Below are 57,671 nucleotides of genomic sequence, written 5' to 3' on the forward strand. Positions count from 1 at the left end.
CCGGAGCAGGGTCGGGCAAGACCGCCGTCATGGCCGGCCGTATCGTGATGCTGCTGGCTGGCGGTGTGCTGCCCAGGCAGATAGCGGCCGTCACATTCACGGAACTGGCCGCCAGCGAGCTGCTGGTCCGCGTGCGCGAGTTCGTGACCATGCTGGTGGCGCATCCCGACCAGCCGCCGGCCGAGCTGCATGCGGCATTGCCGAATGGGCTTGACCCGGTGCAGCAGCGCAACTTGGTGAGCGCGAATCTGGCCATCGACGAGATGACGTGCTCGACGATCCACGGCTTCTGCCAGCGCCTGATCAAGCCCTATCCCGTGGAATCGGATATCGATCCCGGCGCCACGCTGGTCGACCGCGATGAGGGTGAGCTGGCGTTCCAGGAGATTGCCGATGGCTGGCTGCGTGAAGCGCTGGCGGTCAATCAGAGCCTGCTCGCCGAGCTGGCGTTGCGCGATCCGGAGCAGACCATCGCGCTCGTGCAGCGGGTGCTGGGACTGCTGCGACACAACCGCCACGCCTCGGCCCGGCAAGGCAAGCCGCTGGCGCCACGTGGAGCCCAGTTCATCGAGGCCAGCGAGGCCTTCGCGGCATTCATGCGCGACTGCACCAGCACAGCGGAGCCGGAAACGGCTGCCTGCTCGGTGGCGATGTCCGGCATGGCCGCCACGCTGCGTCCGCTGCTGGCGGCCATTGGCCCGGCGCAGTTGGCGGAACTGGTGTTCGTGCGCGCCGATCCCGTCCTGCTGACGACGGCTGGCACGTTCCTGGCCTACAGAAAGAAGGGCAAGTGGCTGGCGTCGGCCAGGCTCGCCGGTCTAGCCAAGGCCGATGGCGAGCGCTTGCACGACCAGGCGTCCGAGCACTACCGCCTTTGTTGCGCGGCCTGGGAGGCATTCATGCAGCAAGTGGCCAGCCATGTGCTGGAGCAGGTCGTAACGCTGCTGCAGCCGGTGACCGCGCGCTTTCGCGCCTACAAGCGCGAGGCGGGACTGCTGGATTTCGACGATCTCATTCATGCGGCGCGGGACCTGCTTCGCCACCATGAGCCGGTCCGGCAAGCACTGGCCAGGCGCTACACGCATGTACTGGTCGACGAGTTCCAGGACACCGATCCGCTCCAGTCGGAGATCTTCTGGCGTCTGTGCGGCGATCCCGTGGGCGGGGCCGATGTGGACGACTGGGCCCGGTACCGCATTCGACCCGGCGCGTTGTTCCTGGTCGGCGATCCCAAGCAGGCCATCTACCGGTTCCGGGGCGCCGACGTGGCCGCCTATGTGCGGGCGCGCGGCGCCTTTGCGGCGCAAGACCCGGAAAGCGTGCTGACGATTTCCACGAATTTCCGTTCGCAGGCGCCCATCCTGCACTACGTCAACGAGCGTTTCGCGACGCTGCTGTCCGCCGAATACGGGCAGCCCGGGTTTACGGCGCTCGAACCGTACCATGCGGCCGCGGACGATGCGCCGTGCGTCGTGGCGCTCGACGTGCCGGTGCCCGCGGACGCTGCTGCCGAGCACCTGCGCGACGCGGAGGCCGAGGCTGTGGCGGATCTGTGCGCGCGGCTGATCGGCAGCGAGCTGCTGACCGACCGCAAGACGGGCCGGCAACGTCCGTGCCGCCCGGGCGACATCGCCCTGTTGGCGCCCACCGGCAGCGAGCTTTGGCGTTACGAGGAAGCACTCGAGCGCCGGGGTGTGCCGGTGGCCACGCAGGCCGGTAAGGGTCTGTATCGCCGTCAGGAAATCCAGGACCTGATTGCGCTGACCCGGGTACTGGCCGATCCCGCCGATACTCTCGCGCTGGGCGCCTTGCTGCGTGGACCGTTGGTCGGTCTTACCGAAGAGGCACTGCTCGACATCGTCGATGGGCTGCCGCGTGGCGACGCTGCGCCTGACACGATTGCGCGACTCACCGTCAGTACCGACCCACAGCACATCGCGGATCCCCATGCGCGGGACATCCTGCAGAAGCTGCAAACGCTGCGCCGCATGGCGAATACCACCACGCCGCACCATCTGCTTGCGCAGGGGGTGGACGTCTTGCGTGTGCGACCGTTGCTGACGCTGCGCCATCGCGGGCGGGCCGAACGTGCACTCGCCAACGTCGACCTGTATCTGAGCATGGCGCGCGCCTATGCCGTGCGTGGCCTGCGCGCGTTCGCGCTGGCCATGACGGCGGCATGGACGGATGAATCGAGAGCGCCGGAAGGACGCCCCGATGCGCAGGAAGAAGCTGTGGCGTTGTACACGATGCATGCCGCAAAGGGGCTCGAATGGCCCATCGTGGTACCGATCAATACGATGACGCTCACCCGCGCGGCCGACAGCACCCTGATCGATCGGGCCACCGGATATATCTGCTGTCCGGTGTTCGGCCTGGAACCGGTCGGCCTGGACGCAGCGCGCGATGCCGAGCAGGAGGAAGTGGCGCGCGAACGGATCCGCCTGTGGTACGTGGCCGCAACCCGTGCGCGCGACCGTCTGGTGCTGCCCCGGCTCGATGCCGATCTGCGCGACGATGCCTGGATGGTCCTGCCGCGCTTCCCCCTGCATGCGCTGCCGGCGTTGGACGTCTCGCATCTGCCGGAGCAACCTGGAATCGAGCCGACACCCATGGCCGGCACGCAGTCGCGCGAGCAGTTTGCGCAGCAGGCGGAGCGGATCGCCCGGGCACAGCGAAGCTTGTCCTGGCTTGCCCCCAGCCGTGATGAAGGCGATGCAGTGTCTGGCGCCTCGCCGTTGCTTGTTGCCGTGTCGTCCACCGAAGTCGGAACGCGCCTCGACGATGCCGCACCGGGTGTTGGCGCGGCTGCCGTGCAGGGCGGCCGCGAACGGGGCTTGCTGATCCACAAGCTACTGGAAGAGGTACTGAACGGCGAAGTGGGCGAGGGCGACGCGGCGCTTGTCGAGCGGGCCGAGACGCTGATCGGCATGCTTGGCATGGTGTCGCACGAGGATCCCGCACGGGGCGTGTCGGCGGCCGAGATCGCCGCGTGCGTGTCCCGCACGCTGGCCCTCCCGGAGATCGCTGCGCTTCGCGGCGAGCTGGTGCCGGAATACGCGCTGTGGTCCGCGCGGATTTCGGAGGCGGGCGAGTTTGCCACCGGGGGCATCGTCGACGCCGTCGCCTTTTCCGGCGATGGCACGCCGCAAGTGGTGGTGGACTGGAAGAGCGATGTTAGGCCGACGGCGGAAACGCTCGAACACTACCGCGCCCAGGTAGGCCAGTACCTGACCATGTCCGGTGCGTCGCGCGGCTTGATCGTGCTGGTCACGTCGGGGCGGGTGGTCGAGGTGTTGCCTTGCGGCGTGTGACGGCCGCTGGCATCGGGCGCCGGCACGGCCCGTGCCGCGCCGGTAATAAGAAGGAAAAGAAGAGAACGGAAGCATGAGATTCACTGAATACGTTGTGCTCGAGCGTGCCGCGCAGGCTACCGATCCGCTCGGGTTCCGGCGGCCGGGTGGCGCGCTGCAAGACCTGCTTTTTCCGCAATTCACTGTGCTGACGTTGCACCCCGCGTACCTGAGCGCCTTGTGCTGCTTCCTCTTGCAACTGCAGGACCGCCCGAACCAGGCAAAGTTCGCGCGCGATTTCCGGGAGCTGGAGTTGCTGTGGGGGATTGGCAATGCCAGTGTCGAAACGTCGATCATCAATGTCACGAAGTACCGTGAACTGTGCGGCGACGACATTCGGCTCGGCAAGATTCCAGCACGCCATCCGATCTTCGCGCGGCTGTCGTATGGCACGCTGGGCCACTATTCGAGCGTGGCCATGCGCTGGAACCTGACCGACAAGTCGGGCCGCAACGTATCGCGGCACGGCCGCGCATTGGGCGAGGGGTTCGCCGGCCGCCGCCGCTCCGGACCAACCTTGGACGAGCAACTCCAGGCATGGACGCGCGACGAGGTCATCACGATGGAGCAGGTGGGCGAGATCGGGCGGTCATTCGGCATTCAGGCCGAGGCGTCGGCGCGGGAGCGCCAGACGTGGCAGGACGTGATCGACGACTGGTGCCGGCGCGTGCCGGACACCGCGGTACTGTGGCGGCGGCCACTGGATCCGTCGCTGATGCCCGCGCAGGCCCAGGACGCGGCATCGTACCGTCAGGTGTTCCCGAAGCTTGAGGCGTTCTATCCGGAACTGATTCCCGAGCTGGGCGCGATGTACCGTTTCGAGCGGCTGGCGGCCGCCACGCAGTTCGTGTTCGAGCTTCACCTTGCCGCGCTGGAACTCGGTGACAAGTTTGCCGACGCGGGTCCGTCGGAGCCTGACGCGTTCGCGGCGCTGGTCGTGGACACCGCGCAGGATTACGTGCGTGCCGGCAGCCGTTTTCACGACGCACGCAACCTCTTCATGTCGATTGCCCGTGGCAAGCCCACCTACGCGGCCCTGAAGCGCTGCATCATCGACCATCACAAGGAGCACCAGAGCGCGAAGGGAACCTCTGCCATAGTCGATCACGACAAGTTCCTCGTGAGCGGCAGGGTCGAGCCCAAGACCATGCAGGATGCGCTGGACGACATTGCCGGTGTCGGGGACATGACGGAGTGCCTGGACCGGCTGCAGTCGCGCTACCGCCGCGACTGGCATTTCGACAAGTGCCGTCGCTGGCACGACTGGGCGGACGGCAAACAGGAGGTGCAGGCATGAAGCGCAACACAGAAACGCTGCGCGACTACTTCGGGGGCATCTTCGACGCCGTGGGCAAGGATCCCGTCGAACACATTGTCGTCCTCACCTATGAATTCGACGATCAGCAGATGCTGAACCTGAGCGCCCTGGAACACATGGGCAGGACGTTTGAACCACGCATCTCGCATCTCGCCAGCATCGCGAAGCTGGTGCCGATCGTCCTCTATGACGCAAGGAAGACGCGCGAGGCCATGCGACTGCCGCATTTTATGGAGTTGCTGCCGGTGCGCACGGCTGCCTACAGTTGCCACCACGCCAAGGCGTACCTGATTGTCACGCGCGACCATGTACATCTGGCGCTGGGCTCGATGAACTTCACGGCCTCGGGCCTGTTCGCCAATCGCGAGGTCTTCGACACGTTCCGCTGGTCCGGCAAGGAACTGCAGGATCGCCCCGTGCTGGCCGACTTCCTGGCGGTGCTGCGCAGCGAGACCTGCTCGGCGTTCGCTTCTGCGCCGCTGGAAGCGGTCATCGCGAAGCTGGATGAGCGTTTGTCCGCATGGCAGGGCCGGCCAGACGCCGGCGACGCGCGCCTGCTCCATCAGGGCTACGACGACAAGACCGGGCTGGAGTCGTTGCGCGCACGCTGGCGCGCCGCCTATGGCGACGATGCGGAGCCCGATCGTGTCATCGTGGTGTCGCCGTTCTTCGACCGGGACATTGCAGCGCACACGGTTTCCGAGGATCTGGCACGGGCGTTTCCGCGCCTGGCCGCTATCGATGTCATCACCGACAGCATCGTCGCGAACTATCTTTGCCAGCGGCATTTCAACGGCGTCGGGCGCAGGCGGCTGTTCCTGATTCCGGACCAGATCTCCGACGAGGAGCGGCAGCATATCGCGCAGGCAAACCAGACGTTCGACATCTCCGACCATGTCATCACCCGCAAGCTGCACGCCAAGATCCTGATCCTGATGCGCGGCAGCGACGCGCTGGTCTACCTCGGCAGCGGAAACTTCACGCGCAAGGCCTGGACCGGGGGCAATCACGAACTGGGCTTCACGCGGACGATGTGCGCTGACCCCGATGCGTTGCTCGCGCAGTTGCAGCGCAACCTGGGCGCGGCAGCCACCGACCGTTACGCCGATCTGCCGGCGCAGCATCCGGCCGAGACGCCGCCCGACGATGACGACGACGCCTATGTGGATGGCGCCGGTTATCCGGATTGCGTACTCGGTATCGAACTCTGTGCCAGCGACGATCCGGAGAAAATGCACTTTGTGATCCGGACGGCGGAGGGGCGGCAAGAGGAACTGTCCCACTACCGGATCCTATGGGGAAAGTTCCCGCTCAGCGTCAAGGCGGGACGCTCGCAGCCGCTGCAACGCGCCGAACTGGCGTCCTGCCTGTTGGGCGGCCGCAATCTGTGCTTCCGGCCCCTCTCGGACCCGGCCACGGTCTTCTACCTGCCTTTCCGCCACAGTGCGGCGTTATTCGAGCAACGCGAACTGTTCATCTATCCGCGCGCGGAAGACTGGATGCTGCAGCAACTGGGCGTGGAGCGCATGCCGGATCGCGATCTGGGCGAATACCTGCCGGGCGATGCGCCGCCAGCCGATGAAGATCCGGCCCTCGCCGCGCACGCGCAGCGTGAGGAGAATCCGGTGATCCGCATGCAGCGCTACCTGAGCCTGTTCGCGAGCATCGAGGCGACGTTCCGCAAACGTGCGAACACCTGCCGGAAGGGCCCGGCGGCCGAGATCGACCAGCGCTGGCGCGACGAGATCACGCAGCCGCTGGCGGCGTTCGCGGACGTCATCGCGCAGGAAGCCGATGGCGACGGCCTGACGCGCGATGCCATCTTCAAGCTTGGCGAACTGGCCTTGTTCACGCGCCGCCTGATGGATATCGACGGTCGCGCGGGTACCTCGACGGCGAACATGCGGAAGCGTCTGCCGCGGCGTCACCGGGACCCTGTCGTCAACGAGTACCTGACCTTCTGCCACGCACAGATCCGATAATGAACCGATCCGATTTCGATAACGTGATCCGCGAAAAGGTGGGCCACGAAAAGGTGGAAAGCAAGTTCCAGAACGACTGGACCCGCCAGCGCAATACGGCGTATGCGTTCATCGAGCGCTTTGGCAACGGGTTCGATACCCAGTTGCTGGCCGACGAGGTAGGCATGGGCAAGACCTATGTAGCCATGGCGATGATCGGCGCCATGCTCCGTGGCCGGCCCGGACGTGCAGGGCGCGCATTGCTGGTCACACCGTCCAGCGCGGTGCTGCGCTCGAAGTGGGAGCAGGAGTTGCGCAGCTTTGGCGACCGCTACATGGGAAGCAAGTCCGGCGCGAAGGCGCCGCTACGGCCGCTGGTCATCACGGATTACTGGCAGCTCGTGGCCAACCTGCACGACTACGATGCCGATCCGGTGGGTCGGGTCACGGAGCGGCTGCGCGGCGGTATCGTGGCGTCGTTCTGGGAATGGTGCCGGCGCGTGAAGCTGGTGGGAAGCCGTACACGGTTCAATCTGGACATATCGTTTGACCCGCATGCGCCGGAGGCGAGGGCGTTTGCTTCGGACTTCTCCAGCGCGGCCTGGTGGAGCTACCTCGATACGCTCAAGGCGGGGCAGGAGCCATTGCTGCGTCAACGGGTAGCCCAGCTATCCGACCAGGATCCCCAGGTCGCCGCGTGGGCGTTTCGCTGGCTCGCGGAAGCCTTCCGGAAGTTCACGGACAAACAGAACGAACATGTGCCCGATGTGCTGATCGTCGGCATGTCGTCGCTGCGGCGCCCAAACTACAACCAGCAGCAGTCGCTGGAGTTCTACACCTTCGTGGTGGGCGTATTGCTATCCGGACTGCACGAGCCAACGCGCAAGGCCTTTGTCAGGGCATTGAGGAAGGCGGGGAACGTCATTCTCGACGACGCCACGCATGACTCGGTCCGGGCGCTGGCCGCGGCTGACCTTTACCGTACCAAGGGTTGCATTGCAGCCGTGATGCAGGACGACGACGCGCTGCAGGCGGAATGGCGTTCGCTCAAGGACGCGCCCGAGGCCGGCCGCATGAAGGCGTTCCTGAGGACGCTGACCGATGCGGTCATCAGCAGGAAGCTCAAGGAGTCGGGCATCAAACTGGCGGTCATTGACGAAGCGCACAACTGGAAGGATGGCAAGAACGGCGGTGGTGAATTCAAGAAGATCTTCGCACCGGCCATTCCGCGCAAGCTGCTGATGTCCGCCACGCCGTTCCAGCTTGCCGAAAACGAGATGCTGCGCGTCTTCGCGCATGCCGCCGATCCGTCCGGGCGTACGCAGCAGGTACTGGCGTCACAGGGCGAAGCCGTGAGCCAGTGTCTTGCCGCAAATGCGAGCTTCGCCAGGTGTTGGACTGAACTGGCGGCGTCGGGCCATGCCGTGCAGGCGCTGCACACCGCCCTGGCGGGCGCCGACGTCGCGGCGGTTGAGGCACGGTTGTCGGCACTGGCCGAGCACCCCACCACCGATCCCGCGCTCGCCGCGTTCTGCCAGGCCGCCCTGGTGTACCGGAAAGCCGTGGACAAGCTGGTAGCGATCCAGCGCCAGATCGTGATCCGCCACGTCAAGCCGCGCGGCCATCGCGCGTTCCATGCCGGGGTGGATTTCCGCGTCGATGTGTTGCCGCAGCAGAAGACGGCGTTGTATGGCGTGATTGGCATGGCCGATGGCGACGATGCGTTCATCCACTACTTGGCCATGCGCATGGACCAGCAGATCCGTGGCATCGACAGCCAGGCGAGCGCGCACCTGATGGGCGGGCTGACGTCGAGCGTGGCGGCATACCAAAAGAGCGTACACGGCCGCCGGGCGCTTCCGCGCGGCGCCGATGTGGTCACGCGTGGCTATGTCGGGATGTTCGGCAAGGCCATGCAGCATCACGCGCATCCGAAAGTGGGCGCCACCGTGCGGCGCGCGCTGGAGAACTACCATAACGGCCGCAAGACACTGATCTTCTGCGAGCGGGTGGACACGCTGGAGGAAATTCAGACCGGTATGCGTCAGGCTATGGAATCGGTGCCTGCCGGTGCGCGGCGCGGGAGCGATCCCGTGCAGGCCCGCAAGGACTTCCTCGAACATGCGGAAGTGGCGGACCTGCGGTTGACCCGGCTGGCGTGGCTGGCCAGCGGACGGCATGTCGGGCTGCGCGCCCGGATCGAGACATTGCGGCCCGAAGCCGCCACGTTCGCCATCGAAACCCTCGCGCGCATTGGCCTCAACCCGACCGCCCGCCGTGTGCACCGGCTCATGGACATCCTCGCCCTGGCCAGACTGGATGGCTCGCCCGCTGAGGCGGGGCATCTTGCGCGGCACTTTGAGGCGCTGTGCGCGGCCTGCCGTAAAGCATCGGTGAAGGACCGCGCGCTCTGGCAATCGATCTTCGGCGGCACCAGGGCGGAAGCGCAGGCCGGTGCGCAAGCGATCCACGACGAGGCGATGAAGCATGCCGCGACGTGGTTCGGTGACGTCACCAATGTCTGGGAGGCGGATGATGCGGCGGAATTCGCCGCGATGGTTTTGGGGCTGCTGGACAGCGAGTCGGCGATGCTGCAGGCCGCGGCCGACCCGAAAGACCCAGCCGCCCCGGCCGACACGGCAACCGCGTTCTATGACACGGTGGTCGCGCTGCAGCGCGGCGTGCGCAAGGTCGTGCTGCGTCCCGACCTGTTCCGCGGCTATCTGGCGGACGCGGGCTGGTCCGGTGGCACGGCATCGGAGATCACGGAGATCGCGGCGATCGTACATGACGGCATCCGGCGCAATCGGGGCCAGGGGGAGTCGCCGTGGCGCCGGGTGTGCCGCTTCATGCAGGCGCTGTGCGACGCCAACGGCAGCATCAATCCACACGCCACCACCAACACGCAACGCCGCAGCTTGTGGCGGGGCGTCAATATCCGGGCGTCGCGTCAGGGCGTGAACGATGAAGAGGGCGACGCACTGGTGACCGATGATGATCTGGCGGTGCAGACGCTGTCGGGCGACACCGATGCCGAGCGGCGTATCGCGCTATGCGCGGCCTTCAACTCGCCGCTGGCGCCGGACGTGCTGATCTGTACGTCGATCGGCAGCGAGGGCATCGACCTGCATCGTGAGTGCGCCGAAGTGATCCACCACGATCTGCCGTGGAATCCGGCCAAGCTCGAACAGCGTATCGGCCGCGTCGATCGTGTGGGCAGCCTGGGGGAGGAGAGAGGCATCAAAGTCCGGATCGGCATCCCGTTCCAGGAGCAGACCTACGAGCGCTTTCAGTACAACGTGCTGCTGGCCCGCGCGCAACGGTTCCAGGTGCTGCTGGGCAAGCCGGATTTCGATGTGGCGACGGACGAGGAAGATCCAGAGGCCGAGGACGGCCGCGTACGGGAAATCGACGGCGACGACGAGGTTGCCGACGCCACGCTGGCGCCCGAGTTGCCGGCGCCGCTGCTGCAGTGGCTGTCGGTGGACCTGGCACTCCCCACCGCCACGGCGCCGGCATTACCACCCACCCCAGTCACGCCAAACAGTAGGAAGGAAGTGGAGCATGCCGTATCCGATTGAAAACAAGCTGGTGGTCGGTGTGGCCTCCAGCGCGCTGTTCGATCTGTCCGAGTCGGACGAGATCTACCGCGGGCAGGGCGTGGAAGCGTACCGGGCGTATCAGGAGAGCCACCTCGATGTGCCGTGCGCGAAAGGGGTGGCGTTCCCGTTCATCCGGCGGCTGCTCGATATCAACCGTGCTTTCCCGGACGATCTGCCCGTCGAGGTGGTGCTGCTGTCGCGCAATTCGCCCGAAACGGGACTGCGGATCTTCCGGTCGATCGCGCACTACGGGCTCGACATCTCGCGCGCGGCGTTCACGGCGGGCGGGCCACCGCACCGGTATATCCCGGCGTTCAACGCTTCGCTGTTCCTGACCGCCAACGAGCGCGACGTGCGCGATGCCATCGATGCCAACTATCCGGCCGGGCTGGTGTTGCCGTCGAAGGTCTTCGACGATGCGCTCGACATGGAACTGCGCGTGGCGTTCGACTTCGATGGCGTGATTGCCGACGATGAATCGGAGACTGTGTTCAAGCTCAACAACGACGTGGAGGAATTCCAGGCGCACGAACTAAACCGTCGCGAGATCCCGCATCGCCCGGGCCTGCTCGCGAACCTGTTCCGCCAGCTCGATGCGCTGCGCCGGCTGGAGGAAGACCGGCTGAGCAAGGACCCCGCCTACCGCAAGGTCCTGCGCATGTCGATCGTGACCGCCCGTAGCGCGCCCGCGCACGAACGGATGATCACCACGCTGAAGAGCTGGGGCGTGACCCCCGACCAAGCGTTCCTGCTGGGTGGCATGGAGAAGGCGCGGATCCTGGACACCATGCGGCCGCATATCTATTTCGACGACCAGGTCAGCCACCTGCGCTCGGCTGCTGGCGACATCCCGATGGTGCATATCCCGTTCGGGATCGCCAACCGGGGCGCGGCGTAGCGTCGCGTCCCCGTTGAGGCAGCCTCTCCCGCTAGGCGGGACAGGGCGGGCGATCAGGCCGCCTTGGCGGTGGGCGCGTCACCGAGCCGATCGTCGCCGAGCTGTTCGATCGTGTCGATCAGCTTCGCCACGAGCTGCTGCTCCATTTCCTTTTCGGCCAGGGCCGCTTCCAGCCGGTCCAGCCGCAGCTTGAGCGCCTTCGTCATGGTTGCGGAAAGGTTCCGTTGCGTGTCGGCCAGGGCGTCGCACAGGGCGTCCACTTTCTGGTTGACCTCTTCCAGCATGCGCCCGGCGATATCGGCCAGCGACTCCCTGACGGCTTCCTGCAGCGCCGCCATCTGGTCGTCACGCGCTTCGCTGCTGAACCGAGAACTGATGCTGCGTCGCACGTCGCCAAGCCGGAACGACAAGGACGGCAGCTTGATCTTGTCCAGCGCCTTGGGCAGCACCTCCTGCAGCAGCCGGGGATCGAAGTCCTTGCTCGACGTATCGAGCGACTTCAGCAACGCCTTGTGCAGTTCCGCGCGCAACTTGTCCGTTGATACCACCGCGGCGAACTGTGCGTTGAGGTTCTCGGTGTTGTTGTCGGCGAATTCGCCCAGGCGCTCGATCGCGTCGGCCGTGGCAAGGTACTCGTAGCTGTGGGTGACGATGTCATACACCGTCTTCTCGTCGCCCCAGGTCCAGGGCTTGTACCAGACCGACGTACTGATCGTGCGCGAGCGGGTCTCGGTCTCGGTGCCCGAGCGCTTGTCGAGCTTGCTGTAGCGTCGGATCTCGCTCCGCAGTGCCTTGCCCATGCTTTCGCAGGCGGCACGCGCCTCATCGCTGGTCCGCTCGAAAATGCCGACAAGCTTGCTGGCGACGTTGGCGATGGCCTTCTCGCAGGCCTGTTGCTGACCGCGCGCGGCTTCGAGGTCGCCGGACTCCAGGTCCATCGTGTGCTCGTTCGCCGCTTGCCGCAGGGCAGCGAAGCAGTCATCGAGGCGCTTCTGCAGGTCCCGTACGAGGTTGCGGCGGGCCTTGTCGATCAGTGCATCCTTGTCGCGGCGTGCCGCATCGTATTCGTCGCGGATCGCCGCGAAGTTGGCGATGCGCGTCCAGTCGTCCTGCGACGGTGGCGGCGTGCCCCACTGATCGGTGGCGATCTCCTCGATGGCGTTGTACGCCGCGGCCATGCCGCCACGCGCGCGCCATGCCGCCTCCGGCCAGGTGGCGAAGAGGTGCGCATAGGTGCTGGAGAAGACCGGCGCCTGCAGGCCGCGATAGATCGCCGCCAGTTCCTCGTTCTGCCTCGCGGCGATCCCGCCCATTTCCTTCTCTGCGCGCGCCGTGAGCCGGTTGCGGATATTGCGCTCGGTCTCGGCCAGCGAGCGGCGGTTAAAGCCGTCGTCGATGATGGCGCCGTCCATCTGGCCGGCAATCAGCGTCATGCGCCGCACACCCTTGGTGGGCAACTGGCGGCCGAGCAGTTCCATGTCGGACTGGTCAAGGAACTGGCTGCAGCGCGACAGGAACATGACCACGTCGCAGGTAGCCATGAACTGGCGCGTCTTGTCGGTGCGGCTCGGCACCGGATCGTTCATGCCGGGCGTATCCACGATCTCGTACCCTTTCAGGTCGTCATCGGGCAGCGTCAGCTCGGTCATCTGCACCAGCGGCGTGTACTGGCCGTCCTCGCCAACGTAGGCGTTCATGCGGTCGATCAGGTCTTCGATGCTGTCGGCCTCCACCACGTGCCGTCCCTTCTTGAGCGTCGCGGCGATGGCGATGCCGTTGGCCTGCGCCATGGCCACCAGTTCGCGCGCGACACGTGCCTCCGCGCCGTCGCCCTGGCTGGCCGCTGCGTGCTCGATCTGCGCCCATTCCTCGGACGTGTAGAACGTGACGGTCAGCACGGGACGCGGACCCCAGGTGATCTTGGTCAGGTTCGCGGTCTTGGGGGTGGCCGCCTCGGGCAGCACCGGCTTGCCCTGGAAAAGCAGGGCGTTCAGGAAGCTGCTCTTGCCGGCCTTCACCTGGCCCATGATGCCGATGCTCAGGCGCGCGTCGGCGGAGAGCTTGTGGCGCCGGCTTTCCAGGTCCTTGAGCAGTTCGGCGAACGCGTCGATCTCGTCGGGGAATTGGGTGTGCCAGGGATGCAGCGCGTGCACGGCGCCGTCGATGCGAGTGCGTAGGCTGTCCAGTTGCTGGTTCAATGCGGAGGTCGGCATAGATAGGGTTGGGCGTCTTAGTATTCGAACCACCAGTCTTCGGCGTTCATCGCGCTGTTGACGGAGCGGCTGTCATCCAGTGTGCACTGGTGCAGGACTGTCACGTGCTGGCCCTTCTCGTGGTAGAGCACATCTGACGACTTGAAGCGGCAGCTAATGGCGATGCTGGTAAAGCTCCCCGCGTGGCCGCAGTCGCCCATGCGAATGCCGGCGTCACGGAACGTGGATTCGCTGAACGATGCCGATCCGGCATAGTCGGCGAACACGCCAACATGCTGCAATTCCTCGTCCAGGCGCGTACTGGAGCAGTTCTCGAGCTTGCAGTTGTGGATGGCATCGTAGAGCCCGTCGGCACGAATCGCGCCGCCCAGCGAGGCCGTGCAATCAACGAATCGGGAGTGTGAGACTTTGAATTCGGCGCCATTCCGAAGCGTGAGGTACCGTTCGCGGGTATCCTTCAATCGTTTCACCGCGATGGCGCCACCCGGCATTGAGGCATTGCCGCATTCATGGAAGTGGCACTTCTGAATCTGTACGGAAGAATGGGTCAGCCACAGGGCGCGTGCATCGATAGTTGTGAGCGAACAGTTGATGATCCGTACCTCGGTCGAATGCTCGAAGGTCATCGCGGTCCGTTGGTCGGCTTCCAGATAATGGCCCGTGACGTCGCAATCCCTTAGCTCGAAGGCATTGACCTGGTCGAAGACAAAGACGGGCGCATCGAGCGTGGTGTTGCGGATCGACGCATCCGGGCGGTGCTTGGCATCCGCCGTGGTCAGGATGCGCCCGTCACGCAGGAACAGCAGCGTGCTGTCTTGTATCGACCAGTTGCAAGTCATCTCGATGGTGCCGGAGATGCGCCAGACGCCGCCGGTCAGGCCGACGGCGAGCCTCTCCGCGGTGAGTTCCGTGCCAAGGAATTCCTTCCAGACGACAAATTCCTGGACCTCGATCGATTCGAACGTCTTCTCGTCCGCCGGCCGCCCCAACACAGTGGCGGCAATATCGGCCACGGTGCGCAGTTCGGCCGCCTTCAGCCGGAAGATGTGCGCCAGTTCGGACAGCAGCGTCTGTTGCCCGTACGAGAGCGTGCCCGCCACGCGCAGCAGGATGGCGGCGTCGGTCATGAAGCTGCGCGCCAGGCCGGCTTCAACGAACATGTCGGCGCAATCGCGCAGGAAGGGGCGGTCGATGTCCTGTGCCGCGGCCAGGATTTCGCCCTCCTGTTCGGCCACGTCGAGCGATTCGAGCAGCATCCGGAACAGCCGCTGTCGCGATTCGGCAATGACCGGCTCGCAGAGCAGAACCACGGCCAGCAGGCGCGCGTAGGCATCGCGCACCGCTTCGTCCTGGGTCCGGGCGTAATGCGCGGGCAGCGGATGCGTGAGCAGCTTGACGTCGTCGAGGTATCGCAGGATGCGGGCCGGTGAGAGTGGGGCGTTCATGAGTCAGCGTGATTCAGGGAGTCGAGCCAGGCCAGGCTGAGATGGCGGCGCAGCAGGGGCGCGGCGTTGCACACGTCGGGCAGGTCGTTGAGCGTTTGCCAGATGGCCGCATGACGGTTGTTGCCGACGACGGTGCCGGATGCCGGATCGGCCGTCACCGCGGCGAGTGCGGCCGTATCGGTGGTGCCATCCGCCTCATCGGCGCCGGCGCCGGCGGCGCGGCGCTGGAAGATGGCGGACAGATTGGCAATCAGCGCCAGGCGCTTCGGCCCCAGCAGGTCCAGCTCGGACGGCTCGGGCATCGGCGTGCTCATGGCATCGCCGAGGTTCTCCAGCACATGGAAGAGTCGCCGGGTCAGCGCCGCCAGTGAGGTGAGCATGGCCTTCAGCCGGTCCATGTCGGCACGGGCCTGCGCGTTGATGGCCTCCAGGGTGGCGATGGCGCCGTCATCGGCCGGCAGCATGGCCAGCGCGCGATTGGTGGCACCCATGTGCTCGTGCGCGCGCACCAGTTCGCCATCGATGTACCGGGCGTAGGGCCGCAAGGCGAGCTTGACGGTGCGCGGGCAAGGCGGTGCCGGCCGCTGGCGGGACCAGGCATCGAACAGGTCTGTGAGCGGGGTCAGCGGGTAGCCGGCCGAACGCCGGCGGCTCACGGGCACGACGTCGAGCACGCCGATATTGCGCTCGGCCAGCGTGCGGCGGATGAGCGCCACGATCTGCTTGATATCCTCTGGGGACTTGCGGTCCGCGCGCGATACCGCCACCACCTTCGGGATGGCCGCGCTCAGCGTGGACAGGAACTTCAGGTCGCTGTCGCTGATGACGCCGTTGTCCGCCGAGACCACCCAGACGATGCTGTGCACCGCATTCAGCGCGTCGCGCGCGCGGTCGGCATCGGTGGGGTCGCCGTCGGGGTGCTCGGGCTTGGAGTAGCCGGGCGTGTCCGCAAGCGCCAGGTGGTGCCACGGAAAGCCGTTGCGCACGACGACGGCCGTCCGAAGTAGGTGGCCCACTTCGCTGCCGTGCACGCGCAGTTCGTCGTGGCTGATGCTGCGCAGATCGTCGTCGGAGAGCCTGACCCGCTGCCCAAGCACGTTCAGGGCCAGTACGTCGTCGGTCTCGCCATGCGTGATGTAGGTGGCGATCGACGTGGTGGGGTCCAGTTCAGCGGGCAGCAGCGGCGCGCCGAGCAGGGCGTTGATGAGGGTGGACTTGCCGGCGCTGAACGCACCGCCAAAGCCCACGATCCACTTGCCGCCGGTCACGGGCAGGTTGCAGGACTGGCGCAAGGCTTCGATGGCCCCCACCACTTCGCCATGCAGATCGACGATGTCAGCGGGGCTTCCCTGCCGGTACAGGGCCGGCAATTCCTCGTGCACGATGGCGTGCAGCTCGGCCAACAGCGTGCCGACCTGTTCGGGCACGGCGTCGCCGCGCAGGCAGGTGCTGAGCAGCCGCAGGCGGCTGGCGGCCAGGTCCGCGTCGGATGGCTCGGGCAGCAGTGGCTCAGTCAACGTTGACTCCCAGATCCTTGAGCATGGCCCGGGTGGTGGTGGCGTCCGCACGGAGCTGTTCGCGCACAGCCTCGAACTCGGCTTGCTGGCGGCTCTGGTCCGCGCGCGCCTGTTCCAGCGCCTTCACCTGGATATCGCGCTGCTGGGCAACCGTTTTCTCGATCGCGGTCTTGGCCTCCTCCACCATCTTGCGCAGCGGCGGGATGATGCCCTCGCGCGTGCGCGCGGCGGCGTCCCGGAAGACTTCGTTCACAAGCTTCAGCATGACGGCTTCGCGGCGCTGCGCTTCCAGCGCGTTGCGCATGGCGCCACCGGTCACCACCGAGATCAGGGGCAGGATGAACTTCATGGCCGGTGCGATGATCGGGCCGATGACCGGGATCATCGTCAGCAGCGGCAGCACCACGGGTGCGAGCGTGGCCAGCGAGCCCAGATCGTCGAACAATCCGCCGGCGGGACCATCCGGCATGCGCATGCCGGCGACGATATGCTCCGGCAAGGCATGCTCCACGTCGGTGCAGTAGCGCTTCAGCTCGGGCAGGAAGAGTTCATGGTAGCCCTGGGTCACCGCCAGCCGGATGATGCTGCCCAGTTGCCCGGACACGTTCGCGCCGGCGCAGACCTGTGCCGCCAGGGCGTCAGCATTGGCCGCCAGCGCGGCGGATACCTGCTGCACGATGCGATCGGCGGCGGCCATCGCGCGCCGGTCGAACATGTCGGTTTCCTGCCGGAACTTGCGGTCGAACGCCTCCAGCTCGCGTGCCTGCTGCGCAAGCCTCGCGGCGATGTCGTCGCCTGACCAGTTCGCGGCGCTGATGCGGGTCTGCAGGTAGCTGTGGAAGCCCAGCAGTTGCGTGGCCAACGGCTGGCCCACGCTTTCCACGTACAACGCCTCCGCGTTGCCTTCCAGCGTGGCAAGGACGCTGGCGAATGCCTCCACTTCACGCTTGCGCGCCGAGGCGATGGCCACGCCGACCGGCGCCTTGCCGATGGCCTGGGTGACTTCCCTGACCACGGTATCGGCCACTGCCTGCACGTCCTCCGGCGCCTTCTTGTCGCTCTTGCTGATCACCACGGCCACGGGACGCTGGTGCACCTTCAGTTCCAGCAGGGCGTTCCGGATCGAACTGCGGAGGTTGCCTTCGTCGGCGCTGACCACCACCACATACGCCAGGCTGCGCGCGGCGTAACCGTCGATGGCCTGTTCATGCTCCTTCAGCCCGGAATCCCATCCCGGCAAGTCCACGAGCCGCAGATGCGGCACGGCCGCGAGCCGGGGCGCCGGTGTGCGCAGGTGAACCCACCCACCGTCCGTGAGTTCCTGGACGGCGTTGTCACGCAGCGCGTCGTGGGTCAGCGGGATGCGTCTGCCATTGCGCAGGCAGCCGTGGATCGACTCCTGTTCGGCGAATTCAATCTCCGCCGGCACCGCGGTTTCCGGGTCCAGGCTGGTGGCAAAGTAGGGCGTTCCCAGATAGGCATTGAGCAGCGACGACTTGCCCGAGCTGAATGCGCCAACCAGCGGCACCGGTACGACGAAGTGATTGGTTTGCGCGACGGCCTCGTCGAGCCACGCCGTCGATTGTTCATATCGCGGCAGCAATTGGGCGAGGGCAGGGGCGATGGCCAGGACAGTCTTCTGGGCGTTGAACATGAGGTTCCGATGGGGGATTGGGTGGAATGGCTGGCTTCAGCATTGAGAGGACAAGGCTGGCGCTTCGTTTACGTTTGACGGCGGACTGCCGGGGTTCTTTAGCGTGGCGGCGCCCTACGCTAGAGGGGGCGCCGCCGCGCTGCATCGATCTGCTGTCCTTGCGTCGGCATCCAACGATCACGGCATTGCGATTGTTTATCGGCATCTGCGCATGACATGCGCAGAATGGTCCGGGTTTGGAGATGTGCCGTGCTTGGCCCGCTTCATGCACCTCGGGTATGCTCCGCATTCCACAGCAATCAAGGGGTCTAGCAATGGCGCGTGTCGTGCCTGACGGGTGGGAAACCATGGAGGCCGATGGCCCCATGCGGCGTGAATTCGAGACACTGGCGGTACTCTCGGCCGGCTTGCCGGAGGGCTATTCGGTCTATCACACGGTTCACTGGACCAACGTCGAGCGGTCCCATGCCATCTATGGCGAAATTGATTTCGTGGTCATGAACCGCGCCGGCCACCTGATGCTGATCGAGCAGAAGTGTGGTGTGCTTATGGAAACCGCCGACGGCCTGGCCAAGAACTACGGCGGAAAGATCAAGTCCGTGCCGGCGCAGATGGCACGCACGGCCGATGGCATGCGTGGCAAGTTGAGCCGCGCACTCAATGGCAGGCCGCTGATCATCGAGCATTTGCTGTTCTGCCCCGATCATCACGTCAAGGCGCCGCTGGCCGCAGGCATCACGGCCGAACGGATCGTCGATGCGGGCCGGAGCGAGGCGCTGTGCCGGGTGATCCAGGACATCTTGCCGGAGGCAGTGCCGGATCCGCTGGCCGAGCGGATGGACCGCTTCCTTTGTGATGTCATCCAGTTGGAGGGCGATGCTAGCGCGCTGGTGGGGCAGGCCCGTGCGCAGGTCACGCGCGTTTCGGGCGGATTGGCACACTGGGCGCGCCAGCTCGACATCGAGCCGTTCCGCCTGCGCGTGACCGGCACGGCAGGTTCCGGCAAGACACAGCTTGCGCTCGCCGAATATCGGGCAGCCATCGATGGCTGCAAGCGGCCCTTGTACATCTGCTTCAACCGTCCATTGTCCGACCATTTCGCGAGCATCGCACCGGCAGGGGGGGCGGTTTGCACCTTCCACATGCTGTGCGACCAGATGATCCGGCATGCCGGGGCGACGCCTGACTTCACGAGGGCCGATGCGTTCGACACCCTGGTGGCGCAAGCACAGGCGCTTGAGGTGCCGCCGGATTTCCTGTTCGACACTGTCATTGTTGACGAGGGGCAGGATTTCGCGCCGCAGTGGCGAGATATGGTGCTGCGGCACGCCAGGCCTGACGCGAGCGTACTGTGGCTGGAAGACCCGCTGCAGAACCTGTATGGTCATCCGCCGGTGGAACTGCCGGGCTGGGTCCGCATGCGTGCCAGCAGCAATTTCCGGAGTCCGCGGCCGGTGGTCAGGCTGCTGCAGGCGATTGTGCCGCCTGACGTGAAGATCGACGCGGCCGCGCCGGTGGCCGGCGCCGAGATCGAGTTCCTGGTCTATCGCGACAACGCTGGGATGCTTGAACAGGTCAAGGAAGGCATTCGGCTGTGCTATGTCGCCGGCTTTCGCAAGGGCGACGTGGCGCTGCTGAGTTTTCGCGGCCGGGGCAGTTCGCGCGTGCTGGGCTTCGACCGCCTGGGGCCGCATACGTTGCGCAAGTTTTCCGGCAGCTACGACGATCATGGGCAACCGCTGTTTTCCGAGGGCGATGTGCTGGCCGAATCGATTCATCGATTCAAGGGACAGTCGGCGCCGGCTGTGGTGTTGACCGAGATTGACTTCGATGTCTTGGGTGATGCGGAGATCCGACGGCTGTTCGTTGGCGCCACGCGCGCGACCATGAAGCTGGTGCTGGTGTTGTCGGAACAGGCGGCAGCGGTGTTGGTGGAGCGGCTCTGAGCGGTATTGGCACATTGGCGTCCAGGATCTGCGCATGTATTGCTCGGAACCCGCCGTAAGCTGATGGGGCGATGCGATGCAAGGAGCCCAGGATGGCAGTGGAAGACAACGAACTTGAGACGGCGGCGGACTGGATTCGCTCCGCGCAGGCGATGATCGTGACGGCGGGGGCGGGGATGGGCGTCGATTCCGGCTTGCCCGATTTTCGCGGTCCCGAAGGATTCTGGAGCGCGTATCCGGCACTGAAGACGCAGGGGATGTGCTTCTACGATATCGCCTCGCCGCACCATTTTGAACAGGATACCGCGCGACTGGCCTGGGGATTCTATGGCCACCGGCTGGCGATGTATCGTGACGTCGTCCCGCATGCCGGTTTTGGCATCCTGCATAAATGGGCGAGCCGCATGTCGCAAGGCGCATGGGTATTTACGAGCAATGTCGATGGGCATTTCCAGCGCGGGGGCTTTGCCGCCGAACGCGTGCACGAATGCCATGGCTCCATCCATCGCCTGCAATGCGCGCGGCCATGCTGCGAAGCCACCTGGCCGGCCGACGCGTTTCAGCCGGTTGTCGATGCTGACACTTGCCTGCTCTTAAACGAGCTGCCCGTTTGCCCGGCGTGTGGCGGGGCAACACGGCCCAATATCCTGATGTTCGACGACCCTTCGTGGATCGACGGCCCATCGGCGGCGTCATGGGAGCGTCTGGATGCCTGGCGCCGAGCGGCCAAGGATGTGCTGGTGATAGAAATTGGCGCTGGTACCGATATTCCGACGGTGCGGCGCTTTGGGGAGCGCGTGGCCGGCAGATTCCTGCGTATCAATCCACGCCAATGGCGGGTCAGAGGCGGTCCGCGCTCGCTGGGGATCGAGGGCACGGCGCTCCATGTACTGCGGCAGATCGACCGGTTGGTTGGGGGGGAGTAGTGCGCGAAGAGAGCCGCTACCAAAGGGCCAGATTCGATCGATGTGCAGTGTGATCCAGCGACAAGAAAAAGGGAGTTTAGCGGTGGCCGTTGTCCGTGATTGGGTCGGGATCGTCGTAGGCCGGCGCGAAGATGGCGCATCGTTCCTTCCATCACGAGCGACAAGTCACGAACGACGGCGAACTGGCTAACTTGACCGTCTGGGCTACGCCGGGTGGATCAACCATCAAATTACCCAGAGACGAGGAATCTTTCTCATATGGATAGGCAGCAGTTTCTTCAAGACAAGGATGTAGAGCGTTTCGCCAATTGGATGGCTCGCCAGCTACCTTCGCTCCGTGTACACCTGAGAATCAAACGATCGCGCTTTGTACCCGCGCAAATCGACCAACAACTCATTGGCATCGAGGCCGTGCTGGCGCACTATGTCTGGCGCAAGAGCTGGAATGAAACGAAAGCGGAGACAGCCCAGTTTCGCAGTGACCTTCGCAGCGCATTGCTGGCACGTGATCAGGAGAGGCTGCTTGCGGTGTGCGCGGAGATCGTCCGCTGGGGTGGCGATCGCAATCCCAACCGCGGCACCATGCCCTTCCTCCGTGCGCAACAAGATTTAGCCGGATATCTTGATGTGTCCGCAAGCGCAATGTTGCTCGACTCTGCCGACACAACGCAGCTTGGCGCCGTGGAGCGAATGAACTCGATGCTAACAAAGGTTCATGCCTTCCTCGCTAAGGATGGCCTGCCGATCTACGATTCGCGGGTGGCAGCAGCGATTGCCGGGCTGCTTGAGTGCTACCGCCAATCGGAAGCCCGCGCGGACTGGACCGAAGTTCCGGGTGCCCTTTGCTTTCCGGCGCTCATGACGAGCCGTACTGTCTTCGATCTGAACCCGCATGCGCTCGGCCATGGGCTGATGGCGTACCGGACCGGCGTATGGGCGTCCTCCAAAGTCAGGCTGGGCTGGTTGCTACGCCGGGTACTTGAAAAAAATACAACGCTCTTTGAGGGCGAGGGGAGTTTGCAGGCGCGTATGCACGCGTTCGAAGCCAGCCTGTTTATGCTTGGTTACGACGTGGCTTGCCTTGGTAGCGATGACGGGGCGGCAGCAGAGAGTAATGGCCTCCCGCCGGCCCCTCGTCCGCGCCCACCACGGGGCAATCGAGTTTCCGAGAAGTGGAAGCTGGCTGAAGAGGCTGGTGTCCTGTCACAAGCAGGAACACTGACGAACCGCGTACCCTTCCGATACCTGGCGGATGAGGACGAGATCATCATTGAATATGCGGGGCGAAGGACTACGACCTACTTCACATTGCCCCAGGACCGGACCGATTCGCTTCCCCTCTTTCTATCTGAAGGGCCAATTGGCCTCGGCGCGGCGCAACAGCAGGGTGCTGGCGACGATCGGAGCCTCGGCAACTGGCTCCTTGTTGAAGGGTTGGCAGCGAGTCGCCAGTATGCTTCGCGAGTGGCAGCGGTGATGTGCCAGGAAGGGTTGCTCGCACAGACTGCTACCAACCCGCTAATGTTCGACGCACCGCCGCAGGTCGTTGACTAGAAACGAAAGACCCAGGCAACGGGGCTTGAGACACTTGAGCCTACCAAGCATGGTAACTCCGTCAGCACCTTCGGTGGCGCTGTCGCCGTTGTCGGCCCCCACTGCTCCAATTCCTTATCCGCGTCAAGAACGTTCCCCGGGGAGTGGCCGGCGCGACAACGTTGCGGCAACTCATGGCGGCGGGTGCATTTGCTGAAATCCCAAGACGGAGGGGCTGCGGGCCTAAGAGATTTCAGCGGTGGCCGTTGGGTGGAAACGGTGACTAGTCTTGTCGAACGGCCCGCCTTCGCGAGGGTACTGGGTGTTGTAGACCGCAAAGGGCGTATTCGAGGCCAGAAGCTTCTGCCGAACCTCTAGGATTTCCGCGGTGCAGAGCAGCGGTGAATTCTGAAAGATATGATCGCTGTTCGCATCTCAGGAAGACTGCCATGCCTCAAATGATCGAACATATCGACGCGATCGCCCGCCAGGTGGGACGCGACGTCCTGTATCTGACCTTCTTTGAAGACTCTGCGGGGGTTGCGGTCCGCGAGCACTGGACGGAGAACGCATCCCGCAAAGAGGTGGTCGCGTGGTTGGATGCCAACGAGTACACCTGGAAGAAATGTGGGGAGATCGCCAGTGATCACTGGATGGTCATGGGCTATCGCGGCACGATCTACATCGACACGGCGTACGATCGCGAAGACCCCGTCTATCTGAAGCTGGAACACTCTCTGGAGAGCCCGGACGGCACGCTTCGCCTGCCAAAGATGAGATTTTGGGCGCTGTCGATCGGGTTCGCGATGTGCAATGCCCACCAGGACGCCCCGGGCTACTGGGAAAAGCGGGCGGAGGATTTTTAACGGGAGGGACTAAGATATGGAATCCGATAACAGCGATGACTGGGTCGACCCGGAACTCGCCCAGAAAATTCTTGAAGCGGACCGCACTGGTGATTGGTCGGAAGATATGACGGCGGAGGAGCTCCTGGCCAAGATCGAGAAGATGGGGCAGACGATCCATTAGGACTCCCGACCGACAATTTTTCCGGTTGCGACGTCACCCCGGAAAAACTCTTGCTGTCCTGCGACAGCAAGAGTTTTCGGAAGATTTAAAGGTGAGAAAATTTAGGTATGAGTGATCATTTGAATTAGATAAGACCAAGCGCAAACAAGACGGGAACAGTGATTCTGCCGGTAAATTTGAATAGGGTACTGCCGTTTGGCTTTTTCAATTCAGTAGCCGAATATTTGAAGAGAGTGCTGCCATTGGGAGCTTTAATTTCGCTGCCAGTGTATTTGTAGATGGTATGCCCGTTCGGTTCTTTAATTTCGTCACCAGTGAATTTGTAGAGGGTGGAGCCGTTAGGGCTCTTGATCTCGTTGTTCGTGATTTTAAAAATCGTCCTTCCGTTCGGCTCCTTGATTTCGGAGCCAGTGAACTTGTAGACGGTGTGGCCATTGGGTTCTTTGATTTCTGAATCGGCCATGCTCTGCCTTTGCGGGTGTCGGGAAATCTAGTTGAAGAAGGTCGCGCTCGTCTTTTCATCGAAGCGGAGCACGGAGCCGAGAGGTTCCGTCGTGCTCGCTTCGTAGGCTGCGACATTCACGAATTCTGATCTGTGTAAATTGTAGTGCCACATTATCCGATACTAGATTTAGGGAGTGCCGGCCAAATTTGTGCAAGTTGCTCGTAAAGGTAGGTTGTACGCTTTTCAATCGCCTCTTCATCCCAGTCCTCGGCATCCTTCTCATGGAAATACTGGGTCAGATTGAGTTTGCTGAACTTCAGAAGTTCTGGCCGCTTGGTTGTCCAGGCGGAATTTGAAAGTGCCGGGTTCAGGCTGCCTGTAATCAGCGTTAGATTTCCCAATGTGTTGATTAGGCGCCCCCGCCGCTGGACGGCCTGTTGCTCTTTGATGGGATCATTCTTGGCAGTTTCAGAATCGATCTTGTGCTTATCCGCTAGAGGCCAGTGCGTCTGCCATGTCTGCGGCATGACGTGCTCAATAGTCAAGCCAGAAGGCAACGGCTGCACCTCGCTCTTCGACGTATGGGCTATTTCGTCGAGTGCCTCCAGAACAGCTCGAACCTTGTACTGTGCCAACCGCCCGTAAAGCGGCAAATCTGTGATGGCAGCCTCAAAAGACTTGTCGTCCGGATAGCGGGTGCTGTCTGCAAGACTTTTTCCCATGTGTTCGGCCACTGCGTCTGCTGTAAGAGCGCCCTTTCGGTCCAGCGCACGAATCAAGTCGACGAAGTAGCGGTTGTAGTTCTTGCCAGTCAGATTGCAGACCATACGCCGCATCAGGTAAGACTCGATGAGCACCAGGATCTTGTCGAATTCCTCGATTCTTCCTGGCACCAACTCAGCATGCGCGTAGAGCAGAAACGGAAACACGGTCGTTGTATCCACAGCCTCCAGTCGCCGCAAGAACGTCGATAAGCGCTTGTGCTTCTCGGGCTCATAAAAGGTCTTGAAGACTTTTGCGTATCGGGAAAGCTGTGCAATATGCTCGGCCGCTGTCTTCGGTACATTCAGAAGCGACCCTACATTGGATGCAGATTGCTCAGCGAAGGCCTTGAATGCATTAAATAGATGCGATGCCTTCACCTCGTCGCGGGTCATCATCGCAAGGTAGTGGTTGATGAAGACGTCAATACGGGGGCGGGTAATCCGCCCCTGCTTTACTTCACTACGCCACCAAGCCGTCTCAAACCATTGCCAATGATCGCCGTAGAGCTTTTCAACGTTTTCGCCGTCGGATGCGGCGCGCCGAAAGAGGAAGTTCTTTATCAAGTCAGCGGGCAGCAGGTCCTCGCCCCTGGCGTTTAGCGTCTCAAAGATGACTTGTGTTTCATCGTTCTTGTCGAGGTCGATCACAACTACCTGGAGACAATCCTTGACGACGTGCCAAAGGGAATCGAATCGGTCGCCGATGGCTTTGCCGGACAGCACGTCTGCATCCTCGTCATCGTCTAGTTTCCCGTCAAGCCAGTTCGAAAGCTGCGAATGGAAAAACCGGTAGCCACCGATGATGTTGTTTGACCCATCGACCAACTCGGCGCGTAGCTTAATTGCTTTGTCGACATTGGCGGGCGAGCCAGCCTCATGAACTAAGCGGAATGCGGCTCGGTTGCTGTTTGTCGGCCACACCTTGAATGCTTCGTCGTCGTTGTCAATCTTGCTACGACGATTCGCCACTAGATCAGTGAAGCGCTCAATGTACTTGGCATTACCGTGCACAGTAGCCAAATCACGCGCAGCCATCAGAAACAACTGAAGCGTAGTGAACCGCTGCTGGCCATCGATGACCTGGCGGCTCTCAATGGAGCCTGTTGAGTTCGCGAGTTGCTCCAAAACGACAGCACCGAGAAAGTGTGGGTGCACCTTCCCTCCACGCAAATGCTTGTCAAGTAGTGACTGGATATCCTCCCAGAGCGGCTCCCAGTTCGCCTCTTGAGTCCAGACGTATGGGCGCTGAAACAACGGCACTTGGTAGGTGATAGTCTGATCGAAAATTCGTTCCAGCTTGCGAGTATTGGCTTCCATGCTCTTGTATTTGTCGTCTGCAAAAATACATGGTGGTGTTGCTCGCTCCACCTTGCTTACTTTTCATTTGCATCAAATCTGCAGATGCGCTTGTCCGCAGCCAGCACGCTATTGCGCTGGCGCTTTCAGGAGCGTACGGTGGGAAAATTTTCACACCGGCGCTATCGAAACTCTAACTGAAGAAGAAGACTCTTGCGCTATCCATAGCGACCAGCGCAATTCCACCGCACGAGCCAAATAACTGCATGCCATCCGAGTTGACCGTGGCAGTCGTCCCGCGAAATGGCGGGTTCTCACGCGCCCGTCTTCTTGCCACGTGCTCCTACAAATAGCTCAAAACCAAACGTTCGGAAATGCCGTCAGATGCTTCTGCGCCCAATTTCCGGAGCCTCTACTGCTAAGGCAGAAATCAACGGTTCAACGACGTCATAACCACGAAGTTGTTCAAGCCACCGCTTGGGAATTCCGCCGAGTCCAAAGCGGATGCCAGCCAAGCCGCCGGCAACACAGGCGGTAGTGTCCGTATCATTCCCAAACAAGACTGCCGTCCTAACAGCATCCTCGAACGTCGACTCCTCGAGCGCGCGCCGCGCCGACCAGAGCGTGTCGAGCACATAACCGGTGCCGCGAGGCACATCATGCGTCGGGAAGCCTCGCAGGACGTCCAGCTCGCGCAAAAACTCGCCACGCCCTTGAGCGTCGGGCAACGCCGTATAGACCGTCTCGAGCCGACTGTCTGCGGATGCCCACGGGTCCGCCAGGCCGCCCAGATAGCCCCTGGCGACCAGACAATAGTAAGCGCACGCGACCTGTGAGCGCGGGTGGGCGTGCGTGGGCAGCGATTGCAGGTGAGCCTCGCGAACGAGGGCCGAGTCGGTCCCAGCATGCAGAAGGGCCAAGGGCAGACAGCGCATCAGACTGCCGTTGCCATTGTCCATGACATCGCGCCCACCCGATTCACGCGGCGACGCGCCGTCGCGCAGATTGTCCAGCGCGTCGGCAGTCTGGATGCCGACATCGAAGACCCGCCCGTCAATGGCCAGATAGCCACGGTCCAGCCAGAGCAGCAGCCGGTCGGCGAAATCAACGAGCGAAAGCTTGCCGTGTTCGACCAGCGTGGCCAGCAGACACAATGCCTGCGCACCGTCGTCTGACCAGGTGCCTGCTGGCACCCCGGAGTGCGCGCGATGAAACCCAGCCGGCGGCTGCATTTCGATTGACTCGCGCGCTGGCAACTGCGCCGCCGAGTGAAACTCATATGGTACGCCAAGCGCATCACCCACCAGCAAGCCCACCAGCCCCCCCAGCGTGGCATGGGCAGGATGCTGCTGTGCCAACCCCAAAAATCCATCATGGCTCATTCGATATCCCCTTTCGACGGTTCTTCCTTGCGACATCCGCCTCGCCAGCGATTGCGCCCCAGCTTTTACACGCATGGCCCGTAGGCGTGGCAGCGCTGTCGCGCACCTCATCCCATCACTGTTCCCAAGGCAGGCTGACATCCCCGCGGCCGAAATGTCCGTAGGCCGCGGTCGGATAGTAGATGGGGCGCCGCAGGTCCAGTGTTTCGATGATGCCTTGCGGCCGCAGATCGAACTCGCGCGCAAGCTCGACGGCGAGATCACGTTTCTGATCCGTCTCGGTCCCATACGTTTCGACCAGGAAGCTGACCGGCTTTGCCTCGCCGATGGCATAGGCGAGTTGCACCAGCGCGCGCCGCGCCCAGCCACGCGTCACCACTTGCCTGGCCAGGTACCGCGTCATATAGGCCGCCGAGCGGTCGACCTTGGAGGGGTCCTTCCCCGAGAACGCGCCGCCGCCGTGGGGCGCTGCACCCCCATAGGTGTCGACGATGATCTTACGTCCGGTCAACCCGGCATCTCCCTTGGGTCCCCCGGTGACGAAGCGCCCCGTCGGGTTGATCAGGCAGCGCAGCCCATTGGCACGCAAGTGCGCCGGAATCACTGGTTCGATCACGTGCTCCAGCACGGCAGCGCGCAGCGCTTCCAGCCCGATACCCGCTTCATGCTGCGTGGAGAGCACTACAGCCTCTATCTGCGTGGGACGCCCGTCGACGTAGCGGAAGCTGACCTGCGACTTGGCATCTGGCTGAAGCCAGGGCAAGACGCCCTGCTGGCGCAGTTCGGCCTGGCGCCGCACAAGCTGGTGCGCATAGACGATCGGCGCCGGCATCAGCTCTGGCGTTTCGTCGGTGGCATAGCCGAACATCAACCCTTGGTCCCCTGCGCCCAAGATGCCGTCGGCACGATCCACACCCTGGTTGATGTCCTGCGACTGGCCATTGAAGCGGATCTGGACTTCACAGTGCTCCGGATCGATGCCGGTTTCGGCATCCCGGTAGCCGCTCTCGCGCAGTACGTCACGCACCAGAGCATCGGCGGAGGCGCGCACTGCATCGAAGTCATCCTGGCATCGCGTCTTGAATTCACCGGCAACAATCACGCACTGGTCCGCGAGCAGCGTCTCACAAGCGACGCGTGCGTGGGGATCGCGCGCGAGGAAGGCATCGAGGATGCGGTCGGAGATGCGGTCGGCGAGCTTGTCCGGGTGTCCTGCGGAGACCGATTCCGAGGAAAACAGGCCGTTGCGAATCATCATGGATTTCTCCTGTTTAGCCGCTTTTGACGAGGGCGTCAGGGGGCGGCAAGCTGGAACAAATCCCCCCGGTCCCTTTCCCGTGCGGGGCGGCGGACTTACCGTTTTTCCATCCAGGTTTGTCTGGGTTTATCGCAGCAGGATCAACTGGGGCACAGCATCGGCGCCGCACCAGACGATGGCATTCTGGCCAAGCTGCGCGCCCAAGGCCTTGGCCTCGTTCAGGCTCAGGCCAAGCACCAGGAAGCTTGCTTCGCCCCAATCATTGGTGGGATGCTGTCCGATACCATCGATGTGGCGCAGGCCGCGTTGCCGCAGGGCCTCAGCCATGGCCCGCTGCAGCTCGGCATTTCGGGCCGGCTCCTGTTCCACACTGAAGGGATTGCACGCCGTGATGTAGGCGCTGTTGGTCACGTCAGCCGCATCGTGCAAGGCAGCCAAGACTGTATTCGCCTCGCCCACCTTCAAGGTAGTCGGCGCGCTGCCATGTACGTGGTAATGCGTCTCCAGGTAAGCCTGAATGACGTCTTGAGGAATCGCCGAGTCAGAAAGCAAAAAACCCTCCATGCATGGAGGGCCGACGCTTTACCCGCTTGGTTGCTCCGTCAGGAGCCACATCCGCTTTCGCGATCCACCTTGCCCGGGGGGGCAGGTTGGCTTGGGCGTCGACCCCAATTCGAAATGTTGGGCGATTTAATCACACACTGCGCCGGTAGGTCAAGCGCTACATCTTACGCCGAGTAGGTCCCATACCGGGGGCTTATGCGGTCATTGCGCGGCCGCTCTCCGGCCGAGCGCGACATGCTGCGCTTCGTCGCCGTCACGGCTCCTTCCGTCCATCAAATGGTGCTCAACCTCGAACGCAATGGATTGATCCGTCGCCCAGCAGGCATCGCTCGCACCATCGAACTGCTCATTGACCACAACTGCTTGCCTGTCCTACAACCCAGCCAGACTGTCAAAACCTCGGTGCAGCGGTACTAGGCTTTCACAGCTCAGGGCATTGCCGAGACGCTGATCGCCTTCCAGCCCCACTGCTTGCGCTTTTTGTTGAAGTTCAGCAGTGCCAATCCAGACACCATGCCGCCGTCCGTGACGCCGGAAGTCTTCATCAGATCCGGCGGAATGAAAATATCGTTGTCGGTAAAGCCCATACTGCCGCTGGCGCGAACAGTGCTTTCAAAGGGCTTTAGCACCGCGGCGTCAGGCGGCTCGCTGGTGGGCTCCGCCGACAGGATTCGATATCGCTCCCCTTGCTTCGACATGTAGATGGCCAGCCTGACCGCCACCGTCTCACCAACGTGAATCGGGCCTGCCAGTGCGGAGAGTGGGAGCACTCCATCGACATCACGCGCTACGATGACGTGGGCTACCTGTTTGTCTTCATTGATATGGTCGATCACGCCGACCTGGGCCGGAACGACATCCCAGTTCGCGCCGGGCCTTCGCTCGATCTTGTAGAGGTGGAACTTGTCGCCCGTTTCGAATTCGCCCTTGAGTTGGACTGGTTCGCCGGGGCTGGCGTTGCGGAACGGGAGTTCCGAATCGCGGATCGAGATCTCCCGTGGCGTGGCGCCGCCCGAATCCATGAACATCCGTCGCCGCGTGCGGGTCTTGCCTTCCGCCGTGCTAACGGTGAAGCGCTCGCCGATTACCGCGGGAATCCATGGCATGTCACGGAGCAGTAAGGCTTCGGCGTCGGCTGCACGGGCCCTGTGGTAGTCCCGGTTCGATTCTGCGGGCCCCGTGTCGGCATACCACGACTGCGTGGCGATCTGGGAGGCGGCATCCGGTAGCTTCTGGCCCGATTCCATGCGAAAGGCGATCACACGCTCCACCTCCCACTTCGCCCGAGCCAACTCTCCCGCCGCGATTAGTGCCTCGGCAAGTTTGAGGCGGAGCTTGCCGAGGAATGTCTCATCGTCGGAGCATGTCAGGCCCTTGCAGTAGCAGGCGAGCGCAGCAGCCGGATTGGAAGGCGCGCAGACGTCGCCCAACAGCTCCCATGCCCAGTACTCGCCCGGCTTGGCCTTGGTCACCAGCACGGCGAATTGCAGGGCTTCGTCATAGCGTCCGAGCGCTAGCAGGGCCTTGGCCTTCGCGTGCTTGAGCCAGAGGTTGTCAGGGTAGCGTACGATGGCGTCGTCAAGGTAAGGCCGGAGATAGTCCAGGTCATCAGCTTTACGTGATGCGATCACGGCCTTGGCGGCCAGGCGAATGACCTTTTCCGCAAGCGCGGGATAGGACTTGCCGTCCTCGGCACGAAAACGCTCGAAATCGTCGCTGCGCAAGGCGTCGAGGTTCCACAGCCGGGAAAAAGCGAGCATGTTCAGGCTGTCTTGCCCGGCCAGTTGGGTCGCCTGCTGGAGCATGCAACTATGCAGGAGCGCTGGCTTCTCGACGTTTAGCTTCAGGTACTCGCTGAGATTGCGCTTGATCAGTCCAATATTGGTCGGTTCCTGTGTCAACAACTGCCTGCCATGTCGGTAGAGCTCCCAGCCCAGCGCGGTCTGGAGACCGACATCGCCGGGTTGGGCGGCCAACGCCTCGTGATACTTCTCAACTGCTTGCGCATGGGCACCGATCTGGCTCAGGGCTTTCGCTTCCGCCCGCAGCCGCCCGTCCGGCCGGCATAGCGAGAGCGCATAGTCGCGCTGCCCGGAGAGGATCTCATTCTTCGAGGAAGGGGTGATGCGTTCGAGTCGAACTCGGTATTCTTCGAGCGGCACGGTATTGCCCGCGCGAGCCTCGCGCTTGATCAGGTCGATCAGGCACCACGCCAGGGCGCTCTGCTCCCACTCGCCGGCACCAGGTTCCTTCACCAGTTGCAGCGCCAGTTCGTATGCTTCGTCCAGTTGGCCCTGCTTGCGCTTGGCGAAGACCTCGTTGCTGTCGGCCATCAGCTCATGCCCTCGGTGAGCAGCCGTTCCACCTCTGCGACCAGCGGGCCCGGTGTGCAGGCGTTGGCCACTGCCTGGCAGCGGGTGAAGCGCTCCTTACTGTTGTACCAGATGTCATAGACCGCCTGCTCGCCCCCCCTGACAAAGCTGTAGCGCTGACACCAGGGCAAGGCCCGGACGCTCGGAATCTGCATGCCTTGCGTAACTGCAAGGCTGGTAAGGCGCTGGTGGAAGGCATCCAGGAATGGCTTCTCGAACTCGATCGGTAGCGATGGCGCGGTCGTACCGATGACGATTGGCCCCCCCTGGAGCGGCGCAAGGCGCTCCAGCAGCCAGCCGCTGAACTCGCCGACCGGAAGTCCCAGCAGCGCGGTGACGCGCTCTTTGCTGTCATAGCCGACATTGATCCGTGCCGTCTCGTTGCCGCGCCTGAAAAAATACGCCTCCTGGTACTGGTTATGGCGGATGTCTTCAATGCTCACGTCGCTGCCGGCGAGCAGCGCTTGCACGCGGTGCAGTACCGCGTGCAGAAACGTCTGCGCCGGCGGAATGCCGAATCGCGCTATCGTGGTTTCGTCAGGCTCCGCCGCAGGCGCAGGTGGCGTCGATGGCGCTTCGGGTGACGTGGACGGGATACCGGGTGTGTTCACAACCCTGATCCCGCTGCCGAGCTTCAGTCGGGGCGGATCGAGCAGATACAGGCAGGATGCGCTGCGTGTGATGGCTGTGTAGAACCAGCGGAAGTAGTCGGCAGACAACTGGCTATGGTGGGTCCGACACTTGACGAACACATGGTTCCACTCGCTACCCTGGGCCTTGTGGCAGGTGATGGCATAGCCGAACTTTAGTCGCAGAGCGTTGAAATACGGGTCGCCCCTCAGGGCGTCCCGAAACTCTTGGCTGCCCCGTGGCAAGTGCGAATGACGCATGCAGAAGTCGATGTACAGCGCCTTGTTCTGGTCAGAATCGGGGGCGGGCTGGTCGCTGTACAGCAAATCCTCCAAGATCCTCGCGGCGAAGAAATGCGATTGGTCATCCAGGTCGCGGAAGCCAATCACGATTTCACGGAAGCGAAGCGGTACCTCTATTGCTTCCACATGGCGGCTCTGGGAATTCCTGCGCCTGAGCGTGACGGTCCGGCATTCCGGTTCGCCACGCACCTCGCGTACCAGTCCGAAGTCGCCATTCGAGATGAACATGCCGTAGGCATTGCTGTTGCTGACCGCCATCACCTTGTCGCCGCGCATAAGCTCCATGCAGCCTGGGAAAAAGTGATCCCGGATCCTACGGTTGAACGCCGCCACATCGGCATTCGACCCGGCAATCACGATGGACTCGCCATTGATCCGGCCGCCGCAGGACTCCAGGTAGGCAGCCGTCCAGTCCGCCTGATCGATTTCGCGGACATCCGGAGTACCTAGGTCCACCTCGAGCTGGTTGAATATGCCAGCCTTCAGGCTGTCACGCAGTGCCAGCGAATTGCGCATGACGCCGCTGCCCGCCTTTTGTCGTACGACTTCAGTAAGCTCATAGCTGGTGGCGCGCACGCCGTGCTCGCGAAGCAGATAATCGGCATTGAGGGCGGGCGAGAAATTCATGCCAACGGGCGGCAACTGCGCGTCGTCGCCGATAAAAATCACCTTCTTGCGGTGGTCGTTATGGTCGAGGTTGACGTACTTGAGGAAATCTCGAAGCAGGTAACCGCTGCCGAAGCGGAAGAACTCGGCCTCCTGGTATATGTCGGCCAGCATCGACGCTTCGTCGACGATGAACACGGTATCCGCCGACATCTCGTTGACATTTAGTTGTGCATAGAACTTGTATGTCTCACTGCCATCGAGCTCTTCCTCGCGATACTCTCGGATGTCGTGGAGCGAGTAGATGGTCTTGTGGATAGTGTAGGCCGGCGACTGTGTCTTCCGGGCTATCACCTTCGAAGCCTTGCCGGTAGGCGCTGCCAGCACGTAGTTGCGGCCGATGGCGCGAAAATACTCCGTCAGGCCCTTGGTGATGAACGTCTTCCCGGTGCCGGCGTAGCCCTTGAGTAGGAAAACGTGGTGTTCACGCCCGAGCAGGAATTCGCCGAGCCTCGCGACTAGGGTGGTCTGGCCGTCGGTCAGCGAAGTGTTTGCGAAGGCGTCCTGCAGGTTCGCGAGCTGACTCGTCTTCTCCGGCTCGAGGTCAATGCGGGCCGCGGCGCGCGACGAAGCTTCCCGGAACTGTGTCAGCTTCAGGTCATCCAGCGCCCGCTGCAGGACTGACAATTCGTTCAGCGCTGTTCGCTCGGACGCCTCCAGTCGCGCCAGTTCCGCCTTGGCCTCCGCGAGCTGCGCAGCCATGTCCGCCGCCGCGTGCGGCGGTGGTGGCTCGTGTTGGGTATTCGGTGGAGCTACGAAGTCCGGGTAAGTCGCCGCGCCTTCGCTGGGCGCGAGCGTCCCATGCAGCCACCGGCCAACCAGATAGGCCTCCTTCAGCAGTGCCAGCGCCTGCCCGCTGGCAAGCGAACCGCCGTGGGCCGCCTTGTTCCCCAGCATTCGAATGGCATGTAGCTTGGCGATGACATCTGCGTCGACGTTCGTCCGGAAGGGCTCCGCATTGAGCTGTTCGAACAGGCCGTGTGACAGCCCGGCCGGCAGTTGCATCTCGCGGTACAAGATTCCGACTACAGCCTCGACAAAACAGCGCAGCCTGACCGCTGCAGCTTCCGGATTGGCATAGACATGGCGCTCGGCAGCGCCTGCATGCTCGCAAAGCTGTGGCCACCGCGCCGTGAGGGCGGAGAAATTTGTCGACGGCATATTCTATTTTTAGACATTCTGGCCAATGCGATGAATTTGCCAGGATTTGATACGGTAGTTTGCCAGATTTTGGGGGCATGAATGTGACGTCCCCCATTTGGGGGGAACGAAAGGAGTAGGCGCATAGGTGGAGAAGCCGGATGGCTTGCGGCAACAAATTAGATGGCATGCATCGTCGCCGCGACTCCACGCTGATGCTGCTCGGGAAGGCCGTCAATTGCTTCGGCACTGACTGATTCCGATGTGAGAGCTTTGGGGAATTTCTTGCTGATTGCTAGGGCTGTACAAGCCAAGCCAAGCCGACCTGCTCGCCTGAGGCCGGAAATGTCGAGTCGAAAGTCTGCGAAACGATGGCGTGGCTGCCATGGGCAGTCTGGCCGTGGCTCAATACTCGACTTTTAGGCTCGGCGAATTCGCGGGGCGGTGATGCCGCCGGTCGTAGAGTCGTGTCGTGGAAATATTCGCGTGGCCAAGCCACGTTTGAACTTCCGCCAAGTCGGCCCCATGCTCTAGGGCGCAAGTCGCGGCGGTGGTCCTGAGGCCATGTACGCCGAGGCCGGGCACTGAGAGGCCGGCCAGGGCTGCCGAAGCTTGAACGATCTTGTAGACCCCATCGGGGGTGAGAGGCGCACCTGTGGCGCGCAAGGACTGGAACAAGGGCGCAGCAGGGGTGCCGCCGTGGTCGGCAATTTTCAGGTAGGCGGACACGCGCTCGGCTGCCGTCGGGTGCAGTACCAGGTAACGCAGCTTGCCACCTTTGCCGCGGACACGAAGATGGAGTACCCCGTGGCGGGGAAGGATGTCCTGCAGCCGCAAGGCGCATAGCTCCGCTCGTCGCAGTCCGTGGTAGAGCAGTATGGCAAGTAGCGCGCGGTCGCGCTGGCCCTTCAGAGTCCCAGTGCGCGGCGCGTCGAGTAGGGCGCGAGCCTCGTGCTCCGATAGCGCCGGGGTCTTGCCCTCAGCGCTGTCAACCTTGGGGCGACGGACCCCTCGGACTGGGTTGCTCGCGGCAGCGTGATGGTCGCACAGGTAATCGAAGAGCGAAGAGAGGGCCGCGAGCTTGCGACGGATCGTGGCGCCGGACAGCAAACGGTCCTCGAGCGAGGTGCGCCACGCCAGGACGTGGGCGCGCGTGATAAGCCGGAAGTCCTCAGCTCGCGCGATGCCCGCATAGGCCATGAATTCACCTAGGTCTAGCCGATAGGCGCGGCGCGTCCGGGCGTTGCTCAGGTTGGCGAACCACTCGGCAGTAGCCGGCGCAGCGGCGAGCGTATCGAACTGGGCAGGGGTAAGTCGCTGACTAATGGCAGGAAGTAATGGTGCCGGCGGTACGGGTGAAGGCAGCAGGGCGTCGGGCATGTTTCAATTCTCGGGGGGGATGCCGTGCGGAGAACGGGCGTTCCCGCTTGTCGGATTGTGGGCACTGTAGTCACCGCCGCCCTGGATGCAAGTAATTGTCTGTGTCACAGATCAGCCCGGAGCCGAGCGGTGCGCTCTGATGGTAGGCATTGCCTATGGGCTGCAGAATCAGGCGGGTTCAACGGACAAACCCAGGAGTCATTCAACCGTGTGGCGCTCTTCAACCTGCTGGGGCAGCGCGGCAACTCGGGCGTGGTGTGCGTCACGCTCGAGCTAGATCACTGGATTGCCGGCATGCGGTACACGGTGCGGAGCCGGGGCTATTGATAACAGCTTTTATCAATAGTGGAGGGGCACGGGCCAGTGCGGCGGGCAGGGGAGCGGCAGGCGCAAAAGCGTCCACGCGGGGCCGGCGCGGGTGCATCGCGGCCGCCGGGAATCGCTTTGACGAGGCGCGCAGCGGGCAGGTGGCGTTGGGGAGCGTGGCGGGGCGGAGGGTGCGCGTGGCGCGCTATCCCTAGGACACACTGTGGCGTCGCGTATCGCGTCCTGGCAGCGCGGGTGCCGTGGCGACCGGAAGGCGCTTCGGGGTCATGCAGTCGCCGTTAAGTGATCGCTTCTAGGCGGCGACAACCATCGCGCGCGTTTGAGTGCTTATTGGGGCACTTTTCGCCAGGAGGGCGGACTTATCGCGGGCGCAGCCTGGTCGGCAGAGAGCTGGGATTTCCCCCACCGCTGATCGAATCGCCTCGGGCCCAATTAATATCTTTCGATTCATTCTATTTTCGATGCATTAATGCCTGCCTCCTAAGGCGGCCAGTGCGTGCGCCCTTTGCATATCGAGCTCAATGGTCGTGTAAATTGGCATCCGCGAAGCAGCAACTGGAAACTCGCCGGGTGCCGGAGGGCGGCAATCGCATGGAGGGTGATTTGAGCGCCTCTGGTGGGGTGGGGTGGGCCACCCTGCAGGGGTGTCGGAAAAAGCGCTCAGCGGCCCTCTGGTGCGATTTACTGGGCACTGATCATCGGCGGCTTAGGTCGGCGTGGCACTGATTCGTCGGGTGCAATCGAAAATGTATCACAAAATGCTCATCCGAACCGGACGGTTAGCTTGGTGGAGAACCCGCTATTTCGGGGCGCTCGTTTATTGTGATGCCGTCGGCAAGGGATTATGGATTTGAAGAATGCGCGATGCGGTTATTCAGCCGCGTTGCGGGAAATCAGTAGTTGAGGTTGGCACTGCATGAGGGGATTTTGAAATGACTGTGAAGGATTGTCTGCGGACCAGGCGGTCGGCCGTGTCGCCTGGGCAGTGGTAGCCCACATCAGGCTGTCAGCAAAGCCCCGCACTGCGCTTGACGGTTCGCGCGTAAACAAAGACAACAACGTTACGTCTTTTTTATAGAACTTAAAACCTTGTAAACCGTTATGGGAGGGTGATTGTCATTGTAAATCAATCGGTTAGGTCGTTTTCATGTGCCATCCTTAGTAGGGTTGTGTGCCATCGTTAATAGCAACGGTGCCAACGTTAGTAGCGTCAAGTGCCATCCTTAATGAAATGTGCCATCGTTAGTAGCGTGTTGTGCCATCGTTAGTGCACGGTGGCACTTTTCGCTCCAAGGAGGAAATGCGGCTGCCATTGCCTGGGTAAATATCGATATCTGTCAATGACTTGCGAGAGAAAATGGCTGTGGATAACTTTCATCGTCTCTGATCGGGGCAACTTAACGATGGCACATTTGGCTACTAAATATGGCACGGTAGAGGGAGGGTTATCGGGCGGGCGGTGAGGCTGGGTGGGAGGCATAGGCTACGGCACATGAAGCGGAGGGGAACTGGATGTGTGGTTCTCGACACGCTTGCTTGACCCCAGCACCGTGTTGCACCGAGCAGGACAATGCGATGCCTCAGGGCCCGTCAAGCGCCGGGCGTCCAAGCCCGCGGGCGCAAGCGCATCGCGAGTCCCCGATTAGCGCGTTCACGCGTAATCCAGGCGGCGAGATGGCCGTGCCCGGCGCCGCCAGGACCAGCGAAGCAGATCGCGCGTTGGGGAGGGCGGTCTGTCGGGTAGGGGGAGTCTCCGCCGCCCCGGATGCAATGCCTTCACTGAATGACAACGCAGCCTAGAGCCAGGTCGGACGCCGGACGAAGGCGTTGCTCACGGGACTGAGGAATGCGCGCTCAAACACCATTGAGAGCATCGTCGAGGCCAGCACTCAATGCGATCGTTTTGGCGAAAAGTGGCCCTGAACGGCCCTTCATGGCATGTAGCCTCGTCTGAGATTTCGGGTTGACCCACCAACATTGCAGAGAAACAATCCATCAATCTAAATGCATGGATGGGATGGTGTTTCTGTGAGACGGGGTTCACTCAGTGGTGCGGAAATTGACGGCATCAAAGAACGGTCAAAGCATCAAGCGTTGACGAGGACGGTGCAGGACGTCATCGATGTCTGCAATCGGTTGGCTGTGAGGCATGGTAAGGCTGTGAATGCACAGACGCGAGCGACCCGGCAGCAGTCCATTCAAAAAATCTTTAAAGATCTCGTGCGTCGAACCGAGTTCGAGTTGATTGATCCATTCAATTTGACGCAGGAGCACATCGTAGCGCTCGTCGATGTCTGGCTGCGGGATGGCCTATCAGCAAGAACAATCGTCTCCAATCTGTCGTCACTTAGGATCTTCTGTCGCTGGGTCGGCAAAGCAGATTTGGTCAAGAGTCCGGAGGAATACGTCGCGGATGCGGCGCGGGTGCGGGTGGTTCGGGCAACGCCGCGCGATACGTCGGATCTGAGAAATATCGAAATATTCGATGAGAAGTTGAATAGGGTGATGGATTACGATGAGCGGGTTGGTCACCAACTTTTGGCGATTCGTGCTTTCGGATTGAAGGTTGATGAGGCGATCTGTTTCAAGCCGCACCTGGTGGGCGAGGATGGTGGGCTTCGCTTAATGCGGGGAAGCACGGCAGGACGATCCCTGGTCATACCGCTGGATACGGAGGATCGCCGCAGGGCTCTCGTTCTGCTGAAAGAGTTCGCGAGCCGTAACAAGGCGCGTGGTGGCATTGCTGATAAGTTGAAAAGTCGAGAGGCGCAGAAGAAGCGCTTCCATTATGTCCTTAGTAAGTGCAGTATCACTCTTCGGGAACTGTAGCGGCCCCATCGGAACTTTTCCTGGGAACTTCGTGACGATCTGTTCTTGCACCTTCGTAGTCGAAGCGAGTGGGGAAGTTGCGCGCAACGTGCCATGGCGGATGCGGAATGACCTGTCATTTGTGGCGAAGGTTGGCTATAGTCTGTAAGGAAAGTAAAACCAATCAACCGTAGTTCTGATATTAAGCCAACGGATAGTGCAATACCGCGCCAAATCCGCGCCACGCAACCGTCGTCGTCTCCCATTGGCGGCACGCCCGCGGAACTTGGCGCTTGCGTGTCAAGCGCATTGTCGCTCAACTCCTGACGATGCTGCGTCGGGGAGCGGCGTCGCGACCCCAAACTGCAGTTCGGGTCTGGGAGATAGCATGTGCGGGGTTCGCTTCGAGAAGGTTCTGCAAGTGTTCAGGCCATGGTTTTGATGATGCTGATTCTGCCAAAATGGCCAGGCGGTGGTCCTAAGTCGCAGTCTGTCACCCTCCCGGAGTGATGCGAACAGTGAATGACTACTGTTTAATCTAAGTATGTGGAGTCGATATGTTTGGCTTGTTTGGGAAGAGAAAATCAGAAACCGCATTGGATGAATTTATCAGGTTAGTTTACGGTGATCCGCCGCCCGCCAAGCGAGCAAAGCTCGCCGAAGCGATTGAGCTTGCTCGAGAACTCCTGATGGAGGTTGTAAGCGTGCGGGAGATTGCCATCACGGCTACGGAGCTTAATAGCGGGCCCATACCGTATTCGACGCACGACTTAGCGATATCCACAGCACTGAACTATTTCAAGCGCGAGGAATGGATTCCTCGCCTTAGTACAGCTCAGCTTTCGGCAAGGATTGTGGTCCTCGGCTGGCTGCAGGAAGGGAAAGTGGCCCCTTTGTTAGTCCAGAGCTTCGAAGATACTCTCTATAGGCTTTATAAGCGCTGATATGGGGGTAACTCGGGTCTCGGCCTCCGGCACCTTCTCATGCTCCTAGGAGATGCGCTGGTACGGCTAGGCGTGCATTATGATCGCTGATAATCGGAATTCGATGGAATGAACTGTTCCGCGACATGGACACCGGTTTTGGGGCACTAGCCGGCGTCGGCCACGCAATTGGCACGGAGCGGGCATTTGGGATCGTTTGGCCTTTGCGTAGGGGGCTATGTTGACCGCGCATACGGCCACAATTCATTCTGTCGACCGCATCATGCTGCCCGTCCCCGACTTTGATCGCCTGGCGTGGCCCGCCTCAAGGCAGTGAACTTGGCAAGGTTCGCGGGTCGGCGATCACTTCAGCGTGAGGAGAATTCATTTTGAAATGAGTTTTTGTTCCGCGAGGCTTATAGCTTTCAGTTCACTGCATCCGTTCATGCGCTCCAGGTCGAGTACGAATCCTTCGACATTCACAAAGCAGGACTTCGGCTGCCGAATCCCAACGCTACTCCATTACCAGATCAAGTTGCGACAACGTGAATCGCGTCTGCCCAATCCTGCAGGGCTTCGTCGAACTCATGATTGGTGACGGGGTGACGACCAATCAGTTCTGTGAGCCGCTCTCTGGTAATAAGCTCTACATGATTGGCTCGACCCTGTTCAATCGCACTACTCGTGAAGTTCTGATTCGTGATGGCGATTCGACGGAATCGGGTACCGGGGAATCTCGCCTGATACCTTGCGGCACCTGCGGTCACTTCCTTGATCGCATCCCAGCCGACGTCGGACGACTTGGAACTCTTGCATTGCAACAGTTCGCCTTCGCGGTCTTTGAACGCGACGATGTCAATGCCTCCGTCGCCACCACGCTTGGGCGTAATGTGGGCCTCGAAACCTTGGCGGCTCCATAGTAGTTTGCAGAATGCCTCGAAGCTGTCTCCGTCCATGCGGTCGATATCGTCCATCGTCAGGTAGCGGATGGGAACCGCTTCTCCCTCTTCACCGGCTCCAACCAGTTCCGTGAACGAGGCATCTTTGCCGCTGCCGTTGAGCATTGCGGTCAGTCCGCCATCATCCAGTGTCGCGCCGGCCAATCCGGCCTTGCGCTTGAGGAGTTGGTCAAGGCGGACTTCGAACGTGCAGAAGTCGGCGGCAACCAGCGTTGGGCAATAGACAAAGACATCACGCTCCTGTCCGATCCGGTAGGCCCGGTCGGTCGCCTGCGATTCCTTCGACGGATTCCATGCGCGGGTAAAGTGGAACACATGGTTCGCCGCCGTGACATTTAGACCGGCGCCCGCCGCCAGGGTGGAGAGAATGATGACATTGAAGCCCGGGGCCGCGGAAAAGCTGTCAATGTAGCCCTGTCGCCCTTGGGAGTCTCCATTGATAATGTGAGGACGAATGCCGAACGTCTCTCTGAGAAAAAAGTACAAGGCAGCCTGCACCTCGCGGAGCTCCGTAAAAACGATGGCCTTTTCCTGCGCCTCCTTGATTTCGGTCAGGCGGTCAAGTAGCCATTTCAACTTTGGCGAGTTAGCCAGATGGACGTCCTTTCCTGCCTTGTCCACGATGAATTTTGTACCGGGCAGGCAGTAGGGCTCGGCGCATACCGCCTTCATGAGGTGGAGCGCGCCGAACGAGAGCTTTGCCCGCTTGCGCCCGTTGGTCTCCTGCGCAGCATCCTGCAATTTCTTGAGACCGCCTTTGTAGAGGATCTTCTGGTGTTCGGTAAGGGGAATCTCGAGCCGTTCCTCCTCATCTAGGAGAGGCTTGAATGAAAGTGGGCGCTCTCCGGACTTACTCAGGGCGAAATATTTTTTTGGGAGATCGGCTGCAATATCGGCCTTAGTGCGGCGCAATGTCTGCGGCGCGATGGCAGTCTGAAGCCGCTTCAGTGTTTCAACTTGCTCGTCGGTCTCGCACTCGATGGGGCGCCGGTAAGTCTTGCCAAATTCTTCGAGCGCTCCTAGTAGTCCGGGTTGCACGAAGTCGAACAGGCACCAGAGATCGGCCAGCGAATTTTCCACCGGGGTGCCGGTACACGCGATGCGGAAATCGGCTTTCAGCTTCTTGGCTGCCAGTGTAACGAGCGTGCCCGGTGTCTTGATGCGCTGCGCCTCATCGCAGATGACAAAGGCGAATGGCTGTTTCGCCAGTGAAAATTCGTAGGAGGTCAGCACCTCATAGGTGCTCACAATAACCTTTGCGGCACCGACCCAATTCGGCTTGAGCAGGTCTACGATGCCCTTTTCCTGAAGCTGGCTGTCGATCAGGTCAAGCGGTTGCCTGCGCAGTCGCAGCGCATCACCATACAAGACGAGCACCTCCGGAAATGAAGGCGTGAAGAATTTCTTCACTTCGTTTGCCCAATTGTCGAGCAGGCTCTTCGGCGCCAGAATGATGGAAGGCGACGCGCCAGGATTGCGCTCGTAGTACCAAGCGATCAGCGAAAGCAATTGCACCGTCTTCCCCAATCCCATGTCGTCCGCAAGCAGTGCACCCCGGCATTCGGCGGGCGCCTTCGCGACCAGGTTCTGGAACCACGCAATGCCGTATTTCTGATGCGCCTTGAGTGCAATCTCCGCTCGCAAGCATTGGGGAAGTGCGACCTTCCAGTCGGACGGCAAGGCCAGGGAAGCGCGCCGTTCCTCGAGATAATCCACGCTGTGGAAGTTAGTCTTGACGAGAAGTGTCTGCTTCGGTGGCTTCTTGTCCCTGGGCTGCTGTGTCCCATCGCCTCGGATGCGCTCCTGAGAGTCAAGCATGGACTGAAAGGCGTTCAAGAGCGTCCGGGCCTGCGTCGTCGGGATCGCTGTTGGCAGGCTGGTATTCTTCACTTCCGATTCGCTGTTCTGCTCGGCCCGCTGAACCTGTTGCTCGAATTCCTGCACCCACTCCCGGCTCAGTGGAATGAGAACCTTTCCCTCGTGGCCCTGGAGCGTGACCTGCACCATTGGCGCCAGGTCGGAGGGCAGCCAGCCGTCATTGTTTTCGGCATCCCCCTTGGCCTTCTGAAAGACCGGGACATAGATAGGCTTCGCGGCGCCGATGCCCTCGATGCGGCCGCTATATCCCTCCATCTCGAAAACGTCGTCGAAATTAATGCGCTCTGCTGGTTGCGTACGCCAGAGATGGGAAAGCTGCCTGCCGTATTCCAGTTGCGATGTCGCATCGCCGTCGAGGGCCAGGTCGTACTCGTCCCAGGGAAATTGCTCCCGTTCCTGTTCGAGCGCTGCGGTCAGGCTATCCAGAAACGCCTGGAATTCTGCGGCAGATGCGAAAGCCCTGGACGCGGTTCTGGCGCTGTGGTCGCCAAAGTGCTCGGTGACGACGAGATCGACCGTGGTGATCCTGCCGTGGTCAAAGCGCCCGACAATACTGAAGGCGGCAGCCAATGCGCCAGCTTCAGCGCGATCTGCCTCGAACTCGCTCTCGCTGAGTACGTCGTGGGCAGCGTCGCCAAGAAAGGCAAAGGGGTTGTGAACGAACCTCTCAGCCTTCTTGCCGGCGACCTGACGGTTAGGCATTTCCCTTTTGATGACAGAAAGAACCTTTCGTACCGGCTCGGAGATGACAATCCGAACGCGCCCTGTGCCTCGGGTCAGCTCATAGCTAGGCTGCACGGAGTTGTAGCCATCAAATGCTGTTAGCCACCCATCGGGTGCCCCGTCAAATGTGGGCGATACGGTCATGACTCGACCGAATGGCGTTTCTTCCTTGTGAAGGGGAAGGCGCAATGTCTCCGGGGTCAGTACCCAAGTCGTCTCCAAATATGGATTCGCATACAGCGCGCCGGCTTCATCGGCGAAACGCCGGATCCGCCCCCATACAAGTTCGTTGACATGCTGGCTGCGCTCGTCAGGGCCGCGCTGCCGGAAGCGGGCAATCTCCGCTGCTGTCGCCCATGCTGCTGCCGAAAGCATTTGCGGCTGCCCGCCATGCGTGGCGACTGCGCCATCCAGTCGCTCCGGCCGGATTTGATGTTGGCCATCTGTCCAGCCGACGATATCGAGGCCGAATTCGCGGTCTGACAGGGTTCCTGAGCTATCCAGGATTGGGCGCAGGGGGCCCTGCGGGGGGAGGTCGAGGAAGTGCAGGGCACCAGCATGTTCCACCGAACCCTGAAGCGCGAAAACTTGCTGCCAAGGTACCAATACCCCAGACCGGTCGAGTTCGCACTTGTCTTCGCTGGCCAGTTGTGCGAGGTAGGCACCGAGCAAGGAGTCCTCCGGGCCTGCCTCGTGAATGGCTTCCAGCAGGCCTTCGGGAGACGCTTCAGGCAATTGTTGGGCAAATTCGATGCGAACGCCTTCATCAGTCCAGGCGGGTTTTAGGACGGACCTGCCGGCCTTCGTGCTAGCTGAGCGTTTAAAAAAATCGAGGATTCCCATCAGTGCTCCGGCAAATACCAGGCTTGCCTGGCGGCTGCCCACCTAAATCCCATGGATTGGAGTTCAGCCGCAAGTTGCGTTCGCTGCAGTGGATCAACTACCCAAAGTCGGCCACCGCCAGTTGTGGTGCGGTTGTCGTCAATCGAAGCTCCGCGGAATCGACTGACAAGGGAGTGCAGGCTGCTAATGTCCGGCGGGGGCGTCAAATGAGCGGTAGTCGACCTCGTCGTTGTTGTGCCAGCTTTCGTTCCCGGACGGGAAATTTCGTTCCGGTTGTCCTGGCGATCCGGGAAGATGCCTAGACGCCTGAGTTCATCTGTTGCACCGGCTTCCCAGCCGGGTTGGTGTGAAATGCGAGCGGCGCGCTTCCCGTAATACCCGGCCTTCAGATCGCTTGTGTCGCCGGCGTAGGCCTGATCATAGGGCTTGAAAGGGAGCTGATCTGATACGTATGCGTAGCACGCATTCGGCTTCTTGCTGAATTCAATGATGAGATAGGAGCCAATCTGCATCATGAAGGCGTCCAAGTCGCGGGCATCACGCAGTCTCGCGTACGCGCCTTCCTCTCTGGCAATCAGTTCACGGATTGCACGGTGAGTGTTTTTCAATTGTATCGTGTCCTCGCCGAAAACCAGGCGAGTCCACGTAATTTGCTTGATGTACTTTGACCAGAATGCCAGCCGGCCTTCGTCGGCTTTGTTGCGCGCAGCAAGTATGGCGAAGAAATCCCGCAGATTCCCTTCGTTGACCCACGCAAGCACCATTTGCCAGACGGGCTCCGGGACGCGGTTCCAGGCGGTGGCCAGGCCCGCTTGCTTGAGCTTTGGATTTTTCCAGACCCTTGGCTGGCAAACATAGTCTCGAAGGCTCTCGTCTTGCGGCGTTCCTCGACAGGCGTGATAACGGATGAGAATTGCCTCAATGGCCTCATCGCGAAAGGCTGGCTTGCTGTCGATGAGATGAAGAAGTCTTGGAATGAGCCGTCGGAATTCGGTGTCGTTGGATGCAGTGGCCCGGCGCACGCCGCTCAATACAAGTGCATGCCAGAACCAGCTCGACGGAGGGATACCGAGGTCTTCGGCGAGTTGATCAGTTGCTGTCGAGTCCCCCTGCAAGCAGGCCATAGCGTACCTGTCGGCAGGCTTCTCCGACAAAACGTCTGACTCCTTCCGTAGAACGGCTATCCAGTCCGGGACCGAGTTGCTGCCCGCCTGCTGGTCGATCAGCGGCCAGGTGCGCTGGAGAAATGCCCGCAGGACTGCCCAGCCCTGATGAGCGGCGGGACCGCGTGTAAGCGTCGGGTCGAATCTGAAGTAGGCGTACAGAAGGCCGTGCCACGTCAGTCGCCACAACTCTCCGCGCTGCGCCTCATCCTCGTAGAACTTCAGAAGTTCAGAGAATCGGCTGGAGCCGAGGACGATTTCGCCGTTGCGCTCTCTCACGGGGTCAGCAATCGCGGAAGCGATACGGTCGCGCTCCCACGAGTCCAGTGTTTTCCCGCGCAGAAAGGCAAGCGCGGCCGCGTAAGCATCTTCGGTGCCTGTGTTGGCTTTTGCATATCCCTGGAACAGCCGCTCGGCCTCGCGGGCGACTTGTTCGACCGTCTCCGGTTGTCCAAGTCGTACCGAGGGAAGATCCATTCCGGCAATCGCAGCCGAGAGTCGCTTTACAAGGTCGCTATTCGCGTCCATGGCTAGCATCTCCCGAACTCCTTGTCACGCAACACAACGCTCGGTGCCGGAGGGGTTTCGTCGAGCCCCCAGAAGTCCACCTTGAGTTCGACGCGGCGGCTCTCCGCCTTGTCCTTCTTGATGGAGTTGAACGAGTACCCGCCAACCAGGAAGAGTTCCTGGACCTTTCGCAACTGACCCGGTGTGAGCCCGTCCGCACCTGCTGTGCCCTGGAACAGAGAGCAGACAACACTGCGGCTGCGATTCAAGCTCAACTGGAGGTTGTACAGATAGGTGCCGTCCTCATCTGTAAATCCTTCCACCACCACGCTGCGCATCCAGCGACGGCCTTCCGGCGTGTCCTTCGCCTTCAGCAGGACGGGGACGTAGCTACGGAGAAACTGGGCCGCTGGCGCGCTGATGGTGAAGCTGCCGCTGTCGAAGCGGACTTCCTTGCCAAGGTCGATACGGTAGTTCTGTTGATCCACGCCGACGTCAGCCTTCCTGGATTCCGCGGCAATCATATTCATGATCTTGCTGATCGCTTCGCTGCGTTCGATGGAGCGCCTGGTGGTGGCGTCAATGCTTTGCGTGACAGCCACCAGAGTCACCGCCATGACCACCAGGAAGAGCACCATGAGGGCTGACATGAGGTCGGAGAAGGAGATCCAGAACGGACTTTCGCCTTCATGCTTGCCCCCTCTCTTGAGAACGAAACGGGTCTGCATGTCAGGTTCTCTTCATCCGATGCACGGCGTTTGCCAATTCCTGAACTACACCATTCAGATGGCCGGTTCCCTTCGACAGGTGTCGATCGGTCTCGGCGATCGTCGCCTGAACCTGGCCGACGAGCGCGGTTCCGAACTTTTCGAATGCATCCGTCAGGGCGTCGTTGATTTGTGTCAGGTGCGCTCGGCTGGCCGCTTCCGCTGCGCGCATAGCGTCGGCGCTGGACTTGATGCTGGCCACGAGTTGCTCGGAGACACCAGCCTCGCTCTGGGCGGACTTGATGAGTCCCTCGAGTTTGGCGATATGCGTGTCCACGGTACGTCTCGTCGAGTCATACTGTTCGAAGCCGCGCTGGACAGCCGAAGCTGCTGTCTGGAGTGCGGTCGAGGCCGACGACAGGCTGTCTGTAAGACTCGATGAGCGATCTAGCACCGTCGTGACGGCACTGCCGGCGGTCTCGAAGCGCTGAGCTGCCGATCCCATAGTCAGCGCACCTTGGTTCATATCATTGATGGCGCGAAGCGAGACGTTGCTCAGTGCATCGATATTCTGTTGGGCCTTGGTTACCTGCTCTGAAACGGAGGCGAGCAGCGATTCGACTTGTGCTGTCAGCCCGCCCACGAGTTGGTTGGTTTGAGTGGCAAGTTGTTGATGGCGTCCCGATTCTTCTGCCGCGGAAGTCTTGCGTGCGGCCTCCAGCCCTTCCATTGCTGTGCCGATCTGACCAAGAACCGTCGAGATGGCATCGTCCATGGCCTGCTTGGACTTGTTTGCCTCCTCGGACACAAGGCGCCGGAAGTCCTGCACAAACTCGCGCATCTGGTCGGTCAGCACCTGCTGGTTGTCGGCCGCCTTCTTCATGGCTTCCTCAAGCGTGCCGCTCATCTGGCTGGCAGCATGCTCGTTCGTCCGCTTGATATCGGCCAGAAGCCCTTGCAGGGACCCTTGCACGGCTGCCATGGAGTCCATTGAGCGCTGCATCTGCTCATTGATGCTGCGCATCTGGCTACCGAAGGTATCCTCTAGCTTGGCCATAAAGCCGGTCAGCAGGGTCTCTAATATTGAACTGACCTGTTCTCCGTTGCCCCGAGTTGTCGCCTCCATGGCTTCGCCCACACGCTTCATCGGCTCGGCGATAGCCGTCGAGATGCTCTCTCCGATGTGCTTGCCGAGCGAAACGGTGGCAGCCTCATGGGACGCGATCTGGCGTTCGACCAGGTTGGTCATCATTTGGCGGAGATCTTCGACAAGTGCGTCCTTCAATTGGGCCGAACTTGCAGCGTTTTGCTCCGACGACTTGACTAGCCTGGCAAGGTATTCCTCGCCTGCGCCGGTTGCGTATAGACCGTCAATGGTCTGCGTGAGGCGCTCAACGAGCCGATATAGGTATGCAAGGGTCAGGCGGCTGATAAAGACCACGACCATGGCGCATGCGATGGCAAAGCCGGAAGCCACGAAAGCGTGCTGCACGCCTGTCAATAGTGGCCCCAGGCCCTTTACGGCAGCCTCGATCGGGGTCGGCTGAAACTGGCGCAAGCCATCAAGCAGGCCGGCGAATGTCCCGATGATGCCAAGGCCGGTGAGAACGCCCGGCAGGTGGCGGGCAAAGTCGTCAAACAAGCGACTGTCTACAAGTACTTCGCGCGTAAACATTGTCTCTGCCGGTACGGTTGCCCGCACTTCGCTCACGCTGGCAGCGCCGGAGCCTCCCTTGCGGATTTCATGAAGTGTGTCGGCATATTCATCCCAGAGATGCTTGAGCGGCTCCGACTTGAATGCCTGTCCGACGCTCTCGGGCGACGGCGGCGCAGTGTCTGCCCGGTGGGCGGCCACCGCTTTGACGACCTGCGAAAGCTCCCACCAGACCTGCGTGCCTTTTACTGCGTAACCGAGAAGGAAGAGAAGGCCAAGGAGGGCAACCAGGAGGAAGATATAGAGGGGGACGCCCTGCAGGGATTCGAGCGAGGGGTGAATACTTCCCAAGGATTTGGACAATGCGTTCATGGGGTTATTCCTTCACCCCATGGGGTTCGCTCTCGGAAATGCCGTTTCGCTGGCAGAAGTCCTCGATTAGGACTTCGAACATGTTTGTCAGGCTGCGTCGTTCGCGTCCTGCCGCCGCTTCGAGCAAGCGTTTCAAACGTGGCGTCACTCGAAATGTGACGCCAACTGTCTTTTCTTGTTCCATAAATCCGTGTGTCGTGTATTGCACTTAGCAATACATTTTACACCATCTTGTTACATAATCTTACATTCGGTGTTAGGGCGATGCTTTGTGCGCTCCGGCGGAGTGAGCGTGGGTTGCTGAACCTGGAGTTTGGTGCGCAGGGGGCTACTGACACTTTTAACCATGCCTCCTCTGGCGGGTTGTGCGTAGGGCGTCGTTTTGCTATTGTGCGCATCACCCCGGATATCGCAGGTGATTTATGGTTCGCTGCCATCTGTCGACCCTCATGGGTCGCGATAAACTTCGAATTTCCGACGTTGCGCGCCTTACTGGCCTGAATCGCAGCACCGTCAGTTACCTGTACAAGGAGACTGCGACACGCCTGGACTTGGCCGCGATCGACGCCTTGTGCCGTCTGTTCCAATGCCAGGTCGGGGATCTGTTTGAGTATGTGCCTGATGCCGACAGGAGCTCCACGTGACGCTAAGTGCATCTCGATGGCACGTCATAGCCGAATCCAACTTCGCTTGGGAGCGGGAAGCGCTGGAATGGCTGCGTGCCAACCTTCCTGACCGCGATTCGTGGCACGTCTGGACCAACTTCGAGTTCATCGACGACGAAGGCAAGGTGAGCGAAGTCGACGCTCTGGTGTTGTCGCCGGCCGGACTGTTCCTGGTCGAGATCAAGAGCAGGCCAGGGGTACTCCGCGGTGACACGCATAGCTGGACCTGGACTACCGACGGCAGGTCATCCACCTACGATAACCCGCTAATTCTCGCGAACCGCAAGGCCAAGCGGCTGGCCAGCCTGTTGCGGCGCCAGCCGGCCATCACCAAGGCCAAGATGCGGTTGCCATTTGTCGAGCCGGCCATCTTCCTTTCATCGAGCAGCCTGGCATGTCAGCTTGAGGGCCTGGCGAAGAGCGCCACGTTCCAGCACGGCAGGCCCGGAGCCCTGGACGATGCTGGCATTATCGGCGCGCTGAGCAATGGCATTACCACGAGGGCGACCACGCCGGTTGACGCCACCCAGGCACGCGCTATCGCCAGAGGCCTGGCAGAGGCGGGCATTCGCCCGTCCAATAAACATCGCCAGGTCGGTGATTACAGGCTGATCAAACTCATCGCTGAAGGCGAAGGATTTCAGGATTGGGAAGCGAGCCACGTCAGCATTGACACCGTGCACAGGCGCGTGCGGATCTATACGGTGGCGACCGCTTCCAGCCCAGAGATTCGTGCGGCCCGGCTGCGTCAGGCGCGTCGTGAGTTCGAGGTGCTCGAAGGCATCGATCACCCGGGCATCCTGCGCGTTAAGGACTACAAGGAAACCGAACTTGGTCCCGCGCTGATTTTCGACCACGATCCTAAAGCTGTTCGGCTGGACCACTTGCTTCGCGAAAAGGGCAAAACGCTCACCATCACTCAGCGACTGCAGTTGGTCCGAGACATCGCCGAGACGCTGAAGTATGCCCACGCCAAGCGCTTGTACCACCGTGCTTTGGGCCCGCAAAGCATCCTGGTACACGGTGCGGACAGCAGTGTCATGCAGCTCCGACTGATGAACTGGCAGACCGCTTCGCGCAACGTCGGGGATTCTGCTGCCCTGGACACTGTTCACCGCACGACCGGCACGCAGCACGTTGAGGACTACGTTGAGGATCCAGGGCTTATTTATCTAGCACCGGAAACCACCCGGGCCGACCCCGCCCAGGGCGCCAGCCTTGACGTGTTCTCGCTCGGCTGCATCGCCTTCTACATCTTCACGGGCCAGCCTCCGGCGGAGTCAACGCTGGATCTGGCCGAAAAGCTTCGCATTGGTCAAGGTCTGAGGCTCTCGGACACTATGGACGGTTGCGGGGCGCGACAGCAAGACCTGATCCAATTCGCCACTTCGCCGGACGTGCTGTCGCGGTATGACACTGTTCAGGGCTTTCTTGACGACTTGGATCTTGTCGAAGACGAACTGACCACGCCCGATCCCGAAGTTACCGTCGATCCCAGCATCGCCACGACTGGCGACCGGCTTGATGGTGGGTTCACCGTCGTCAAACGCATGGGACGTGGCTCGTCCAGCGATGCCTTGCTGGTGCGCCGTGATGGCAGCGATGAGGAGGCCATCCTCAAGGTGGCCTGCGACGTCGCCCACAACGACCGGCTGGTTGCCGAGGGTGAGGTGCTGGCCCGCCTGCACCACCAGAACATTGTGGCTCACCGCGAAACCCTCACGGTTTCCGGGAGGACCGCGCTGCTGCTCAAGAGCGCGGGCGCCAAGACTCTTGCGGAGAAGCTCAAGGAGGAGGGGCGCCTTTCACTTGACATGCTGCAACGCTTCGGTGAGGAACTGATCGAGGCCGTCGACCATCTCGAATCCGAGGGCGTCGCGCATCGCGACATCAAGCCTGAGAACATCGGCATAGCGGAGAACCGCACCGGCAAGTTGCAGCTCGTTCTGTTCGACTTTTCGCTGTGCCGCACTCCGGTCGACAACATCACAGCCGGCACCCACCCTTACCTCGATCCCTTCCTGTCGTTGCGCAAGCCGCCGCGTTGGGACCTGTATGCCGAGCGCTTCGCGCTTGCGGTGACACTCTACGAGATGGCGGTGGGCCAGCCGCCGGTATGGGGCGACGGCCAGACGTCTCCATCGATGCTCAACGTGGAAGTCACCATCGAGAAAGATGTGTTCGACCCGGTCACGCGGGAAGCCTTCGCCGGCTTCTTCGAGAAAGCGCTCAAGCGCGATTTCCGCGAGCGTTTCGATAACGCCGAGGACATGCTGCGCGCCTGGCGAGCCATCTTCGAGACGCGGCAGACGGTTCATCCCAGCGATGCCATGCCGGCCAGCGGCCTGGCTGCCATCGCCCTGACAGCCAACCCCCAGACCACGATGGTCGAGCTGGGATACAGCCTGGAAGCCCAGGATGTCCTGGAGCGCATGGGTGTGCATAATGCCCGCGAGCTATTGGCGGTCGACCGGATTCGTTTCCGGTATCTCAAGGGCGTCGGCGACAAGATCCGCAAGGAAATCCGGCTGACTGCCAAGGAGTTGGCGCGCCTGAGGCCAGACCTGACGCAAGGGCGCGCTGTCGCGCATGATGCCGATGAGGCGGTCGAAGGTGCCGTCAGCATCAACGAGCTTGCTGCGCAATTGCTTCCCCGTCGGCCCGCGGGCGACGACCGGCCAGACGAAGCAGCCCTGGCGCATTACCTGGGTCTGGACGACACGGTAAATGCCGGCGCATGGCCCAGCCTCGGTGAGGCCGCCCAGGCTGGCGAAGTCGATCGCGGCACCCTGACAGCGACCCTGATCAAGGCGCGGGAGCGGTGGCTCAAAACTCCGGCGTTCACGGAGTTGCGCCATCAGATTGATTCGCTCGTTCGCAGCCAAGGCAACGTGATAAGCGTGCAGGAAGGCGCCCTGGCGCTGCTTGCACTGCGCGGCTGCGCATCGCAGGATGAAGCTGAACGTCTGCGGCAGGCCGCTGCGGTCCTGCGTGGAGCAGTCGAGGCAGAATCCCATCTCGATCAACCCCGCTTCGAAGCGGTCGACCATCAGCCGTCGATGCTCATTGCCAGCGCAACCGCATGGGCGGACTATGCGCGCCAGCTTGGCACCGCGGCCGATGCCTGCGCGTTGGCCGACCCCTTGCTGCCCCCCGCGCGCGTCCTCGAAATGCTGGAAGGCGTTCCCCTTCCTGCTGCCGGGCAACTCGGCGGAAGTGTCCCGATTGCCCTGACGCCCACCCGCTTGCTGCGGCTCGCGGCGTCGGCATCTCGCAATGCAGCGGTTTCCAGCCGGCAGGAGATGTACCCGCGCGGCATGGCGCCCATCCAGGCACTGCGCCAATCCCTCGGCGCGCTGATTGGCGCCCCGGAACTGCGGGTGAAGGACATCAAGGATCGCGTCCGCGGCCGATATCCCGAGGCATCGGCGCTGCCGGACCGTCCCGCACTGGACCGCCTGCTCGAAGAGGCTGGTGCGCCGTTGGCCTGGGATGTCGCAGGGGCAGAAGGGCGGGGCGCATACAGGCTGGCCACCCTGGGTCGGGGGCAGACGGCGGGCACTACCACGCAGTTCTCTCGTCAGGGCACCCTGCTGACCATCCATGGAATGGGTGATGACGACGTGGCCCGGGCTGCGATGGTGGAAGATCGCCTCGTCCGCTCGCTGGAGCAGGGCGGCATGCTGGTGCTGACCGTGCCGGCGCGCATCGCCCGACACGCGGAGGCCGAGTTGCTGCATCGCTTCGGCAACACGGCGACGCCTGGCATGGCCGTGAAGCGCATCAATTTCGATGCAATGCTGCTTGCCGCCTTGCGGGATCAGGCCCGAGCCGCTCGCGTCGATTGGAGCGTAGTGCTCCAGGCCGACGCGGCGGATCGCGGCAGCCGGCACTGGACCAACCTGCAACGGTTGGTCCAGCGGGCATTGCCGGCGGTGCGCACCGCATTGCTGGACAGCCCGTCGCCCATCCTGCTGGTATGCGTGGGGCTGCTCGCCCGTTACGAGTTGATGAGCCTCGTTACCGAACTGGAAGCGCACACCGGCCGGCCCGGCCACACGCCCAGCGCGTGGGTTCTGCTGCCTTCCAGCCAACAGGGCTTGCCTGTCATCGACGGCGTGGCCGTGCCACTCGTCAACAACATCCACAACACCCGTGCCCTGGCATTGCCTCAAGCGTGGGTTGAGAACAAACACCGGGCCAAGACGGGCAGCCACGCCCGTCCGTCCACCGCAGGAACGATTGCATCGTGATCAACGCCCCCCAACTCCTGGCCGACCTGACCAAACTGCTTAAACGCCTGGAAGGCGATCTTCGGCAACGCATCGAAGACTTAACGGCGCTCAAAGCCAGCCTGCAAGCCGAATGGCAGGCCGCCCGCGATGCAGGCCGTTGTGCCGAAACCTTCGAGACGTGGGCCGACCAGGTCATCACCCAGGCCGGCGTGCACTGGCTGCTCAGTTGTGTGTTCCTGCGCTTCATCGAGGACAACCAGTTGGTGGATCGCCCGTGGCTTGGCGGCACGCCCGAGTCGGGGCGCCTGGCGCTGGCGCGTGACCGGCACGAGGCGTACTTTCGGGAATACCCGACGGAAAGCGACCGCGACTACTTGCTCTCTGCCTTCCGCGAAGCCGGCACGTTGCCGGGCCTGCATACCTTCTTCGATGAGGCCCACAACCCAGCCTTCCGCCTCGGCATCAGCGGCGATGCCGCCATGGCGCTGCGGGAGTTCTGGCAGCAGGTAGACCCTAGTACCGGGGCGTTGCTGCACAATTTCACCGACGCGGATTGGAACACTCGCTTCCTTGGTGATTTGTACCAGGATCTGTCCGAGGCAACCCGCAAGCGCTATGCGCTGCTGCAGACGCCGGAGTTCGTTGAAGAGTTCGTCCTCGATCGCACGCTGACCCCGGCTATCCGCGAATTTGGCTTCCGTGATGTGCGCATGATCGACCCGACCTGTGGGTCGGGCCACTTTTTGCTGGGAGGCTTCCACCGGCTACTGGCCGAGTGGCAGCGGAACGAACCCGGCGGTAGCCCGGTGGACCTTGCTCAGAAGGCGCTGGACGCCGTGGCGGGTGTAGACCTCAACCCCTTCGCGGTGGCGATCTCGCGCTTTCGCTTGTTTGTCGCGGCGTTGCAAGCCGCCGGCGTGCAGCGGCTGGCCAACGCGCCCGACTTCAGTGTTTCAGTTGCGATTGGCGACAGCCTGTTGCATGGCACACGATTTGGCCTGACGCAGAGCCAGGATCTGTTCGACGTCGCCGAGAGCCACGCTGACACAGGGCTGGCTCACGCCTACGCGAGTGAAGACCTGGGCGAGGTGCAGCGAATTCTGGGCCGTCAGTACCATGCGGTGGTGGGTAACCCGCCCTATATCGTCGTGAAGGACGCTGCGCTCAACGCCGCCTATCGACGCAAGTATGCCAGTTGCCACATGAAGTATTCGCTGGGGGCGCCGTTCACGGAGCGATTCTTCGAGTTGGCGGTGACCGGTACGGACGGACGCGGTGCCGGCTATGTGGGTCTGATTACGGCCAACTCTTTCATGAAGCGCGAATTCGGCAGCAAGCTGATTGAGCAGGTTCTTCCCCGGCTGGACCTGACGCACGTGGTAGACACCTCCGGCGCGTACATTCCCGGCCATGGCACTCCCACAGTCATTCTTTTCGGTCGGAACCGTATGCCGATTGATACCAATGTGCGCACAGTGATGGGGATCAAGGGCGAACCAAGCACGCCAGATGATCCGGCGGAAGGGCTAGTTTGGGGCGCTATCCTTGACCAGATTGATCAGGTCGGCAGTGAGAGCGAATTCGTCAGTGTTGCAGACACGTTTCGGTCGACGCTTGGGAGGCACCCTTGGAGCATCGGTGGTGGTGGGGCAAGTGCTCTTAAAGAGCTAATCGAGGAACGCTGTTTGACGCGATTAGGAGACGTCACGGCCGAGATGGGATTTTTTGGCATCACTGCTGCTGATGACGTACTATTGTCGGATATTTTTACTCTGCGTCGGCATTTAATCGAGGAGTTTTTGATCCGACCGATCGTCGTCGGTGATGAGGTGCGGGACTGGTGCACTCATCCAAAGTCATACGCAATATTTCCGTACACTGATGAACGCCTCGTTGATATACATGAAGCGCATTACTTGGGCAGATGGCTATGGCCATTTCGGACGAACCTTGGATCTCGCCCGACGTTTTCCAAGAAAACTTATTTTGAAGAGGGGCGCCCTTGGTGGGAGTGGCACCAAGTGGCTGTGCGACGTGCCAAAAATCTAGTAATAACTCTTGCTTTTGTGGCAACAGACAACCATTTTGTCTTGGAGCGAGAGGGGAAGGTATATAAGCAATCTTCGCCTCTCATAAAACTTCCGGATAACTCTTCTGTGGCTGACTATCTAAATATTCTGCAGGTCCTAAATTCTTCTGCGGGATGTTTTTGGATGAAGCAGGTTCTCCACGACAAAGGAAATGGAGGGATTGGTGGCGGAATTGCTTCAGAGGACTGGGAGAGGTTCTACGAATATACTAGCGCCGGCCTGAAAGATTTTCCAGTTCCGGAAAATCAAAATACTGAGATTGCTGCACGACTTGATGCGTTGTCTCTCGAACTTTCTGAGCTGAGTCCCAGAGAAGTACTTGTGGGGTGCTCAGATACCCCAAGGGACTCTCTGATGACAGCTCGAAATCGGGTAGAGGCCATTTATAAAACTATGATAGGGCAGCAGGAGGAACTGGATTGGCGTTGTTATCGCCTCTATGGCCTGCTGCCTGCAGGTCTAGCGGAGGACGAGGTGGAGTTCTTCGCACCGGTCGAAGTGGCACGGGGCGAGCGGGCATTCGAGATCGTGCTCGCTCGTCGTGTGGCTGCAGGACTTGAGCAGACAACTTGGTTTGAACGTCATGGCTCGACCCCGATTACTGAGATTCCAACGCATTGGCCCGCGGGCTATCGTCGCGTGGTTGCTCGTCGCATAGAACTGATTGAGCGAGACAAATCCATCGGCCTCATCGAGCGCCCGGAGTTCAAACGGCGCTGGAACTCGCCGCGTTCGGAAGACTTGGAAGCCTCCGCCCTGCGCGATTGGTTGCTGGCCCGGCTGGAAGCCCCTGCGCTATGGCCCGCCAGCCCCGAACAACCGCCTCAACTCAACAGCACCAGCCGCCTCGCCGACGCTGTGTCGCACGACGCCGATTTCATGCAGATCGCCGCGCTCTATGCCGGTCATGCCGATTTCGATCTGCCGCAGCTCGTTGCCGAACTCGTTGTCGCAGAAGCCGTGCCGGCGCTGCCGGCTCAACGCTACACCGACACCGGCTTGCGCAAGCGCGCCCAGTGGCAAGACACCTGGACGCTGCAGCGTCGTGAAGACGCTATCGAAGCCCGGGTAGTGGCTGAAAACGACGACACCTGGCGCGCCAAATTCGCCGAAATGACCCGCACGACTTTCGGAACCGATACCTCCGAAGAAGCGCGCGCCTGGATCGAGAAGAAGCTGGCTGAAGAGATCAAACGCCACCAGGACGAGCGCAAAGCCAGCGAGGTCGGGGCAATTCCCGTACCGCCCAAATATCAGAGCAAGGACTTTCTGAAGGCCGATTTCTGGCGCCTGCGCGGCGGCCTGGACGTGCCCAAGGAGCGCTGGATCAGCTACCCCGGCTGCGAACGCGGCTCGGACGGTAGCCTAGTCATCGCCTGGGCCGGCTGGGATCACCTGCAGCAGGCCACGGCGCTGGCCGGGTACTACCTGGACATGAAGGACAGCGAAGGCTGGGAGCCGGCGCGCCTGCAGCCCTTGCTGGCCAGTTTGCTGGAACTGGTGCCCTGGCTGGAGCAATGGCACAACGAACTGGACCCGGTGTTCGGCGAGCGCATGGGGGACTACTACCGTGGCTTCGTCACCCAGGAAGCGCGCGACATCGGCTTCACGCTGGATGACCTGCATGCCTGGAAGCCGCCCGTGGTGGCGGCAAGGCGCGGCCGTCGCAAGGCAAGCTGATCGCTCTCACGAACACAAGCAAGCAAGGGAGCATAACCATGACTCTGCTGAAAGACCTCATCGACATCCCCGAGCGGGTGCATCAGGGTGACTTCGTCCTACAACTTTCCAAGGGCGTGACCGAGCCCGAGCAAACGCTGCGGGACTACGTTGTCACGCCGCAGTTAGTGGACGCCTTTTCTAACGCGCTGGGGTTCATCCAGCAAGCCGTGCAATCCGGGGGCAGCAAGGCGGCATACCTCCACGGCAGTTTCGGTTCCGGCAAGAGCCATTTCATGGCCGTGCTGAACCTTCTGCTGGCCGGTAACACGCGTGCGCGCGCAACGCCTGAGTTGGCTGACGTGGTGGCCCGCCATGGCTGGACAGAGGGGCGGAAGTTCCTGCTGGTGCCGTATCACATGATCGGCGCACGGGACATGGAGTCGGCCATTCTCGGCCAGTACGCCGAGTTTGTTCGCAAGAAGCACCCAGATGCCCCAGTGCCAGGCTTCTATTTGGCGGAGGGACTGTTCAAGGATGCGCGCGAACTGCGCGAACGCATGG

The 57,671-nt window shown here is 61.7% G+C and carries 33 protein-coding genes and 1 riboswitch (2 of these 34 only partly in view); of the genes, 17 read left to right on the forward strand and 16 right to left on the reverse strand.

Annotation, left to right across the window (positions count from 1 at the left end; all coding sequences use genetic code 11):
- From LDO29_RS11250 to LDO29_RS11270, 5 genes are all read left to right on the forward strand, one after another.
- On the forward strand, nucleotides 1-3,314 hold the 3' portion of the coding sequence (locus LDO29_RS11250; protein WP_224079859.1) for a UvrD-helicase domain-containing protein. It extends 76 nt beyond the left edge of the window; only the last 3,314 of its 3,390 coding nucleotides appear in the window; the start codon falls outside the window, past its left edge; the stop codon is at nucleotides 3,312-3,314.
- 73 nt (nucleotides 3,315-3,387) lie between these two features.
- Nucleotides 3,388-4,650: a hypothetical protein gene (locus LDO29_RS11255; protein ID WP_224079860.1), complete on the forward strand. Its 1,263-nt coding sequence runs from the start codon at nucleotides 3,388-3,390 to the stop codon at nucleotides 4,648-4,650.
- Nucleotides 4,647-6,653, forward strand: coding sequence for a phospholipase D-like domain-containing protein (locus LDO29_RS11260; protein WP_224079861.1), 2,007 nt, complete (start codon nucleotides 4,647-4,649; stop codon nucleotides 6,651-6,653). Before LDO29_RS11255 ends, LDO29_RS11260 begins: the two co-directional genes overlap by 4 nt.
- The gene (locus LDO29_RS11265; protein WP_224079862.1) at nucleotides 6,653-10,213 is read left to right on the forward strand and encodes a helicase-related protein; all 3,561 of its coding nucleotides are present in this window, start codon (nucleotides 6,653-6,655) and stop codon (nucleotides 10,211-10,213) included. Before LDO29_RS11260 ends, LDO29_RS11265 begins: the two co-directional genes overlap by 1 nt.
- Nucleotides 10,197-11,132 (forward strand): 5'-nucleotidase, encoded by a 936-nt coding sequence (locus LDO29_RS11270; RefSeq protein WP_224079863.1) that lies wholly within the window; start codon nucleotides 10,197-10,199, stop codon nucleotides 11,130-11,132. The genes LDO29_RS11265 and LDO29_RS11270 overlap by 17 nt, the downstream gene beginning before the upstream one ends.
- A 53-nt stretch (nucleotides 11,133-11,185) precedes the next feature.
- Here LDO29_RS11270 and LDO29_RS11275 read toward each other — a convergent pair whose 3' ends face one another.
- The 4 genes from LDO29_RS11275 to LDO29_RS11290 are packed head-to-tail and all read right to left on the reverse strand — an operon-like array spanning nucleotide 11,186 to nucleotide 17,961.
- On the reverse strand, nucleotides 11,186-13,330 hold the full coding sequence (locus tag LDO29_RS11275; protein WP_224079864.1) for a dynamin family protein: 2,145 nt from the start codon (nucleotides 13,328-13,330) through the stop codon (nucleotides 11,186-11,188).
- Nucleotides 13,331-13,362: 32 nt separating this feature from the next.
- Nucleotides 13,363-14,790, reverse strand: a complete 1,428-nt coding sequence (locus LDO29_RS11280; RefSeq protein ID WP_224079865.1) for a right-handed parallel beta-helix repeat-containing protein — start codon at nucleotides 14,788-14,790, stop codon at nucleotides 13,363-13,365.
- Nucleotides 14,787-16,307: a dynamin family protein gene (locus LDO29_RS11285; protein ID WP_224079866.1), complete on the reverse strand. Its 1,521-nt coding sequence runs from the start codon at nucleotides 16,305-16,307 to the stop codon at nucleotides 14,787-14,789. The genes LDO29_RS11280 and LDO29_RS11285 overlap by 4 nt, the downstream gene beginning before the upstream one ends.
- The gene (locus LDO29_RS11290) at nucleotides 16,300-17,961 is read right to left on the reverse strand and encodes a dynamin family protein (RefSeq protein ID WP_224079867.1); all 1,662 of its coding nucleotides are present in this window, start codon (nucleotides 17,959-17,961) and stop codon (nucleotides 16,300-16,302) included. Before LDO29_RS11290 ends, LDO29_RS11285 begins: the two co-directional genes overlap by 8 nt.
- Nucleotides 17,962-18,275: 314 nt before the next feature.
- Between LDO29_RS11290 and LDO29_RS11295 the strand changes: the two genes are divergently transcribed.
- The 5 genes from LDO29_RS11295 to LDO29_RS11315 all read left to right on the forward strand — a co-directional run bounded on the left by LDO29_RS11295 (nucleotide 18,276) and on the right by LDO29_RS11315 (nucleotide 23,395).
- Entirely contained in the window at nucleotides 18,276-19,907 is a 1,632-nt protein-coding gene (locus LDO29_RS11295) for an ATP-binding domain-containing protein (RefSeq protein WP_224079868.1), read from the forward strand.
- 92 nt (nucleotides 19,908-19,999) lie between these two features.
- Nucleotides 20,000-20,833, forward strand: a complete 834-nt coding sequence (locus LDO29_RS11300) for an SIR2 family NAD-dependent protein deacylase (RefSeq protein WP_224079869.1) — start codon at nucleotides 20,000-20,002, stop codon at nucleotides 20,831-20,833.
- Nucleotides 20,834-21,091: 258 nt separating this feature from the next.
- Nucleotides 21,092-22,387 (forward strand): hypothetical protein, encoded by a 1,296-nt coding sequence (locus LDO29_RS11305; protein ID WP_224079870.1) that lies wholly within the window; start codon nucleotides 21,092-21,094, stop codon nucleotides 22,385-22,387.
- A 428-nt stretch (nucleotides 22,388-22,815) separates the two neighbouring features.
- Complete coding sequence (locus LDO29_RS11310; RefSeq protein ID WP_224079871.1) at nucleotides 22,816-23,232, forward strand: hypothetical protein; 417 nt, start codon at nucleotides 22,816-22,818, stop codon at nucleotides 23,230-23,232.
- A gap of 16 nt (nucleotides 23,233-23,248) precedes the next feature.
- Nucleotides 23,249-23,395 carry a hypothetical protein gene (locus tag LDO29_RS11315; protein WP_224079872.1) on the forward strand — a complete coding sequence of 49 codons (147 nt, stop codon included), beginning with the start codon at nucleotides 23,249-23,251 and terminating at the stop codon, nucleotides 23,393-23,395.
- 124 nt (nucleotides 23,396-23,519) lie between these two features.
- Here LDO29_RS11315 and LDO29_RS11320 read toward each other — a convergent pair whose 3' ends face one another.
- The 5 genes from LDO29_RS11320 to LDO29_RS11340 all read right to left on the reverse strand — a co-directional run bounded on the left by LDO29_RS11320 (nucleotide 23,520) and on the right by LDO29_RS11340 (nucleotide 29,092).
- Entirely contained in the window at nucleotides 23,520-23,858 is a 339-nt protein-coding gene (locus tag LDO29_RS11320; protein ID WP_224079873.1) for a hypothetical protein, read from the reverse strand.
- 152 nt (nucleotides 23,859-24,010) lie between these two features.
- Nucleotides 24,011-25,921 carry a DUF262 domain-containing protein gene (locus tag LDO29_RS11325; RefSeq protein ID WP_224079874.1) on the reverse strand — a complete coding sequence of 637 codons (1,911 nt, stop codon included), beginning with the start codon at nucleotides 25,919-25,921 and terminating at the stop codon, nucleotides 24,011-24,013.
- Between the two features lie 359 nt (nucleotides 25,922-26,280).
- Nucleotides 26,281-27,282 carry an ADP-ribosylglycohydrolase family protein gene (locus tag LDO29_RS11330; protein ID WP_224079875.1) on the reverse strand — a complete coding sequence of 334 codons (1,002 nt, stop codon included), beginning with the start codon at nucleotides 27,280-27,282 and terminating at the stop codon, nucleotides 26,281-26,283.
- A 115-nt stretch (nucleotides 27,283-27,397) separates the two neighbouring features.
- On the reverse strand, nucleotides 27,398-28,537 hold the full coding sequence (gene metK, locus LDO29_RS11335) for a methionine adenosyltransferase (protein WP_224080045.1): 1,140 nt from the start codon (nucleotides 28,535-28,537) through the stop codon (nucleotides 27,398-27,400).
- Nucleotides 28,538-28,666: 129 nt separating this feature from the next.
- Entirely contained in the window at nucleotides 28,667-29,092 is a 426-nt protein-coding gene (locus LDO29_RS11340; protein ID WP_396022656.1) for a DUF3293 domain-containing protein, read from the reverse strand.
- A gap of 28 nt (nucleotides 29,093-29,120) precedes the next feature.
- A riboswitch (SAM-I-IV-variant riboswitch) is annotated at nucleotides 29,121-29,227 on the reverse strand.
- Between the two features lie 111 nt (nucleotides 29,228-29,338).
- On the opposite strand from LDO29_RS11340, the gene LDO29_RS11345 reads away from it, so the two are divergent.
- Entirely contained in the window at nucleotides 29,339-29,521 is a 183-nt protein-coding gene (locus LDO29_RS11345; protein ID WP_224079877.1) for a hypothetical protein, read from the forward strand.
- A gap of 11 nt (nucleotides 29,522-29,532) precedes the next feature.
- Here the strand turns inward: LDO29_RS11345 and LDO29_RS11350 are convergent, their stop codons facing one another.
- The 3 genes from LDO29_RS11350 to LDO29_RS11360 form a co-directional block, all read right to left on the reverse strand.
- Nucleotides 29,533-31,437, reverse strand: a complete 1,905-nt coding sequence (locus LDO29_RS11350; RefSeq protein WP_224079878.1) for a tetratricopeptide repeat protein — start codon at nucleotides 31,435-31,437, stop codon at nucleotides 29,533-29,535.
- Complete coding sequence (locus LDO29_RS11355; protein ID WP_224079879.1) at nucleotides 31,437-34,235, reverse strand: ATP-dependent DNA helicase; 2,799 nt, start codon at nucleotides 34,233-34,235, stop codon at nucleotides 31,437-31,439. Before LDO29_RS11355 ends, LDO29_RS11350 begins: the two co-directional genes overlap by 1 nt.
- 384 nt (nucleotides 34,236-34,619) lie before the next feature.
- Complete coding sequence (locus tag LDO29_RS11360; RefSeq protein ID WP_224079880.1) at nucleotides 34,620-35,594, reverse strand: tyrosine-type recombinase/integrase; 975 nt, start codon at nucleotides 35,592-35,594, stop codon at nucleotides 34,620-34,622.
- A 2,433-nt stretch (nucleotides 35,595-38,027) separates the two neighbouring features.
- Here LDO29_RS11360 and LDO29_RS11365 point away from each other — a divergent pair.
- Both LDO29_RS11365 and LDO29_RS11370 read left to right on the forward strand, forming a co-directional pair.
- Nucleotides 38,028-38,750: a phage integrase N-terminal domain-containing protein gene (locus LDO29_RS11365; RefSeq protein ID WP_224079881.1), complete on the forward strand. Its 723-nt coding sequence runs from the start codon at nucleotides 38,028-38,030 to the stop codon at nucleotides 38,748-38,750.
- Nucleotides 38,751-39,286: 536 nt separating this feature from the next.
- Nucleotides 39,287-39,673, forward strand: coding sequence for a hypothetical protein (locus LDO29_RS11370; RefSeq protein ID WP_224079882.1), 387 nt, complete (start codon nucleotides 39,287-39,289; stop codon nucleotides 39,671-39,673).
- Between the two features lie 509 nt (nucleotides 39,674-40,182).
- Here LDO29_RS11370 and LDO29_RS11375 read toward each other — a convergent pair.
- The 4 genes from LDO29_RS11375 to zorA are packed head-to-tail and all read right to left on the reverse strand — an operon-like array spanning nucleotide 40,183 to nucleotide 48,458.
- Nucleotides 40,183-44,055 carry an SNF2-related protein gene (locus LDO29_RS11375; RefSeq protein ID WP_224079883.1) on the reverse strand — a complete coding sequence of 1,291 codons (3,873 nt, stop codon included), beginning with the start codon at nucleotides 44,053-44,055 and terminating at the stop codon, nucleotides 40,183-40,185.
- Nucleotides 44,055-45,746: an EH signature domain-containing protein gene (locus LDO29_RS11380; protein ID WP_224079884.1), complete on the reverse strand. Its 1,692-nt coding sequence runs from the start codon at nucleotides 45,744-45,746 to the stop codon at nucleotides 44,055-44,057. The genes LDO29_RS11375 and LDO29_RS11380 overlap by 1 nt, the downstream gene beginning before the upstream one ends.
- Nucleotides 45,747-45,748: 2 nt before the next feature.
- Complete coding sequence (locus LDO29_RS11385; RefSeq protein WP_224079885.1) at nucleotides 45,749-46,453, reverse strand: OmpA/MotB family protein; 705 nt, start codon at nucleotides 46,451-46,453, stop codon at nucleotides 45,749-45,751.
- A 1-nt stretch (nucleotide 46,454) separates the two neighbouring features.
- Nucleotides 46,455-48,458 (reverse strand): anti-phage ZorAB system protein ZorA, encoded by a 2,004-nt coding sequence (gene zorA, locus LDO29_RS11390; protein ID WP_224079886.1) that lies wholly within the window; start codon nucleotides 48,456-48,458, stop codon nucleotides 46,455-46,457.
- 422 nt (nucleotides 48,459-48,880) lie between these two features.
- On the opposite strand from zorA, the gene LDO29_RS11395 reads away from it, so the two are divergent.
- The 4 genes in view from LDO29_RS11395 to LDO29_RS11410 are tightly spaced (at most 38 nt apart) and all read left to right on the forward strand, a layout consistent with a single transcriptional unit that may run on beyond the window.
- Nucleotides 48,881-49,102, forward strand: a complete 222-nt coding sequence (locus LDO29_RS11395) for a helix-turn-helix domain-containing protein (RefSeq protein WP_290369560.1) — start codon at nucleotides 48,881-48,883, stop codon at nucleotides 49,100-49,102.
- Complete coding sequence (gene pglW, locus LDO29_RS11400) at nucleotides 49,099-53,376, forward strand: BREX system serine/threonine kinase PglW (protein ID WP_224079888.1); 4,278 nt, start codon at nucleotides 49,099-49,101, stop codon at nucleotides 53,374-53,376. Before LDO29_RS11395 ends, pglW begins: the two co-directional genes overlap by 4 nt.
- Nucleotides 53,373-57,128 carry a BREX-2 system adenine-specific DNA-methyltransferase PglX gene (pglX, locus tag LDO29_RS11405; protein ID WP_224079889.1) on the forward strand — a complete coding sequence of 1,252 codons (3,756 nt, stop codon included), beginning with the start codon at nucleotides 53,373-53,375 and terminating at the stop codon, nucleotides 57,126-57,128. The genes pglW and pglX overlap by 4 nt, the downstream gene beginning before the upstream one ends.
- A gap of 38 nt (nucleotides 57,129-57,166) precedes the next feature.
- Nucleotides 57,167-57,671: the 5' end (the start) of a phage resistance protein gene (locus tag LDO29_RS11410; protein ID WP_224079890.1), read on the forward strand. It continues 3,212 nt past the right edge of the window; 505 of the gene's 3,717 nt are visible here — the first part of the coding sequence; its start codon is at nucleotides 57,167-57,169; its stop codon lies beyond the right edge, outside the window.

The sequence above is a fragment of the Cupriavidus laharis genome (assembly GCF_914271435.1).
Lineage (GTDB): Bacteria > Pseudomonadota > Gammaproteobacteria > Burkholderiales > Burkholderiaceae > Cupriavidus > Cupriavidus laharis.

Excerpts from the sequence above, each read along its gene's own strand:
- LDO29_RS11255 (WP_224079860.1), top strand. The coding sequence starts at position 3,388 with ATGAGATTCACTGAATACGTTGTGCTCGAGCGTGCCGCGCAGGCTACC.
- LDO29_RS11260 (WP_224079861.1), top strand. The coding sequence starts at position 4,647 with ATGAAGCGCAACACAGAAACGCTGCGCGACTACTTCGGGGGCATCTTC.
- LDO29_RS11265 (WP_224079862.1), top strand. The coding sequence starts at position 6,653 with ATGAACCGATCCGATTTCGATAACGTGATCCGCGAAAAGGTGGGCCAC.
- LDO29_RS11270 (WP_224079863.1), top strand. The coding sequence starts at position 10,197 with ATGCCGTATCCGATTGAAAACAAGCTGGTGGTCGGTGTGGCCTCCAGC.
- LDO29_RS11280 (WP_224079865.1), bottom strand. The coding sequence starts at position 14,790 with ATGAACGCCCCACTCTCACCGGCCCGCATCCTGCGATACCTCGACGAC.
- LDO29_RS11290 (WP_224079867.1), bottom strand. The coding sequence starts at position 17,961 with ATGTTCAACGCCCAGAAGACTGTCCTGGCCATCGCCCCTGCCCTCGCC.
- LDO29_RS11295 (WP_224079868.1), top strand. The coding sequence starts at position 18,276 with ATGGCGCGTGTCGTGCCTGACGGGTGGGAAACCATGGAGGCCGATGGC.
- LDO29_RS11300 (WP_224079869.1), top strand. The coding sequence starts at position 20,000 with ATGGCAGTGGAAGACAACGAACTTGAGACGGCGGCGGACTGGATTCGC.
- LDO29_RS11305 (WP_224079870.1), top strand. The coding sequence starts at position 21,092 with ATGGATAGGCAGCAGTTTCTTCAAGACAAGGATGTAGAGCGTTTCGCC.
- LDO29_RS11310 (WP_224079871.1), top strand. The coding sequence starts at position 22,816 with ATGCCTCAAATGATCGAACATATCGACGCGATCGCCCGCCAGGTGGGA.
- LDO29_RS11315 (WP_224079872.1), top strand. The coding sequence starts at position 23,249 with ATGGAATCCGATAACAGCGATGACTGGGTCGACCCGGAACTCGCCCAG.
- LDO29_RS11320 (WP_224079873.1), bottom strand. The coding sequence starts at position 23,858 with ATGGCCGATTCAGAAATCAAAGAACCCAATGGCCACACCGTCTACAAG.
- LDO29_RS11325 (WP_224079874.1), bottom strand. The coding sequence starts at position 25,921 with ATGGAAGCCAATACTCGCAAGCTGGAACGAATTTTCGATCAGACTATC.
- LDO29_RS11330 (WP_224079875.1), bottom strand. The coding sequence starts at position 27,282 with ATGAGCCATGATGGATTTTTGGGGTTGGCACAGCAGCATCCTGCCCAT.
- metK (WP_224080045.1), bottom strand. The coding sequence starts at position 28,537 with ATGATTCGCAACGGCCTGTTTTCCTCGGAATCGGTCTCCGCAGGACAC.
- LDO29_RS11345 (WP_224079877.1), top strand. The coding sequence starts at position 29,339 with ATGCTGCGCTTCGTCGCCGTCACGGCTCCTTCCGTCCATCAAATGGTG.
- LDO29_RS11350 (WP_224079878.1), bottom strand. The coding sequence starts at position 31,437 with ATGGCCGACAGCAACGAGGTCTTCGCCAAGCGCAAGCAGGGCCAACTG.
- LDO29_RS11355 (WP_224079879.1), bottom strand. The coding sequence starts at position 34,235 with ATGCCGTCGACAAATTTCTCCGCCCTCACGGCGCGGTGGCCACAGCTT.
- LDO29_RS11360 (WP_224079880.1), bottom strand. The coding sequence starts at position 35,594 with ATGCCCGACGCCCTGCTGCCTTCACCCGTACCGCCGGCACCATTACTT.
- LDO29_RS11370 (WP_224079882.1), top strand. The coding sequence starts at position 39,287 with ATGTTTGGCTTGTTTGGGAAGAGAAAATCAGAAACCGCATTGGATGAA.
- LDO29_RS11375 (WP_224079883.1), bottom strand. The coding sequence starts at position 44,055 with ATGGGAATCCTCGATTTTTTTAAACGCTCAGCTAGCACGAAGGCCGGC.
- LDO29_RS11380 (WP_224079884.1), bottom strand. The coding sequence starts at position 45,746 with ATGGACGCGAATAGCGACCTTGTAAAGCGACTCTCGGCTGCGATTGCC.
- LDO29_RS11385 (WP_224079885.1), bottom strand. The coding sequence starts at position 46,453 with ATGCAGACCCGTTTCGTTCTCAAGAGAGGGGGCAAGCATGAAGGCGAA.
- zorA (WP_224079886.1), bottom strand. The coding sequence starts at position 48,458 with ATGAACGCATTGTCCAAATCCTTGGGAAGTATTCACCCCTCGCTCGAA.
- LDO29_RS11395 (WP_290369560.1), top strand. The coding sequence starts at position 48,881 with ATGGTTCGCTGCCATCTGTCGACCCTCATGGGTCGCGATAAACTTCGA.